The organism is Chitinophaga sp. G7 BAM 1005 (genome assembly GCF_057126945.1).
The window spans coordinates 2,652,886-2,710,556 of sequence record NZ_CP181478.1; the positions used below are offsets into that span (position 1 = coordinate 2,652,886).

Genomic DNA, 57,671 nt, shown 5'->3' on the forward strand with positions numbered 1-57,671 from the left:
GTAAAGCCATTTTGGTGAAGGCCACGCAACAGGATAAGGATAGCTATCTCCAGCACCGGATCAACCGCGCTATCGACAGTATCAGCGCTATACTTACCTATTTTCATAAGTTAACGATAGGTACCGGCCGCTATGATGTCAGCATTAATCCATATCTGCACCGGGTTGCGTTTACCTGGATCTCAAATGGCGAAGTACAACAGGCATCTACCGGTTATGTATATACGCCAGGTGGGATCTCCCTGATGCCGGCGTTTACAGACAGCACTATCACTATCAGTAGCTTCGACCAGGTGAAGTGGGAAAACGGCGCTATTACTTTTACCGTCAATGGTAAATCCGCCGCCATCAGTGAAACGGTAACGCCGTTGGCGATTGATGCAGCAGCACCCAGGAGATGGTACCAGCGCGCGTTACAGAATGAAAGCTACTGGGCTACCTACTACGGATTTCATGTAAATGGTAAGGATGATGCCTACGGTATCACCGGCCTGCCATCTTATGCCTTCCTTACTTACTATCCCCAGATAGATGGTCCCGGTACTTCGCTGGACTTACTTGGCTTTGTTATAGCGCAGGAAACCGGCGGGAATGTGATCTCTTATGGCCCGGGCTACAACGCGCCCACCTTTACCCAGGATGGGAGGATCATTTTTAATGATAAGGACTTGTATGGCAATTTGCCCGCCGACAGAACCCCTATCAATAAAACAAGAGCGCTGATGGCCGATCCAATGGGATTTTTCCTGGTACAAACCAGCGCTCTTACCTACGACATGGTAAATGCCCGCGATGGTAAATCATGGATCAACTGGCAGGGATTCTAAATGCATTCAACCAAAATTCAAATAACCTCATATGAGAAATTGTACTGTTCATTATCTATATAAAACAACATTACTTGTAGGAGTATTGCTGATGCTGGCATGCCGGCTATCGGCACAAACAGATATCAGCATTGGTCAGAGTACTTCCGGTAACACCAACACGGGATATCCGTGCCCGTTACAGGATTACTATGAAGGCACCAGGACGCAATACCTGTACCGCGCTTCAGAGCTGCATGCAGCAGGTATGAATGCCGGCGTTATCAGCGCGCTGAAATACAAGGTACTCAATCTCAATGGCACAGATACTATTGAGCAGTATACCATAAAAATTGGTACTACCCCCGATACTTCGCTCACCAACAGCGATTGGGTGCCCATCACCAACCAGGTGTTTGGTCCCGTTAGCTACCTCCCGCAAACAGGTACCAATGTTTTTCCCTTCGTCTCCGGCTTTTTCTGGAATGGAACAGATAACATTGTAGTGGAAATATGTAACGGCGCACCTGATTCAGATACGCGCCTTACCTATACAAACAACCCGGAAGTACCTTATACAACCGGGCTTCCGTTTAACGCTTCACATACCTATCGCTCCGACGGACTGAATTACTTATGTGGTACCACCAGTACCACTAATACCGGTTCCATGACCACCCGCCCGGATGTGATCTTTGCCTGGACGCCGGCCGTAGCCTGCACCGGTACACCCACCGCAGGAACAGCTACCGCCAGTTCATCAACCGTTTGTATGAACGGGCAGGTGACCATAACATTAGCCGGCACCACCATCGCTTCAGGTATTAAGTATCAATGGCAGAAGTCCGCTGATAATACTACCTGGGCCAACATGCCCAACGATACCACCAACCGGCTTGTAACCACACAACCGGTTACCAGCTACTACCGCTGTAACGTAACCTGTGTCACCTCTAATACTACTGTTACCTCCAATGCAGTAACAGTCACTTCCCCGCTGCCGGTGTCAGGCGTCTTTAATATTAATAAGGCTCTGCCCACCGGTGGTAATAACTTTGCCTCCTTTAATGATGCATACAACTTTATTAAGTGTGGTATCAATAACGCGGTAGTATTTAACGTAGCTCCAGGCAGCGGTCCGTATACCGAACAGCTGCTGATCACACCTGTGCCGGGCGCTTCTGCTACCAATACCATTACCTTTAACGGTAACGGCAATACGCTTACATTTGCAGGCACCTCGTCAGCACCGGCAGTGATCCGGTTGTCGGATGCCGACTATTTTACCTTTAACAACCTGGTAATTAAAACCGGCGGTACCAGCAACGGATGGGGCGTACACCTCACCAACGACGCGGATTATAACGCCATCAAAAACTGTACGTTCCTGTTGGATTCTACCGCCAGTAGTACCAGTAACGCAGGTATCGTCATCAGCAGCTCACTTACTTCGGCTACTACCACAGGAGAGGCTAAATGCGATTTTAATACCTTCTCTGATAATATTATCAACGGCGGGTACTATGGAATTGCATTAACGGGCAGCAATACCTTTGCAAATGGTAATAATAAAGTTACCGGTAATAAGATCAGTAATTTCTACAGCTATGGTATTTATGTAACCGGTTCCTTTAATACGCTGATAGAAAATAATACGATCAGCCGGCCGGCGCGTACCGGCGTAGGTACGTTTTACGGTATCTATTTTACAAATCTGAGTACAAAGGCAAACGTTACCCGTAATATCATCAGCAACCCCTTTGGTGGCGCACCCAACAGCACCAGTGCAGCTTATGGTATTTACTTCAGCAGTACCGATGCGCTCGCACAGCTGGAAAACGTGGTAAGCAATAATCTCATGTATAATTATACCGGTAAGGGAGATGCTTATGGTATTTATAATTCAGGGTCCGACAACGTTTGGTATTACCACAATACGGTCGCGCTGGATGGAACTTCTACTACGGGAACTACCTATACCGCCCGCGGCTTTTATCAAACATCCAAAGCCGATGGTATCGAGTTTTTAAATAATCTCATTGCTGTAACGCGCGGTGGTGGAGGCAGTAAGTATTGTATTTACTTTAACGCTACCAACGGTACTATTCATGCCAACAGGAATGATTACTACCTGGCGGCCAGCGGCGGTACCAGCAATGTAGGCTACTTTGGCGCCAATAACGCGGCACTCCTCGACTGGCAAACTGCTTCTACACAGGATAGCAACTCGGTAAGTTCCAATCCGCTGTTTGTATCTGTCAGCACCGGTAACTATCAGCCGGCGAATGCTTCTATCGATAATAAAGGTCTGCCGGTGAATATTACGGTAGATATTAATAATGCTGTAAGAAGCGCCTCCACACCTGATATTGGTGCATATGAGTTTACACCCGGCCCATGTATTAACCCGCCGCTGGCAGGTAATGCGCAGGTAAGCCCATCGGTGATTTGCGTAAACAGGAAAGTGGCTTTATCACTCGCCGATAATTCTATTGGCCTCGGGCAAACCTATCAATGGCAAAGGTCAGCCACCGCCACAGGCACGTATACCAACATCGGTAATGTGCTCACCAATCCTGATACAGTTATCACCGCGGTTACAACATCCTATTACCGTGTAGCCGTTACGTGTAGTGGTAATACCGCTTACTCACAGCCAATACTGCTTACCGTAAACCAGGCATTCCCCGGCGGAGGCTATACCATCAATAAAAACGCACCGGCCAGCGCCACTAACTTTATTAGCTTCAACGCTGCCAAAGCGGCTATGGAATGCGGTATACAAGGCCCCGTGGTGATGAATGTGGTAGCCGGCTCTGGTCCCTACCTGGAACAGCTGATCCTGGATTCTATCGCAGGCACGTCTGCTATTAATACCATCACTTTTAACGGTAACGGTAATACGATAAAATTTGCACCTGCTGATAATAATGAAAGAGCGGTGATAAAACTGCGTGGCGCAGATCACATCACATTCGACAGCCTCACCATAGATGCTACCAGCGACGACTATGGCTACGGTGTGCAAATGCTGAATAACGCAGATAGCAACACCATCCGCCGCTGTAACATCATCATCGATCAAACCGGTACCTATAACGAGTACGCAGGTATTGTGATCAACGGCAGCGAATCCAGTCCCACCACCGGTACCGGTAACGATTGTGATGGTAACATCATCACAAAAAATACCATTACCGGCGGATACAATGGTGTGCTTATCTATGGTGCTACTGCTTCTATTGCTACCCGCAATACCATTAGCTACAACATCATAAAAGAGTTTTATGAAACAGGTATTACGGTAAGCTATACCACCAACACCCTGATAGATCATAATGATATCTCCAGACCGGGCCGTGCCAATAACAGTTACTCCGTGTATGGTATCAGCGTTGATAATAAAGGTGCAGATGTGGTGGTGAGCAACAACCGTATCCACAATCTGCTGGGTGGCGCACCAAACAGTACCTCTACTGTTTACGGTATGGAGTTCTCCTATGCAGATGCAACTGCCAGCAACCCGGCCAAAGTTTTCAATAACGTGATCTATGATTTCCGTGGTCAGGGTACGCAGTATGGCTTCTCCAGCTACAGCGCCGACTATGTGTACTACTATCACAATACTGTTGCGCTGAACGATCTTAAGAATACATCTTCCAACGGAACTACCGGCTTCTATCAGTCAGGTACTGCTACCGGCATCCAGTTCTTTGATAATATTCTTGATGTCAGCAGATCCGGTAAAGGAAACAGAACCGGTTTAACCATTGGTACCAGCACCACAATCACCTCCAATTACAATGATATTTATGTAAAAAGCAATTTTAATACTGCTTATATAGGTGGCAATTATCCTACGCTGGCAGCGTGGACAGCGGCCACCAAACTGGATAGCAATTCCTTATCCATCCAGCCTGTGTTTGCAGATCCTGTTGCAGGGAACTACGCCACCGTTATTTCTCCGCTGGATAATACCGGTAAACCGGTAGGCATTACCACGGATATCCTCGGTGTAACGAGGAGCTCCACCAAACCGGATATGGGCGCTTACGAAGTGAGTGTTCCAAATTGCAGTAAACCAGTAGTGCCGGGTACTTCAACCGTATTCCCGCTTACACCGGTGTGTATGGGCACCGATATCAAACTGGACCTCACCGGCAATAGTACAGGAGGCACGCAAACCTACCAGTGGCAACGTTCTGCTACTGCTGCAGGCCCGTGGGTAATTGCCAGCGATTCACAATATGTGAGCGTATTTAATACTACCATCGGGGTAGAAAACTACTACCGCTGCTTAATTATATGCGGAGGTACGGACAGTGCTTATTCTACCGTAGTAAAGGCTAACCTGAATCCGCCACTGCTGGCAGGTACTTATACCATCAATCCTGCGGCGCCTACCAGTCTTACTAACTTCCAGTCGTTCAGCAGCGCTGTATCCAAACTCGAATGCGGTATAGCCGGTCCCGTTACTTTCCTCGCAAAGGCTGGCGCCTATACAGAGCAGATCACCATGCATCACATCCCCGGTGCTTCTGCAGTAAACAGGGTAACCTTCCGGAGTGAAACAAACAGCGCCGCCGCCGTAACGCTTACCTACACCGGCACATCTGCCTTGAATTATGTGTTGCAGCTGGACAGTGTGGATTACGTTACCTGGAGAGCTATCACCATTAAACCGGCAGGTACCACCAACGCAAGAGCAGTGGTATATGCGAAAGCATCTTCGTATGATAGCATCGTAAACTGTGCCATTCCTTTGCCGGTTAGCACCAGCACCGGTACTGCCGTAAGTGGTGTGTACGCGGATGAATGCATCGGTACTGGTAACGTGATCACAGGTAATACCATCACCAATGGCTCGAACGGTGTTTACTGGGAAGGCGGTTACAGCGCTATCGCACGTGGACTGGTACTGGATAGCAATATTATAGAGAAACCGTATTCAAATGGTTTGTATGTGGAGTATGCCGACAGTCTCATGATCCGGCGCAACCAGGTGAACCTCGGCGGCAATATGGCTGCTGATGCTTATGGTATCCACACAGATAACACTAACGGATACACGATTTCAGGGAATAAAGTTAAGGTGACTAATACCACCGATGATGTTCACGGAATATACCTCTACTATGCTACTTCCGATGCCGGTGTGAAAGGCATTGTATCCGGAAACCGTATTACAGCAAGAGGAAACATTACCGGGGAAGTCCGTGCACTGGAACTTTACCAGGCAGACGGAGCCACCGTTACCAATAACGTGATCAGCGTGAAAGCGAATGGAGTAAACGCCTACGGTATTTACAGCGAAAGCAGCTCCAACCTGAATTACTATAATAACTCGGTACTGAACAGTTCCACTACCACCGGCGATAACTACGCTGCGTACTTCAGGCATACTGCGTCTTACTATGGTAATGTTAAAGTGAAGAATAACATTTTTGCTTCAGATACCAGTGGTGTCGCCATGTATATCGCCAACCCGTTGTACATGAAGAGCGATTATAACACCTTGTATACAAAAGGCACTGTGCTGGTGAAACAGCTTACGCCTGCGGGTAGCTATGCTACATTGCATGACTACATCACCGCAGATACCCTGGACATAAATTCTATTGTATACAAACCAGCATTTACAGATGATACCACCCTGCAACCTGCCATTGCTATCCCGGATGTATGGGCAATTCACGGTCGTGGTGTGCAGATAGAAGGCAACGATAAGGACATCAACGGCGTTGCCAGGGCGGTTAAGCTTACAGATGGCGTGCCGGACATGGGCGCTTACGAATTCCTGCCTGCGTCGGTCCCCCCGGTACTCCCGGCATTCCCGGCTGCACCAGCTCCGGGCGTTACCCAAACATTTATGTTTGGTACAGATACAGTAACAAAAATTACCTGGAACCCGGGTACGGCTATACCCAATAACATAGCGGTAAGACGCTATTCGGGCATTAAGCCGCCAAACCTGGCTACCGGCAGGGACTTTATGTATTTCTATACCGATGTGGATGTAACGCCGGCTAATGGTCAGTATAACTTCAACATCGATCAGTTCTATATCGATCCGTGGCAGGGCTATATCAGGCGCCAGAAGGATATCCGGATGGGCCGCACCGATAGCGCCAACACATGGATAGTAGATTCGCTGAGCCATGTATATGATATCCCGAATGTGATCAGGGATAGCTCGGTACACTTCCTGGATAAATTTACCGGTCTTAATGGCGGTACGGCTACTTCACAATTGTTGCAGCCGGCCGACAGCTCCAACCGTGGTACCCGCTTCTGGGTAGGTTATGGTCATCACCAGTTCTTCTCCGGGGATAACTCGCAGAACATGGTGCTGTACCTCAATGCACAGGATTCCTCTAACGTAACAGTACGTATTAATGGTACCAGTTGGGAAAGGGTGTATCACATTCCTGCCAACAAAACCATCACTACTGAAATAATACCAAAGACCGGCCTGAGCGATGCCCGCCTGATAGAGGAAGGATTATCTGATAAAGGCATCAGCATTGAAAGCGATGTGCCCATTGTTGCCTACGCACATATTTATGGCAGTGCCTCTTCCGGCGCCACCATGCTGCTGCCGGTAGGTACCTATGGCTATGAATATGCGACCCTGTCGTCCAGGCAGAATTACAGCACAGACACCTATTCCTGGTTCTATGTAATAGCAGACTATGATAATACAAAAGTGGAAATCACGCCTTCAGTGCCTACGCTTGCAGGTAAGCCTGCCAATACAACGTTTACGGTTACACTGAATAAAGGAGAAGTGTACCAGGTATTGGGCGCTATGATGCCTGGCGGTGGCAGCGAAGGCTACGACTTGTCCGGCAGTCATGTGAGATCAGTGATTAATGAAGATGGAAAATGCTACCCGATGGCGGTGTTCTCCGGCAGCAGCCGTACCGGCATTGGCTGCGGCATCGAAACCGGCGGTTCAGGCGATAACCTGATCCAGCAGAACTTCCCGTCGCAGGCATGGGGCAGAAAGTATCTCACAGCGCCTACTTCCACCAGCGGATCGGCCAGCTCGTTCATGACCAACATCTACCGTGTGCTGGTGAAAGACCCTGCCACTGTAGTGAAAATAAACGGCGCCACTTTAACGGGCCTGATCAACAACCGGTTCTACCAGTTTGAAAGCGGCACGGCTGATAATATTGAAGCCAACCAGCCCATCATGGTAGCACAGTATATGTCCTCCAGCGGAAGCTGCCCCAACACCAGCGGCAACGGGGATCCGGAAATGATTTACCTGAGCCCGGTAGAACAGGGTATTAAAAAGGTAGGACTGTACCGCAATACACAGGAGGCGATCACTGTCAACTATCTTACCCTCATCATACCTACGGGAGGTGTGTCTTCCCTGCAGATTGACGGCAGTGCTACTTTTGACCACACTTATCCGCATCCTAACGCTGCCGGATATACGGTAGTGGTGAAACGCTGGCCGGCTGCTCCCGCGCAGTGTGTTGTAACCAGCGACTCTGCCTTTACTGCAGTCACCTACGGCCTTGGCAGCGTGGAAAGCTATGGTTATAACGCTGGTACGCTGGTGAAAAATCTGAACATACTGCCTTCATTTAATAACGTAATGAATAACAGTGGTCAGAATAACACCTACACCTGCGCCAAAACACCATTCCGTTTCTCTATGCTCATACCGGTGAAACCAACGGCGATTACCTGGAAATTCAGCCAGGTAGCCAGCCTCGCGCCTAAAACCGATATCGTGCAAAACAACCCGGTACCAGTGGATTCTGTGATCAGCAACGACCGCAAATACTATCGCTTTACCGTACCGGCTGATTATATCTTCAGCAAACCAGGTTTGTATGAAGTACCTATCCTGATTTCACATCCGGATATAGAAAGCTGCAGTAACAGTTTTGAAAGTATTCTGCAGATAAAAGTAATCCCTGCGCCGGTGGTTGATTTCAGTATTGACTATACCGGATGCCTGAACGACGGCGCCCTGTTCAAAGGCACCGCCACTACCAGCAACGGTGTTGGTATCAGCACCTGGAAATGGAGCTTTGCCGACTCAACAGTGTCGTCTGCAAAAGATACCCTGAAGTACTTCAGATACCCAGGTGTGAAAGAAGTGAAACTGAGCATTGTGGCAGCAGAAGGTTGTGTGGGCGATACTACCAAAGAAGTAGAAGTGTATGCGCCCGCTGTGGCACAACTCGTGAAAGACGCTATGACTGTATGTAACGGCACTGATGTTACCCTGTCTGCAAAGAACCCTGAACCCGGCGTGTTGTACAACTGGTACGATGCCCCAACAGGCGGTAACCTGCTGCATACCGGCAACGACTACACGATTAACAACATTGCCGCCGACGGCAACTACTACCTGGAAACGCTCACACACGGATGCCCCGGACTGGCACGCGCCAAAGCCATTGTGCATGTATTGCCGGTTCTGGAAACACCGGTGGTAACGGTCGACAGCGTAGGCGTAAACATGATCCGCTTTAAATGGAAGGCAGTTGCCAATGCCACCGGCTACGAGGTATCCCTGGATGGCGGTACCAGCTGGACATTGCCAACTTCCGGCAGGGAAGGACTGGTGCATATCGTCAACGGATTACAACCGGTGCAGACAGTGAAACTGATTGTGCGTGCAAAAGGTTGCGAAGACAAAGCATCACTGCCTGCAGAAGGTAAAACCTTACCTGATGGCATCTATATCCCGAATACGTTCACACCTAACAACGATGGCAGGAACGATGTATTGCTGGTGTATGGTTATATCATCAAACAGCTGCACATCACCATTTTTGACCAGTGGGGTGAAAAAGTATTCGAATCCAATAACCAGTCTGTAGGCTGGGATGGCAACTACAAAGGAAAGGCATTGTCTTCCGGCGTATACATCTATGTATGTCATCTTACCCTTACAGATGGAAGTAAAACAGAGAAGAAAGGAGTTATTAACCTGATCCGCTAAAAACAGTTATATGAAAAAAGTAAGCATAGCGAAGTTGTTACTGTTAGTCATTGGGTGTTGGATGTTGCATTGGCCTTGCGCCAATGCAACTATCCGGCCCATGCGCCAGGATATCGACAGCCTTTTAATGTTACAGCGATCCGTGAAGGTGTATCCCAACCCGGTTGTTTCTTCCCTCACCATACAATCACGTAAATCCATTCAACAACTGGTACTCTACGCGATGGATGGCAAAACCATCAAGCGTGTAGCCGTTACCGGTAAAAACAACCAGCTGGATGTACAGGATATCCAGAGAGGAGCTTATATGCTGAATACCATTTTTGCAGATGGTACAACGACGTCGAAGATGATCATCAAACAATAATCATTTCAATATGAAAAATTGAAAAAGATGTCAACCAAACTAATATATATAAAGCGACTTTGCCTTGCCATATCCCTGATCCTGTTTCAGTTCGTAGCCGATGTTGCATACGCCCAGAATCTTTCCAATAAAGGGAAAGATTTCTGGGTGGGCTACGGACACCACCAGTTCATGGAAATGGGACAGAGCAATAGCCAGGAAATGATCCTGTACCTGAGTGCAGAGCAACCTGCCACGGTTACGGTGAGCATTACCGGCACCACCTGGACGCGCACTTATAACATCCCGGCCAATACTGTTATTGCTTCTGACCTGATCCCCAAATCGGGCGCTATAGATGCACGACTCTATTCCCTGCCGCCATCTTTCGGCGGTACCGGCGGTGAAGGCGTTTTCACGGGTAAGTCTATTCACATACAAAGTACCGTGCCCATTGTTGCCTATGCGCATATTTATGGCAGCGCCTCTTCCGGTGCTACCATGCTGATGCCGGAGGAAACATGGGGCTATTCCTACATTTCTGTAAACAGTATGCAGAACTATGCAAACGACTGTTTCTCCTGGATGTTTGTTATTGCGAACCAGAATAATACCGTAGTGGAAATTACGCCTTCGGTATTAACCCGTAACGGGCGTCCTCCCGGCGTACCTTTCACTGTTACGCTGAACCGCGGCGACATTTACCAGCTGGTAGGCGCCTCGCTGGGTGGTGGCGCAGGCCGGGAACTGACTGGAACTACCATTAAATCGATCGGTAACCCAATGGGACAGTGTTATCCCGTGGCGGTATATTCCGGCAGCAGCCGTACGGCCATCACCTGCAATAACTCCAGCAGCAGCGGGGATAATAATATCCAGCAGATCTTCCCGTTCCAGGCATGGGGGAAACGTTATCTCACCGCACCAACGTCAGAAGATGATATGCCGTCTACCCTCCAGTATAATATTTATAAAGTAGTGGTGAAAGATCCTGCTACTGTTGTAAAAAGAAATGGCGTTACCCTTACCGGTCTGATCGCGAATTCCTACTATGAGTTTGTTAGCAATACCGCCGATTATATAGAATCCGATAAACCGGTACTGGTGGCGCAGTTCATGTCATCCTCCGGCGCCTGCGGCAATACCGGCGGATTAGGTGATCCGGAAATGGTGTACCTGAGTCCTATTGAACAAGCCATCAAACGGATTGGTTTTTACCGGAACGACCGGGAGTTTATACAAACCAACTATCTTACCATGATCATTCCCACGGCAGGCGTTACCTCGCTCAGGATTGACGGCAGCCCGTTGTTCGACTTCTCTTATCCGCATCCTAACCTCAACGGTTATACGGTGGTCATTAAAAGATGGCCGGCCACACCAGCACAATGTATTGTGAGCAGCGACTCTGCCTTCACCGCGGTGACCTATGGCCTTGGCAGCGTGGAAAGCTATGGTTATAACGCCGGTACGCTGATCAATAACCTCAACGCCGTAGGCTCTATTCACAACAGTTATGATACCTCTAAAACGTCGAATGATTTTACCTGTACCAATACGCCCGTGCAATTATCCATTTTAATGGCGTACAAGCCTACAAAAATGGTATGGCGGCTCAGCACACTCGGCACAGCCATTACGCCAAATGCAGATGTAACAGACAATGCACCGGTAAGTACCGGCACGGTACTGATCAACGGGATCACTTATTATAAATACTCTTTACCGGGTACTTACCAGTTCAGCGCCATAGGAGAGTACGATGTCCCGGTGATGTCCACACATCCGAGTATTGAAAACTGTAACAACACGGAGAAGGTGGGATTCACGGTATTGGTGAAAGGAAAGCCGCGTGCGGTAATGACCTACGCCTATACCGGGTGTACACTGGATACTGTTTATTTTAAGGGAGATACAAGCCTGAAGGACCCGCTGATCGACCGCTGGCAGTGGGAGTTCCCGGGAGCGGTGAAAGACAGTGGCATACAGGTGGGAAAAGTATTTCCTGTTGGCAATGCTGCCGTAAAGCTAACGGTAATTTCAAGGGATGGTTGCGTGGGAGATACTTCTTTCCAGGTGGCTGCAGTGGCTAAACCGGTAGCGTCATTTACTACTGATGCCGCCGCGTTATGCGAAGGTGGGGCGTTGAAGATCACCGATAACGCTACCTACGGGGGTACGGCGCCCTTAAAATCGTGGTACTGGAGCTTTGGTAATGATTCTGTATTGAATGCCACTACCGGCGCCGTACAAATCATTACTTACAAAGATCATAACACTTACACCATAAAACACGTAGTGAAAGTAAGCAACCTTTGTGTGAGCGACACCGTTTCAAAAACGGTTACGGTATACGCCAAACCCAATCCGCTCTTCGCTTATCCCGGCGATTGCCTGCCGGTAGGCGGCCTGGTACAGTTTACCAGCGGCGCAGTAGTACCTGATGCACAAACTATCAGTACACACGCCTGGAACTTCGGGGATGCCTATGCAACAACTGCGAACCCGAATACCTCGGTGGCAAAAGATCCTACGCATGCCTATACGAAGTTTGGCACTTACTCCATTAAGTATAGTGTAACTACCGATAAAGGCTGTACGAAAGATACTACGGTAACGGCTACTTTTAAACTGAAACCTCAACTGGCTTATGCTGCGCTGACCGGTGTTTGCGTAAACGCGCCCGGTACCATAGCAGTAGGCAAAGCCACTATACAAAATGGCGTGGCCGGTAAAGGTTATTACCGTGGCCCGGCTACGGATTCAACAGGTAACTTTACACCTGCCACGGCAGGCGCCGGCACGCATACCATCTGGTATGTGTTTACCACCGACAGCGGCTGCACCGATTCTATTTCCACTACGCTGGTGGTGTATCCTAAACCTGTAGCTGCGTTCACCGCGACAGCAGGTTTGTGCCTGGGGCAGAGCGCCGTTTTTACTGACCAGTCTGCCATCTCCGCCGGAAACATCACCAACTGGAAATGGGACCTGGACAATGGCACATTGAGAAATAACACCAATAACAATCCGTTTACCATCACTTATCTGAAAGACAGCAACTACCTCGTGAAACTGGTGGCGGTGAGTGATCATAATTGCATCAGCGATACCGCCAAAGCCATAGTGGCCGTGCATGAGCTGCCGGTAACAGACTTCACCTTGCCTGCTAAAGTATGTATGCCGGATGGAACCGCTGCGTTTACCAATCTAACTACGGCGAGGGATAAGTCGACCCTTTCTTATCAGTGGAGTTTCGGCGACGGTGGCACAGGCTCAACAGCAAAAGATCCTACCTGGCAGTATAAAGCCTTTGGGCCGTTTAATGTGAAACTGGTGGCCACTACCGCCTATGGTTGTAAAGATTCGGCCACTAAAACATTAAGCGCCTTCTTTGGTCAGCCGGTGGCCTCCTTTAAAGTAACGCCGGATACCCTTTGCCAGGGCGCCGATAATGTGTTTACCGATCAGAGTACAGATCCTACCGGAACCATTAATAAATGGGAGTGGAGCTTTGGTGATGGCTCTACTTCTACTGAACAACACCCGGTAAAAAAATATACCGCACCTGGTGAATACAGTGTGCAGTTGCAGGTAGCAAATCAGTCGGGTTGCGGATCCTCTGCCTATAGCAGTAAGGTGATCGTATACCTCCAGCCGGTGATAGATGCCGGACCATCCTTTGTTGTGCCACAGGGTACTATTGTGAGCTTCAAGCCTGTGGCCAACGATTCGGTGAACCTCACTTTCGCCTGGGACCCTGCTGCCGACTTCCCTGATCCTACGGTGTTGTCGCCGGTAATTCCCGCCATGCACGATGCCACTTACACGCTTACTGCCATCGGCAAACACAGTTGTATGGCACGTGACGCCATGACGGTGAAAGTACTGAAACCCGTTGCGCCGCCAAATGCTTTCTCTCCAAACGGAGATGGTGTGAACGATACCTGGATCATCAGCAACCTGTCTGATTATGCGGAAAGCACCGTGGAAGTATTTAACCGCTATGGACAAAGGATATATCGCTCCACCGGTTATAGTGTACCGTGGGACGGCCGGTTCAAAGGCAACCAGCTGCCACTGGCTACTTACTATTATGTAATTAAGCTCAGGGCAGGTATGGCGCCTATCACGGGCTACGTAACTATTATCAGGTAAAGTAAATCATTCACATAAAATTGTATTGTAAATGAGAACGATCATTGCAACCTTATTCATCTTTGCTGCCACTGTATGCTCCGCTACCCGGTTAATGGCGCAAACCGATCCCCATTTTTCCCAGTACTACGTATATCCGTCGTGGTTAAACCCTGCGCTTACCGGTGTATTTGATGGCGACTACCGCGTGGCGGCAATTTACCGTACCCAGTGGGGAAATATCAGTCCGTTTAAAACATATGGCATAAGCGGGGAGATACCCACTGCAAAGAATATTAATATAGGCGCCAGCGTATTAAATCAAACTGCCGGCGATGGCGGCTACAATTATACCACCGCTTATGTAAGCGCTGCCTATACCGGTGTGAAGCTGGACGCTTCCCATTACCACCAGTTAAACTTTGGCTTGCAGCTGGGCTTTATCCAGCGCCGCTTCGATCCTTCCAAGCTCACCTATGGCGAGCAGTGGAATCCTGTTACCGGGTACAACCCCGGCAACCCGGTATCGGATGTGCTTACCCGTAACTCGGCTGCCTCCTTTGATGCGGGCGCAGGAGCTTTGTATTATGATGCTACCCCCGGGAAGAACTTTAATATCTATGGTGGCGTATCCGTTATGCATCTCACAAAACCACAAGACCAGTTCAGCGCCAAAGGAGATGCCCGCTTCCCCATGCGCTTTAATGTACACGGCGGTGTGAAATTAACATTGTCTGAAATACTCAGCATTACGCCCAACTTCCTGTTCATGCAACAGGGCCCTGCACAGGAAAAAATGATTGGCGCCTATGGGCAGTTGAACGCCGCTGCGGGAACGGATTTCCTGCTGGGAGTAAACTACCGGTATAAAGATGCAGTGACTACACACGCGGGATTCATCTATAAGAACATGATGCTCGGCGCCAGCTATGATATCAATACATCTGATCTCAGCAAAATGGCGCATGGCTCCAACAGCTTTGAAATATCCCTTACGTTCATTGGTCGCAGATCGGTAAGAACACCGGATGTAGAATTTGTTTGTCCACGATTGTAATCAACTTTTAAAAGCAACAGGATCTCATGAAAAAAATATTATTTACTTCCGCATTGCTGCTATCGGGTATGATGTCGTTTGCGCAATTTACCTATAACTACCTCAAAGCGGCGGATCAGTACTACAGTAAAGAAGACTACAATTCAGCGGCTACCTATTATGAAAAGTACCTGGGCTCCCGCACCAAAACGGTGAAGCCCGATACCTACAAACCGTATGCGGCCGTGTCTGTGGTAAAGAATAAAACAGTAAAAGTGAGCAGTGAACAACAGGCAGTGTATAAGCTGGCAGAAAGTTACCGCAATCTTCATAACTATGGTAAGGCAGCGCCTTATTATGAATCCGTGATGGAGCTGGATAAAACCAGTTTTCCGCTGGCATCTTATTACTATGCGGTTTCCCTGCGCGCGCTGGCTAAATATGAAGAGGCCACACAGGCGTTTAAAAATTTCCTGGACGGCTATACCGCTAATGATAAATTCACGGAAGCGGCTAAACGCGAATTACAGAACCTGGAATTTATTACGGGGCAGCTAAATAAAAAAGATCTGTCGGAGTACAGCGTAAAGAAGGCGCCTCCTGCGTTAAATACCACCGGCGCCAGTTATGCGCCTTTGTGGAGTAACGGTAGTACCCTCATCTTTACCTCTACCAGGCCGGATAGTTCTTTTCAAAAAAATCATACCTATATCAACCGCTTATATACTGCCGGCTATGAAGCCGGGCAGGTATCCGGTATTCGCCTGTTAAAGCTGGATCAGCCGGAAGGACTACACCAGGGCGCTGCGTGTTTATCGCCCAACGGGGAGCTGTTATTCCTTACCCGCTGGCACATTGATCATGGCAAAAAGGTATCGGCTATTTATGTGTCGCGTAAAAACGGCGATAACTGGAGCGACCCGGTAGTGATGGATGCGCTGGTGAATTCAGCAGGTAATAATACCCAGCAGCCGTATTTACTGGAAGATGGTAAAACATTGTTATACGCCAGCGACAGGGCCGATGGTTACGGTGGTTTCGACTTATGGTATGCCACCATTGATGAATCGGGCAAACCCTTGCAGACAGCTAACCTGGGAGAAGTGATCAACACCGCCGGCAATGAACAGGCGCCATTCTATCATGCTGCTACCAAAACGCTGATCTTCTCTGCGGATAACCGCGTAGGCATGGGAGGGTACGACTTCTTCTCCAGCAAAGGAAATGTAGGTGCGTGGAAAGCGCCGGTGAACATGGGGTACCCGGTGAACTCTGTGAAAGATGATATTTATTTTACCAGCAGAAGTAATAATAAAAACCTGTTGGATGAAGTGCTGCTGGGTACCGACCGCGCCGCAGAATGTTGCCTGGAGCTGTTTTTTGTACATAAAAACCGTCCGCCAAAACAATTAAGCGGTATTGTGGTATCCTGCGATAACAATACGCCGCTGGCAGGGGCCGCCATCAACGTAATAGATACCATCAGTAATAAAGTGGTATACACGCATACCACCGCCGCCGACGGCAGTTATGCTTTTACCGTGGAAGATTTTTTACCGTTAAAAGCAGTAGCTAACGCAGATGGTTATACGACAAATGCCCAACAGATAACCGTTCCGCTGAACGAAGACACCGCCGCCATGACAGTGCCGGTATTGTGCCTGACGAAGCTGGTTACACCGGAAGCGCCGGTAGTACTGGAAAACGTGTATTACGATTTCAACAAGGCTACGTTACAGGATGGTTCATTCCCTTCATTGGATAAACTCGCGGAACTGCTGGCCGCCAAGCCGGATATGCACATAGAGCTGAGTGCGCACACGGATAGCAAAGGTAAGCCCGCCTTTAACCAGCGCCTGTCCGAAGCACGTGCGAAAACCTGCGTGGAATATCTCGTAAGCAAAGGTATTGACCGCTCCAGGCTTACTTATATAGGCTATGGCGATACGCGGCCGGTAGCGCCCAATACCCTGGAAGATGGTAGTGATAATCCGGAAGGACGGCAGAAGAACAGGAGAACGGCATTTACCATCATTAAAAAGTAACAGCCCGGCTGTTTAACCCAAAATCACTGATCCATGAAAAACATTGTGCTCACAGGTTTGCTTGTTTTGCTCGTGCATGTTACCCATGCACAGCAACAGCCGCATTACACGCAGTATATCATGAATCCTTTCATCATCAACCCGGCATTGGCGGGTATTGAAAACTACTGGGACCTGCGCTTCAGTCACCGGCATCAGTGGGTAGGTTTGAAAGGTGCACCGGTAACCACGTATATGACCCTGCAGGGGCCTTTGCGTAAATCGGATTACAGTACCGCATCGCCCACCGGCTTTGACCCGGAAGGGAGCAATCCCCGCGGAAAAGCCTACTGGCAGGACTACACCACACCGCCTCCGCATCCGGGCGTGGGCCTCACCGTGCTGAACGACAAAACCGGTCCGCTTAACCGCTTTTCCGTTACCGGCGCCTATGCGCATCACATTAATCTTTCTCCCAGAACCAGCGTCAGCGCGGGTATTGGTATCGGCATGCAACAGGTAAGTCTCGATGCCAGCAGGGTCGAATTCTTTGATCCTTCCGATCCTGTATTAGGCACCAGCACTGGTGTGCTGAATAAATGGAAGCCGGAGGTAAACGCAGGACTGTGGCTGTATTCAGCAGATTATTTTGCCGGCTTATCTGTCCAGAATATTATCCCGCAACAAATCGGGTTTGATAATGGCAAAGTAGTAGGCGACTCTGTTTACAGCGGCAAACTGGTACCGCATTTATTCTTTACTACCGGCTACCGGTTATGGATAAACGACGATCTGAATGTGATGCCATCGGTAATGCTGAAAATGATTACCGCCATGCCGTTCAGTGTGGATGTCAACGCCAGGTTCATGTACCGCGACCGCCTCTGGCTGGGCGCTTCTTACCGGATAAACGACGGGGTGGCTGCTATGTTTGGGGTAAACATCAGCTCGCAGTTTAACATCGGTTACTCCTACGACTATACGGCGTCTTCTCTGAATACGGTGAGCAGGGGCACTCATGAAATCATGATCGGTTTCCTGCTGGGTAACAAATATGGAGATACCTGTCCCCGTAACGTATGGTAACGGCTATCAATTTTTTCATCTTTTCATTTAATAAATAAAAAACAAACAAACAATTGTCATTATGAAACAGGTTACACGCTTTATGCCCTATGCATTGATCACTGCGGTTGTATTATTTTTTGCTGCCTGCTCCAAAGATGGAGACCAGGGGCCTGCCGGGCCCGCCGGCCCTGCTGGTCCCGGTGGTATACCAGGAGCTACCGGTCCTAAAGGCGATTCAGGAGCGCCCGGTAGTGCGAATGTTATTTATTCCACCTGGAAGGATGTAGCGTTTGCGCCCGCAGATACCATCTTTAATCAGAATGGTACTATTAACACCATCATATATGGCGCCAGCCTGGATGCTCCGAAGTTAACAGCTCCCTTACTGGCCAATGCGTCTATCAACGTATATATCAATCTCGGTACGGCCGCCAACTCTTTCGTACAAGCGTTACCGTATGTAGATGAATATGGCTACCTGGTGAGGTTTGTAGCTTCTGTCGGCGCAATCGACCTGCTTGCGAATGCACCCATCAGTACCACTACTACGGATAAACGTTATCAATACAGGTATGTAATTGTTCCCGGTGGGGTAGCTGCAAGATCTGCGGCAGGCATCGACTGGAACGACTACAGCCAGGTAAAAAAATATTTAAATCTCAAGGACTAGGTTGGCTAATACAACCACCAGTATATAAAAGGGCTGCCCTGTTCAGGGTGGCCCCCATTTGAAAACATTCATTGACCAAAATTTACGAAACCGTGTATGAACCCATATAGTGACCTTACGGATCAGGAGTTGATCCGCCTGTATATTGCAGGAAATAACCCGGCCTTTACTGCGCTGGTATACCGCCATAAGAACAGGATCTTTACTACTATTGTTTTACTTGTGAGAGACAGAAGCCTGGCGGAAGATATCTTCCAGGAAGTATTTATAAAGATAGTGAACGCATTGCAATCGGGCCACTATGTTGATAACAGCCGGTTCCTGGCGTGGGCGGTAAGGATTGCCCATAACGCATGTATCAGTCATTTCAGGAAAATCAATCAACGGCAAAGTACCATAGTCACCTACAACGATGATCTGGGCGACTATATGGAGGTTACGGAACACAGCCAGGAGTACTGCATGATCCGGGCGGAGGTGACCGAAGAAATAAACAGGATGCTCGACCGCCTGCCTGGATTGCAACGCGAAGCCCTGATACTGCGGTATTATGCCGACCTGAGTTATAAGGAAATGGCACAAACCATCGGCATCAGCATTAATACGGCACTGGGAAGGGTACGGTATGCATTGATGAATTTAAGGAAACAGGCTGGTGTTGAAAACCTCGTATCTGCATAATCCTGCGGGTTAAACTAATTCTCTTACAATGTTGAAAGCCGGCGCATTTTCGTTAATTTCATTATACGGATTAACGAAAACAGTACCCCCATGTATACCCGAAATAGCCCCCAGGAACGTAGTTTTCGCAGCAATGCTGATCACATAGCAGGCAGGAATGGTATCTCTCAAAATGCGCCAGTCCAGAGAAAGTTTATCTATGAAGATACTGAGGAGGAACCCACTGTCAGTGACATTATTGCATTGAATCCTGCGCTGTTTGAACCAAACTATGGTTTAATACAGGTACTGATGCGGGACCCCGGCATATATCGGTTGGAGAAAGGTAAAGAGGCAGCGGCTGTTGAACATTGTATCAGTGAATTTAAAGGTAAGGAAGATGGAGGATTGCCAAAGATCATCCATTTCATCTGGATAGGAGGTTCCATGCCGGGAAGCGGGAAGTCGAATGTACTTGCGTGGAAGGAAAGAAACCCCACTGCACAGATATGGCTATGGTCTGATAGCCGCTGGCACGACCGGACTAACCGCATAGAGAATGGTTTTGCAGGTATGGTGGGCTGGGCGAAAGAGAATGAAATAACTATAAAGGATATCTCTGCCGATAGCAGCATTTTTACAGAACATTATCAGAAGGAGGCAGGCTATATTAAAAGGGCGCCCACTGATCCAAATGATACATGGACTAATTTCGGCACTGCATCCGACCTGGCACGTTACAGTATCCTCAGCAAGTATGGCGGCATTTATTCAGACAGCGATCTCGGTTTCAGAAACAATACAGAGGAGGGTGGTGCATCCGGAGGTTCGGCTGAAGTAGAACACCCCGATATTTTTGAAGAGGCAAAAAAGAAGATTTATAAAACCGGCATGCTCACCCATAACAGATCGGAGCCCAAAAAAGCTACCAACGACCTGATCGCGTCATTACCCGGTGCGGAGAATATAAGTCTTATCAGCGCTAACGCAGAGAAGAAATTGAATGCGCTATATGCAGATGGCGAAAGGCTCGCAGAGTATCCTGATGCTTCAGGCGATAATCCATTGTATAGCCCCCGGGGATTAGAAACAATGGGCTCTACAGGCCCGGAGGGAATGAGAGAAACTTTGAGAACCAACAGCAGGATAAGAGGTATCCCCCGCAATATTCCTGTGGGAAATGAAAAGTACTTTAGCGAAGTAATGGAAAATAAAATATCAGCAGACGACCTGTCTATTAAAGTTCCTTCGCTGGCAGTCAGCGACTTTGAAGGAAGCGATATGTCCTGGCTGAAGTAAACGTAAAGCCTATACGATTTTCCCATCTTTTCCAAACTCTTTGCGGATGCCCGTCAGCACATCTTTTTGCCGGATGGTTTTATCTCCCCGTTTCAGCGCCATCAGGCAGCTGTAACGCACTACGTTGATAATGGTACCGCCGGTCATTTCATATTTACGCGCAGTGTCCTCCAGGTTCACCTTATCTTCCAGCGCTATATGCGCGGGAAACGACTGCTCCCATATACGCAACCGTTGCTCCGGTCCTGGCATAGAGAAATAGATCATCGATTGAAAACGACGGGCGAAAGCTTCATCAATATTGGCTTTCAGGTTAGTGGCGAGTATCACTACGCCGGGAAAATCTTCTACGCGCTGTAGCAGGTACGCTACTTCCTGGTTGGCATACCGGTCGTTGGAAGAAGACGTTTGCGTGCGCTTTCCAAACAACGCATCTGCTTCATCAAAGAAGAGGATCCATTGCTGGTTGATAGCCCTGTCAAATACCTGTGCGAGATTCTTTTCTGTTTCGCCAATAAATTTTGATACCACCATAGATAAGTCGATCCGGTACACATCCATTTTGAATGTTTTGCCCAGGAGGCAGGCGGTGAGCGACTTTCCCGTTCCCGGCGGACCGTAAAAAAGACTGCGGAAGCCGGGTTTTATTTTGTTGTGCATGCCCCAGTCGTGCAATAGGGTAGTACCATGCTCTATCCATGTACGGATATCTTCCACTTCTTCCATTGCATGTGGCTCCAGTACCAGGTCGCGCCACTCCATACCCGTTTCAATGCGTTTGGCAGGAAACTGAGTATTGTAATCGGGGCGGTGCGAAAGTCCTTGTGTAAACAGGCTGAGATATTCGGCCGAAAGGCTCAGAGTGCCGCTTAGCAGCGGCTCTTCGCCGGCAGGAGTGAGTTTGAGGATCTGGTGTTTGGCAAAGAAATGATCAGGGCTGAAATAGCGGATCAGGTTAAACCGTTGTTGCAGGTTGCCGGTAGCCAGCAGAAAGGCGGCTGTTTCCCCGGTTGGTAAAAAGCCGCCATGCATCAGTCCTTTAATACCGCCAAATTCTGTAAAGCCCCTGTCGTACGTAGCGTTCTTTACAAAAAAAATATCCAGCAGCTGTGGTTGTATATGTGGGATGAGTGCGAGCAGCAATATGGTTCGTTCGGCATGCGACATGCCATAGTGTTTTATGATCTGTGCGTACACAGATGGATCGTCTGAGAGATCCGGCATAGGCGGGTATTCCACCACTGATTGCTGGAAGTATTGCTGCATCCGCGCTTCGGCCAGTAACCGGAACCACTCCAGTTCTTTTTCCAATGCAGCCGCATTGGCTGCTATTAACTGTATGCCCATTCTGTATATATTGTTTTTTCCATCCACGGGGTTTTGATCATGCCAATGCCCCACGGTAAGGTTTGAAGTATCATGTCATAGCCCCGTTCTTCTACCCGTAACCACCAGTCATCATCTTTTTCCCAGAGCGCGCCGTCGCGCTGCAGGAAGGCTGCCTGGAAACCTTCCACAGAAGAGTTGTTCATTTTCTCCCAGCGCTGGATCACTACTTTCAGCAGTTCTTCGCAGAGTTGTTTTTCTTCCCCGGTTAGTAGTATCTCTGCCGGCACCGGTTCTTCCAGCGGGAGGGCGCACATTATTTTATTGAGTGCCAGTTCATGCTCTGCGTGTATTTCCTTTCCGTTTATCATATACTGAAGCAGGTGTACAGCACGATGTTGTGCTTCCCTGTTTACAAATCCTTCGTCGTTCACGAGGCCAATCCGTTTAAAGCCATAAGGAATAAAAGGATGGAGTATAATCAGGCCGGCGTTGCCGGTGTAAATGGTATCGAGTGGTGGTTTCTTTACTTTAGCCCAGCTCTCCGGCTCCCGTGGCAGCTTTTCCAGGGGATCGGCAGCTACAGTGGTTACGGGCCTTCTTGTTTGCAGCTGGTCTTTTTCGTAGAGGCTTTCCCGTAGCAACGCCCGGTGACGGCTGGCAGTAATACTTACCTGCGCTTCCTGCTGCAATATCGGTACTACATGCCGTATATGCGTATACGATAGTACCGCCGGCTGTTGCGCAGTTTTTACCAGCTGGCTGATTAATACCTCCGCAATGCCGGGCGCCGCCACGTTTACAAAATCAAGGAAACGGGTAGCATAGCTGCGCGCGTCGTATACATGTATGTGCGCCCCCAGCAATAGCAGGTGAAACCGCCGGAATACCTGTTGCAGCTGCATTTTTTCCTGGCTGCCGGGAAGCAGTGTTTCCAGCAGCTGTTGCAACTCATGCAGCGCGTCGGTGGCATTGGCGCTCCAGCCGAGCGGAACATCCTGCATGATATCGAGAAATACCGCCTCATCGAGATGCTGCGCCATTTGTTCTATCAATGCAGGATGCTGTAGTATTTTACTATAGAATAATTTCCGCTCCTGCCGGCTGCGCTGTTTATAAAAAAGGACGGCCTTCCGCAGGTCGGTGATGCTGCCCTGGTGACTATTACCGGCTGTTTCCTGCAGCAGGAGCAAACTATCCTGTACGGCGTATACATCCAGGCTTTGCCGGATATGACTGTCAGGCGCCCCGGCATAGAAGGAGAATAGCCCATATATCTGAAGCCTGGCTGCCAGCTGCTGCCGGTAGCTGGTAAAGAGTTGCTGGAGGATAAGAGGCGCGGCGTTAAATAACAGGATGACCGTTGCTTTGATGATTTCATTGGTAGCCGATAATGACAAGGAACCCAGTTTGTCAGGCAACCGGTGGCGTGTAAGGTATACCGTTAGTAACTGACGCGCTTCGTCCAGTACTTCCTGTTGCTGATGCTCCGTGGTAATGGAAGTATAACGCTGCATACGCTGCAGCAACAACCGGAATGCTACTGTGGGCTGGTAGATCCTGCTGTTGCGGTCTGTGGTAAAGGAGGCGCTGCCTGCCGCAATGGTTTTCTCCAGCCAGGGTTGCAGCAATGCCTGTACCGGTTCGATATGTGGCTCCAGTTGAAGGAAGAGTTCTTCCAGTTGCCGGAACAGGGATGGTGATAAGATAATGTTGTCCTGCAACATTTTCATGTGCTCCTCATGATATTCGTATAGCCATTGCAGTAATCTTGCCGCGTAGGCCACCGAGGGGTTGCCTGCTGCGGGAGGCAACAGTCCTGTGGTCAGGAATTGTTGCAGCCAGCTGGTTACCACGTCCGGGGAGGCCGTTATCTGCGGCGGCAACCGTTCTGTATTCTGCAGGGGAAGGGAAGATGCGGGAATGGTCCATGCCTGCAAATCATTGGCCAGCACGGTATTGCCGGAAAGATGATTAATAACAGGCAGGAGCTGTTGCAGCAGAAAACGGATCATATGCGGCGCCGGAACAGGAGCCTCTGACCAGGCGGGAAGAAGCAGGTGTTGCAACAATACCTCTTTGCTGATCCGCCGGTAGCGTGTTGCCGCGAGCGACTGCCAGATAGCTTGCAGGATAAACTGCTCCGGCGGCAGGGTGCTCACGGTAACAAATTGTTGCACGGCCATTAACAGTGTATATACATTGTCGTATACTTCTTCTGCAGCACTACTCATCCCGCTGCTTTTCAGCAGCCGGAAAAATACCGTGGGCTTTACGCCGGTAACCAGCCGGTACATGGCGGCGGGTAAGGTGGCGGCGTATTCAAGTATGGTCAACGTTTGGTCCGGATGCTGATCGGCCAGTTGCTCCAGTAGGCTGTTAAGAGAGTAGTGCGCATACGTTTTTCCCCACCACGAAATGCTGCCATAGGTAAGCAGGTGCAGGATCACGTCGCGGAGCAACAGCCGTTTCATGCCCGTGTCTCCGGCAAAGGGCGCCGTTGCAATGGTGTTGTCTGCCCAGTTTTTTATCTCCCTTAAATACCCTGTTTGCTCAACTGCCACTGCATTGACTTGCATAAGCTCATTCCATCTGTGGGTCGCCGTTTGGTGTTGCAATACCAGCTGCAACATCTGCTTCAGCGAGGTGGCTGCACGGTAACCGGTATTGTTAAACATCAGTTGGAGAGCCGCTGGGGTAACCCCCGGCGCCCACCACGGAATAGCGCCATACAGCAGGTAGTAGCGGAGTACATTGATTTGTTCCCCGGTATCTGCCATTATTTTTTTGTAAGAAGGATCGCTGCCGGAAACCAGTTTTCGTTGAGGGGTAATCGTTAGTTCGTTATAAAGATCCCTGATATGGCTGCCCAGCCCCGTTTCGGGAATGGAAGATTTGTACCGCCACAATGCCTCGTAAAACAGTTCCAGGATGGTTTCATAAGAAAGATTGAAATGCACGGCCAGCTTCAGCAGGTTGCTGCGTACAAACTCTTTGCGGTTAAAGTTGCTGCCCCGCTCCATAATGAGATAGGTGAGCATAAACAACCACACGGCTTTTTCCAGTTCACTGGCTTCTGTATGCAGTAGTTGCTGCTGTTGTTGCAGCAACACTATTTCCCGGCTGCCGGCGATAATAAACAACGCTTCTGCAGGCTCCAGTACTTCTACAATAGCCTGTAATACGGCAATGGAAAATTGCCACACGATCCGCTCCCGTACACTTTGACTCCGGCCAATGCTGCGGATAAAATCAGCCAGTTTACCAGGAGATGTTTTTGATAACTGCAAAACGATATCTCCGGGTTGCGCGCGTTCAGCAGCAGTAGCCCACCAGGGCATAATACCCTGCAACAGGAAAAAGGTCATCAGTTCCAGTTGCCGGTCTTCACCTTTCCGGATGATAATATCCCCGGTAACGCTATGCCGCGTGCCTGCCTGTTGATGATATAGCAGGTCGGTAAGCGCCTGTTGTAAAGCCGCCAGTATCTTCGCCGGCAGTTCGGTCTCCAGGTCTTTGAAAGGAATGGCGCCAATGTCCAGCACCAATCCATCAACAGAGGCCATCATATCAGCAGGGATCAGTTGTTGCAGCAGTTCATCCGTGCGGTTGCTGATGCTTTGCCGGAAAAGCATACTTACTTTGTCCTGCAAGGCAAAGGCCCTGGGTCTCGAATCGTAGGTGATGTCAAAGCTGTATCGACGGATGATGTGCGCTTCCATTATACGGTAACTACATGTTGAGAAAATGCCGGGTCCTTTATCATAAGCTCCAGTAATGCAGCAGCGGCAGAGGGCCGGTCGCCCTCTCCACGCATTGCTTTGAGCCAGCCGAAATAATGTGATTCAAAATCCTGCATGGCGGTGATCCCCAGCCAGCTAAAGTTCATGCGGAACTGCACAGGGGTATGTTCCCGGAAAAGCCCTTCTGCGAAATTCCTGAACTCTTTATACTGGAAGCGTGCCGGCCATGAAGGAAAAATAATGCTCATACCGAATTTGAAAAAGTCTTCCTGCAGCATTTGCGATGCACCCTGTTTTATATAGGGCGCCACACGTACCTGCCGGTGCTGCCCGGTTTTCATCTGCCTGATGAGCAACAGCAGATCCAGCATTGTTTTCTCAACGGCTGTTTTATATTCAGGTGACGTGAAATGTGCTGCTGTCAACAGTTCCGGCGTATCTGCCGGATAGAAGTAGATTTTGTAATACTGCTGCAGCTGTTGCCAGCTGCCATAGGCATCCTTTTCATTAAGGGCTGCTGCCAGCGGCGCCATGTTTTCCAGCTGTGCTTCCCGTTCATCAAGGGTGAGCCATTGCGCATGTTGCAGCAACAGTTTATTGGCCCTGCTGTAGATACGGAATCCAAAGCTACGGTCTGTATACGCAGGCTTCAGCAACAGGTGTTCCAGTAGGTAACATCCTTCAGACGCTGTACTGATCTGCTTCAGGTGCCGGATCATTTCTTTTTGCGCCTGTGCAGCTTCTTCATGCGTGTGTTCCCGGATCACTACCTGCCATAATGCGTGCGCAGCATGACGGTATACCACCAGGTAAACATCTTCTTCCTCATCATATACAATGCGGTAATTGCCGGGGTCGAGCCCGTAGCGCAGCAGGGATACGGATTGCCGGCCATAGTCGTATTTCTTACCGGTAATGATTTCACCGGCGGTGCTCTCGGCAATATTCACTTTCAGCAGTTCATCTTTTACTTTATATTCCTTTACCAGGTGAACATGGAGGTGTGGTTCGGAAGGGTGACTCACTGCTACTTTCCAGCTGCCGGTATCAAATACGGCGGTAAGCCGTTTTCTTTTTTCCGCGCGTACATGCAGCAGTTTATGCAAAATGGTTTCATAACCGGATAAGGCGCCTTCGTTAAAAATATCTTCCCGGTAGTTGAACGACCGGTTACGGTTAGCGCTGAGTGCCGGGAGGTCGCGCAGGATCTCCGCTTTCCACTCCAGCTCCGCACTGATCCGGGTAGGAGGAGCGTCACGCGCATAAGTTTGTTCATAGAAAGAAACCGGGTACTTTAGTAACACCAGGTTGAAACGAGCGAGCAAATGATCCAGGATCGTGTTCTTTCGCTGCTGGTATACTTTGTCCGGTTCTGCAGCTTCCTGCATATTTTTAATATAGGGGTTCCCGTTATCCTTCCTGAAATCTTCCCAGGAGGCTGGTATAGCCTGATCGGTAAACGCTTTCAATAAGGTAGCGGCGTGTGGTACGTTGTACAATGGCTGTGTGGCATACGTAGTCGCAGGTATCTGCTGGAGGAAGGGCGAAAACAAATTACCCATGTTACTCAGCTGCGCGAGATAGTTGGCCAACAGTTGTTCAAAGAAAAGCAGGTAAGCTTTCAGTTGTTTCGCCTGCGCCTGGCGGAGGGCAGGCGAATCTTTTTCCAGCCCTTCATGCCCGATGCCATAAATAGCCGGGAAATAATGTTGCAGCGAATAGTACTGGCCCAAGTTACGGTAGGTTCCTTTCAGCGGTTTGGAAGCCTCGGAATTTTGATGACCTGCAAACTTCCTGCGGGTCACTGTTTTCACCTGTTCATACATATTGAGAAAGCCCGCATCGCGGAGACTGTATTCAAATTTGTCGCTCGATATTTTTATTTCGTGTTTTTCACTCACCATTTCCAGGTAAGGGTAGTGGCCTTCTTTGATCTGTACCGGTTTCGCCTGGAAGTTACCATTTTCGTCTGCGAGGTAAATGGCTTTCACTTTCATTACGCCGGGTACTTCTGATACGCTTTTCATCAGGTCTGCGGGATCGGCAGTTTGTTTGCGGGGATGCAGATCGCTGTTTGCCACAAAGCCTTTTTTCAGTAAGGGACCTGCATACATTTCTTCCGCGGTATGGCCATTGATATACATTTCGGCGGCCGACACAAATCTTACCGGCGGATGGATGGTCATTTCAAAAGCATTGCACATCAGGGCGAGGATCTGCCGGGGTTCATGCCTGCTGTCTACAAAAATTTCCGCCTTGATGAAAATCTCCTGTGGTTGCAGTACTACTGCGGGTTCAAAATCCTCCCCGATATTCCGGTATGATTGCAGGAGATGATCGGTTTGTGCTGCGAGTTGTTGCACCTGGTCTGCATTGGCTTTCATGTTCCGGGCAATCGCATCTTCCACCTGTATAAATACACGGTATACGCCCTTTGTACAACCGGATGGGTGGGCGGTTTGCACAGGTTCAATCCATATGTTTTCTATATCGTCCATTTCATCCAGCACCACTTTACGGTAATCGTTCACCGTTACCGGCGCAGAAGTCAGCATCTCTGCCCGCCGGAAAAAGGAGTGCGGCAAAGGGTCAATATCACCTTTTTTATCTGCCAGTATTTCTTCTATCGGGAAAGCAGTACGGTAGGCGGGATCGGTGATCGCATAACACAGCTGTTGCAGGATGGTTACACCGGGATCATGCAGGTTGTAATCGGTCCATTCGGTACCGGACAGCTCCTGCACGCGGGCAATCGCTTCCTTCATTAAAAGATCGTAATCCATTGCGGGCGCAATGGCTTTGTCTCTGTTGATCAGAACGGGACTATCGGGCATATGACAACATTAATAGTAATATTCATCCGGCATAATCAGCTCATCGCTCCATAGCCGCGTGATGTTATAAAAAATTTCCACGCCATCTCCATAGTTGCTGTTGGAGCGTAATTGCAGTGCATAGTTATGCGTGGCGCCTTTCCAGCGCAATTTGATCTTATTCCAGAAGAAGCCGTAGTGGGCGCATCGCTGGCTGATCCGGTTATGTGATCCGCCATATGCGGCCAGCGCGGTGGCATGAAGCAATGCTACCCTGCCTGCGCCTTTCCTGCCGGTTCTGGCCATCACTTCAAATGCCTGGCAGTTATCCAATGATTCAAGGATGGGATGCCATTTGCCATTGGCAGGAACGGCGCCTGTTTTGAAGGTACCCATGCGTCCCTGCATGCCGGCAAAGCCGTTGACTTCTATTTTAAAACGGGGATCACTTTTTTTTCCGATGCCCAGGTTGCCGTTCATATGGAAAAAGAAACTCTTTCCGGGACCTGCCTGATCGTCTTCACCGGTGCCGGGTTTCAGACGCAGGGCGGGGTAGTCCTGTTCATCTTTTTCCATACAGAAGAAAGGCTCCAGGTCGTCGGTGGCGCGGTAAAAGGATACAAGCCGCTTTGAATCACCGAGCGTAGATACCAGCAAACCATTGTCTTCATCTTTTGAAAAACCGTCTTCCTGTTTATTGATGGTAGAATCTATCAGGTAGCCGAAATGATTTTCCGTTGGCATCACGCCATTTCTGAAATATTGTTTCAGCTCATCCCGCCCGTATACTTTTTTATTTTGCATGTCCATATGTCAGGAGTTTATATAAAGAGATGAATAGTTGACAGACGTTGATCAGGGAGGCAGTATGGAGATGGTCAGCATCTCTTCATCGGTAGCATGATCCGGTCGTTGGTCCGTTGGCGTTATAACGGGATGATCATTGCCGATAATGAGTTCGCTGCTGATCTTCAGCGCATCAATGCCCAATGGCTCCGGCTCTTTGTATTCCGGCGACCGTAATACAGTGATGAGGTGTTCCTTCGACGGGATCAGCACGGCCTGCGGCAAAGAGGGCGTAACCTGCTGAAGATCCCCTATGGCAGTATCTGTGCTGTAGGCGGTTACCATACCGGTATCTTCATCTTTTGTATAATAAAAATGCACCAGGGAAAAACCGGTGATGTATTCTACATAAGGCTGCCGGTTGATATAATTCAATAGTTCAGATTTATACAAGGTGCTGCCTATCTTCAAATGCGAAGAAGGATCAAACAACCACGGGCAAAGATATTTCTGAATATCCAGGTGTAACTGTTGCAGGTGGCTGTTCTGGTTGTTTTCAGACGGATCCCTGAACACGATGCTGCACACTACTTTCACGCTTTCATACACCGGGTTGCGGATCGATAAAGCAACAAAAGGAGAGATATGCTGCTGCATAAAATGCTGGATGCGGCACAGCGTATCGAGGTCTACTTTAGGCTCCGCACTGATAAACATGCCGCTGTCCGATTGCCGCGGAACCACCACCATGCTTACATCTTCGTCCCTGGCGCCGGGTGGTGCGGTGATGCATTTTACAATCAGTATCTCCGGAAATGCTTCCAGTAATACCTGTGCAATATCCAGTGCTGTAACAGGTCGTTGCTTGTGCCGCAGCCTTTCGCTCACCCGTGTATAGAACTTGCTTTCCGGTTCTGTTTTACGGCCTCCGAAAGATGGGAACAGTTGCCAGATGGCCTGGATTGTGCGGATATCTCTCTTTGTATTTTTTATCGTCAGCGGCGGGAGCGACAATACCTTTTCAAGTGAGCCGCCCGCGCCTTCAAACACCCGCTCTACGGTTACTGCATTGGGGAAAATACCAATAACCCTCGGTGTGATACATTCATGCGAAGGCGTTGAAATCCTGATCCACCAGGCGCCTGGCGACATGATACTGTTATTGGGATTGATACCCGAAGGCACCCTGATCTTTACAATGCCACTCCGCGAAAGATTATTGGTATTGTCTGATAAAAGGCAGAAGCCTTCAAAAGGATACCATTTGTTATCTGCCAGGTAACTCCAGTTCAGCGGGGTAAGACGGGTAGTGGTGTCGGTGAAATATTTATCTTCCAGCTGGAACAGCAGCGATAATTCTTCTCCCGGTTTCAGCTGGTTAAAACCGATATACAAATGACCGGCTTCATTGAACACGGGAAGCAGCGAGAAATCATTGGCGCCGTTGCCGGGATAAATTTCTTCGTTCCCGAATACCCCCACATGATGTACTTCCATTGTTTCTCCCGGTATGGATGTTTTTCCGGGCTTCAATGATTCGGAATGCTCCAGCGTATAGTTGATGGTAATGGATTTTACCACCGGCACATAGGGCAAGCCCGGCATTGGCTTTTTCCGCGAGGGGTGCCTGGCATTGTATAAAATTATTTCAGGAAAGATGAGTGTATACAGCTGGTATCCGAATGCTTCGGAAGGAGCCGACAGCTCCAGCCTGACGGCGCCCTGCCTGTAAGCCGTGCCGCTGCGCTTTGTTTCTTTATCCAGTTTCATTCCATTGGTGAAACTGATCTTATTAAAGTCGGGATCTTTGATCAATGTGGTATCTGCCAGGTACACGTCGCCTTCTTTATCACGATAGGTATCGAAAAGCCGGAACTGTTCCTGGTTGCCGCGTTCGGGCAAAAATACGCCGTTGTTAATGCTGCTGAGTCCTACCTTGTAAGCATTGTTGGTCATATTGCCCGGGTAAGCGGCGAAGTAATGATCGAACCCGTTTATATTTTTAGGCAGCTCCAGCCATTCCAGTTTTATGCTGAAGTCTTTTGTATACCTGTTAAAAACATTGGTGTTACAGATATCCAGAAATGAACCTACCGCCGGCATGGGACCAAAGATCCTGAAGGAACTGTACGCATTCACTTCCCCGATATTGTTATCCAGCTTTACTGCCCGGAAGCCGGTTACCTTAGCCGTTACCGTTACCCGCTCCAGTACGAGATGACGGAGAAAGGAGTAGGGGTGATGGAAGCTGTTATTGTTCAGCAATACTTTCACCATTGGCAACGCCGATGAAATATTGGCGCCATGCACTTCCGGGTTATATACACTGAAAGAGGCTTCGCTGCCGCGTAGCAGGAAGTTGATCAGGATGGCGTTGTCTGCCTGTTCCACGGCGCTGCAACGCACGTTGTAATGTTTAATAGGCGCCCATCCGGTGGGAGTAGTATAGTATAAAAGAAATGCGCCTGACATCAGTTCACTGGTAACAACAGCCGGGCTTCTGCCGGTAACGGCAGAAAAATTCTGGAGGTATGTTATCAGCGCGGCATAGCTGGCGGCGTTGAAATGCACCCGCACCTGCACGGACCGGCTTCCTTCTGTAAGGTATAAAGCGGGTGATCCGATCATAAAACCAACCGACGTATTTTCCATTGTGCGTACGGATTGCGGAAGGTCGTGCTGATCTTCACCCAGCAAGGGCCAGGTAACAGGCGGGATGGTGAGCTTCGCAAATGCCGGCGTAGGTATCACGGTGTGAATAGCGTGATAGATAGCTGCTTCGCAGATATTATTGGTTTGCAGCGACCGGGCGGCGATCTGCAGATAATTACTTACATACAGGGTATGTACAGCGGTGATAGTGGTAGCATGTACTTTGAGCGTATCGCGCAGCTGGTATTTCAGCGGTTCCTTCCTGGCGATGGTGGGGGCGAGCACTATTTCTCCCTTATCGATGGTAAGATTATCTACCTGCGGCGCCGGCATGATCAGGATATGTACTTTGTCCGGCACGGCATGCAGCGGCTCCATACCCAGTATGGTGCGGTAGTAATAATCGAGATGCCTTTTGGGTATTTCGTTGATCTGATCCTGCAGGTGTTTATATAGCTCCGTAAAGGTCATTAACAGCCCCATATGCGGCGTATGTTTCCGTTCACGGAGCTGATTCTTCAGATAGTAGGAGGAGGCGCTGGAAGTCTGGTAAAATTTAGTACGCAGGGTATCATAAATTTCATTCAATGAAAAAAATCCGCCGAAGGTATCTTCGCCTTCGGCGGTATTATTTGAAATACCCGGGAACAGCGCCTGCAACCTGGCCGTGGTAGCGGCGCCGCGGAGGGTGTGATGCCTGGTCGTTTCATATGGAAACAATTGTTTTACCTGTAATTCGTACCGGTATAATTTAGTGGTTTCTTCTTCCACGGACTGGATTACCTGGTTTACATAATGCCGGATCACCTGTTGTTTATCCGACAGGGATAGCTTCTGCAGTACATCCATCAGCTCAATGGCAATGTCATAGAGCAGGGCGAAGAATCCGGCGGTATGTTTGAAAAGACTGGCTTCATTTCCTGCTTTGCCCATTGCTTCCCGCAGGAAGAGATATTTTTCTTCGTAAGCCGTGAACTGGAGGTTGGAGCAAACGATGAGCATGATCACCAGGTCCGCATGAAAGAACTCCTGCCAGTCGCCATCCGGCTGATGATTGAAGTTATAATAGTTAAACTGGCTGGAGAGCGCCGTCAGCTGCGCCAGCAGGTCAAAGGTACTTCTGTTGTCTACTTTTACATAGGCAGGTTGCAATGCATCCAGTTGCCGTTCCAACTGGCTGACGCCATCCTGTATATTTTCAAAGTAGTTACTCATCGCGTACTGATATTGGTACCTTCAAGGAAGTAGAACGGATACACCAGGTTGTGCCGCGTATTGGTAGAAATTACGGTGTAGTTGATCTGCACATACACGGCGCCGCTTTCCATTGTTTGGTCAACAACCTGCGAGTCCACCAGTTTGATCCGTGGTTCGTATTCCAGCAGAGCGTGATAAATAAGGTGATTCAGTTCTCCCGAAAAACGGGAGTCTGCCACTTCAAATACCAGCTTGCGGATGTTGCAGCCGAAATCCGGCAGCATAGTGCGTTCGCCGGGAATGGTGCTGAGAATGATGCGGATACTTTCTTCAATATCTGCCACATCAGATACCATCAGCACGGAGGCGTTGGGTTTGTCGAAGGAAGGAGGGAAGCTCCAGCCTGTCCCTAAAAATGATTTGATATCTTTTGCCATTGTTAACCTCCTATTAATACCGTTGGACATCCTAATGCTATTACGCCGCCGTGGGCGGTGCTGTCGCCCATGCGTACCGCGGGCCGTCCGCCTATCAGCACTGTGAACGATCCCATGATAGCTGCATCCGGTGGTCCTACACAGGTACACAGATCGCCTGCTACGGAAGCGGGCAGTCCGCCTATTAATACGGTGGGCATACCGGGGCCCACTATCGGGCCGCCTACATGCGGAACCGGTGGCAGGGCCGGTGTGATGAGCGGGCATACATGCATATCTGTAATCCTTGCGGCGGGTTGTCCCATGAGTTGTTTTTTAGGTTTTAATTAATCATTACTACGCCTCCCTGTATGATAGTGGCGGCAGAAGAAGAGAGGGTGGCAGACGCATTCCCAGTAGCGCTGAGCGTAGTGTCTGCCGACATGGAAAGCGTGGCGCCGCTCATTTCCAGCGCTGTGGTGGCGGCAACATTCACGGCTAATCCATTCAGTTTGAGCTGCCCTGTGGCTTGCAGCGTAAGGTCGCTGGCGCTGTTAATGGTAACGCCGGTGGGCGCCATCGTGATGCTGTTGCTGCTCTGGTCCTGGATCACTATTTCCTGCGCCATGTCGTTCAGTGCAATGCTGTTGCCTCCCGGCGTAATCACAGTGATGATCTTGTTCTCATCATCAAACGTAATTTTCAGCTGGCTTTTGGTATACAGCGCCTTGATGTAATTATTATTATCTGCGGGTATCACCGGCGGTGTTTTCATTTTACCGTACAACGAGCCGATGATTACCGGGTACCGCGGGTCATTCTCTATAAAAGCCACTACTACTTCATCGCCCACTTCCGGGAAAAAAATAGCGCCTGCACTTTCTGTGGCGTAGAAGGTAGACAGTCTTGCCCAGGTGCCTTGCTGCCCGGTAGCCGTGGTAGCCAGCATCACCTGCACACGATACTCGGCGGCAGGGTCCTGTGAAATGGCTACTACAGTGCCCAGCTGAAGCCCTTGTATCGCTGGCAGCTGGCCGTTTGCAGGGGAGTAGGTGAAATTTTCCCTTTCATAAATAGGCTTGCTGTTCAATCCGAATTTCGCGTTGGTATTCCACACGCCTTCTTTGAGCGTATGCGTTACTGCCCACACATAGGCGTTACCGTTAAAGCGTGAACCTACGCCGGCTAAGGTGATCAACGTATTAGGCCATACGGTGGCATTGCCCATAAAGGATACCTGTCCGCTGATAGATTCCAGGCGCATACGCAACAGGGTGCTGTTGGCCCACGACTGTAAACTTTCCTGCGCCAGCGGCGAATTGGATACCAGTTGCAGCGGTGTTTGATGTAGTGCAGCCGCCAGTGTGGTGGCTTCCAGGTTGCCCTGCGCATTCAGGCTGGGTTCTTCGGCATTAGCGGTGATCATGGCCAGCGTTTGCGGATCCCACGCAGCAGCGGTGAGAGAAGGTACCTGTTTCTCCGCGCTCACGGAGGCATTGAAGCTGATCAGTGATTCGCCGAAGGCCACCGATACTACCGGCTCTCCGCTTACCACCGGCGGGGCCGCTACTATTTGTGCGCCTACCAGTGATACCACGAAGCCGTTAAACTCCGCGCGTGATAAGAGAAAATCCCAGTCGGTGCAAAATTTCTGAAATACCAGTTCATTAATAGCGCTGGTACTTTGTATATCTCCGCTCAAACCATTATTACTAACGGTGGTAGACATGATGGCGCTGTCGGTCTGGTTTATAAACACGGCGTCTTTTTTGGTGATGGTCATCTGCACAGCGCTGTGCTTGCAGGTAACGATCAGGTGGAAACCCTCTTCGGTGGCCTGTATCGACTGCTTCACCACTACGCCGGTGAAAATAAGTTCTTCGCCGGTAGTGCCGTATCCGGCAGTAATGGTAACCGTGTTGCCGGGTAAAAAGCTGTCGCTGTCGCTGGCAGGAAAATCACCGATCACACCGGTAGACGCTTTCGCCGTGGTGCCATCAGACAACATGATTTCTGCATAGGAGATCCGGTTCAGTTCATGGTGTATCGTTACAGATATAACAGGGTACGTGTATTGCACGGCGGTACCGTTTGCAGTGACGGTATACTGCAGGGTAGGATCTGCTATATTGATAGGTACAACTGCTGCCATAAGTATTTATTTCTTTAGCGGGGGGAAATAAAGTCCGTCGCCGGGTTTAATATCATGGATGCTGTTCAAACCATTTACCCTGGCTACTTCCATGTAATACCCCGGTTCGCCGTAAATGCGATAGGTCATTAAGGGCAGGGTATCGCCTGCCAGTACGGTCCGCATATGTGTAAGGTCCGGTGATGACACGCCGGATTCTTTTATTTTCGTTGCAAAGGCTACCGACTCAATCACGGTGAGTTTGATCACTGCACGCAATGCCACGCCGGTAGTACTGAACAGGCTGTACTTGATGTTGATGTTTTTACATACGCCTGTAAAGTTGGTATTTCCCCAGGTGATGCGCAGGTAGTTGGGGCGGTGATCTGTTCCCTGGTAGTTATACGCGATGTTCATCACTTTTTCGATATACGCGTCTACCGTCAATCCGCCGGGAATAGGGATGACGCCGGTTCCATCTACGAGTAGTTCCAGGTCGAAGTTGCCTGACTCCATGCTGCTGAAGATCTGGGTAGGCGCTACTGCGCCCTGCTCATCCGTGTTTTTATAATTGATGGTATAGTTGAGCGTATAGTTATCCGGGTTGATCACGGCAGATACACTGTCGATCAGCTCAGTGGCTTCCGCATCTGCGTAGCCGGCCAGTAATAATTTGGTGGGTCCTCCTGTTGGGTTCATCTTGCGGGTAAGTTCTCTATACTGGTAATTAATTTATCCATGCATTCCCTCACTATCTTATCTTTCAGAGCTTGCAGGTCTTTAACGCCGGTATGGCGGGTTGCCTGCGGGGGATGTTCTTCTATGGTGACTTTAATCACCAGTTCTCTTATTTCTAAAGGCATAACTAACTGATTTGTTGAAAATAATCATAGCATAGTTCCAGTGTTTCCAGGGCAATAACGTTTTCCTGTGCCTTGAATTCTGATATTTTCAATGCTACCGGATAAGCATTTACAAATTGCCAGGAGGCCACCGATCCACGGTTTGCATTCATCAGGGTTACTACCACCGCTACGGGCGAAAAGGTAAAAAGATTAATACTGTTCTGCGCCCAGCGTATCAGCGGAGAGCCGGTGAGCATGCCTCTTTTAAGCACCAGGTTACCATATTTTGGCGCCTGTGGAAGGCGGTGGGTAAACCTGTTTTCACCTCCTTCCTTCACTTCCAGCGGCGTAATGGTAGCGGTTAGTCCGCTTACTTCCTGGAAGTTACCTTCATTGCCACCGGTGATCCCCGGCACCATCACCCTGAAGTAAAATCCTACGGGTGGGTAAAAGGGCGTTTGTGCGGACGAGGGCGGTGGTGGTGGAATAGGCATGACAATTTATTTGAAGCCGTGAATAAGCGGAGTAACGGATAACGAAGTCATTCCTGCGGCTTCGCTACCCGTGGTCCGTTCTTTTTATTTGGTTAAATGCAGTCCTTCATGCGCTACTTCCATTGTTTCCACCGCCACTTCATTGGCGTCGGATTTCATATCGGTAACGGTCATTTTGCAGGGAAACGCATTAGTAAGTGTCCAGTTCATAGCCGTTTGCCCGGTTTCATCCAGCAAACTGATCACAATGGTGGAACGCTTGATGGTATTCATTTTGATGAGATCATAATTATCCCACAGGGTAGTATCTCCTTTGAAGATGCCTTTCTTCAGGGTGATATTATTGAACTTGGCGATCCCCGGCATTTTTACTACCGAGTATACAGGATTACTGCCGCCACGGTATTCTATTACCTGTGTTTCAGAAGTAAGCCCGGTTACTTCCTGGAATATGATTTCTTTGCCATCCCACATGACTTTGAAAGAAAACTTTACCATAGGCCAGGTGGCCTGTGATTGGGTGGAGCCGTCATCTGCCATAATTGCAAATTTTAAAAGTTATTAAATAAATTTTAGTTGCGGGTTAAGATTCCTGCATCTGTTGCTGGAAAGTGATGATGATAAATTCAGCAGGGCGTGTAAGCGCAACCTTCACCGTGATCAGCATTCTGCCCTCCAGGATATCCTGTGGAGTCATAGTGGCGCCAAGCCCCACCTGTACATCGAAAGCCTGCTCCGGTGCTGCGCCCGCCAGCGCGCCTTGTTTCCAGAGGTTTTGCAGGAAGTTGTTGATCATGCTTTTTACAGTGATCCACGTAGTGGCATCATTGGCTTCAAATACATAAGCACGGGTAGCCAGTTTTACAGACTGCTCAATCATGATGAGCGTGCGTCTTACGTTGATATAACGCCAGTCGAGACTATTACCATCCAGTGTTCTCGCGCCCCATACCAGCGTGCCTACGCCTGTAAATGGCCGGATCACGTTGATAGACTTTCCCGCCATAATATCCACGTTGAGGTTTTTTTGTTCTTCACCGGAGATGTTAACCGTAGGAGCAGTTACCATGCTCACCGATACATTGGCAGGAGCTTTCCATACGCCGCGTGAGTTATCAATCAACGTGTATATGCCTGCCAGGGCGCCGCTTGGCGGCAGCTCATTCATCTGCGAACGTACTTCCTCCAGGATATGCACGTACGTAGGACTGGCAGCCTTCAGCGACTGATGGAAATTCTTTTTGGTATTCTTATCTGGTGTAGCATTGGTTTTGTATTTGGTGATGATCTGTGCAGCGGCAGGTTCAGGTAATAATTTCTCCAGGTCAACAGTAGCGTCCAGGTTTTCAAAATCCACTTCATCCGGTTGTACGATCGTGGTTTTCAGCCAGGGGTGATAAGCCGCGCCGTAGTTGAGCGAGTTCACGCCAATCTGGTCACGGAAGGCGCCAACCACTTCTTCCAGCACATCTGACGGCTTTTGTTTTACCAGGTCGAAGATGCCGAAGCGGCTTTGCATGTCTGCACAATGCTGCAATACCTGTGAGTACACCGTAGTATAGGCATCTGCTCCGAGCGCAATGATGTCGGGCATTACAATCAGCGTAGGCTCCGCTTCTTTTTCCAGCAGGGTAAATACATTAGGCTTGGTGTCTGAACCGATGAAATCATCTGCCGCAATGGTAATGCCATCCGCCGAATGGCCGTAGGTACCCACCGACAGGATGTAGCAGAGGCTACCGCTGTTCCCGAAAAACAACCGGATGCTGTTGTAGAAGTAAGCCGTGTTGTTATCCTTAATCTGCACCACGGTGGGTTTTCCGTTGATGTTAAAGGTTTCCTGCTTCACTTTGGGATCAGCATCCGCCAGCGTGAATTTAGGTTTGAACTCGCTGCCAAAGTATTCCAGGTACTCCGCAAAGGACGTGATCCTGGTAGGCTTGTGGATAAGGGATTTACCATTCCTTTCTGCTTTCTGCGTATAGCCTATGAACACAGGCACTGCAGTTTCCACAGCGGTAATGGAACTGGGGAATGCATTTTTCTCCTCAATATAAACCCCGGGGGTCATGAAGGTTGATGCCATATTAGGTGTTTTTTTGTTTAGTATAAAAATATTTCCGAGTACGTTTTTCCGTTGGTATGCCATGATCTTCCTGCAGCAGAGATCCTGTTGATTTCTGGTGACGGGAGCGGTGAGATGATGATCTTGTGTTTGTTACTTTCACCTGGAGGCCGGTCAGCCAGTTTTAATACGTAAGGATTCCTATCTGAAAGTGCAATAGGGTCATTAGAGATCAGTACAGGTACTTTGTTTCTCTCCGGGAGCGCTGCCAGCATCGGTTCACTGAAACAGGAGGCCCCGTTGTTGTTCAGGATCACCGGATGTGGCAGCGCTGCCAGCTGCTCGCTCATCAGGTAATAGCACCAGTAGGTGCTCCTGGCCCGGAACCGGATGTCGTAGTTATCCTGTAAAGATTCATTCAGCACCAGCGTGAGTAATCCGAACGGTTTGGTGAAAAACGTTTCCGGCAAAGTAGCTGTTCCGCGCAGGTCTGCTGCATCAGCATAAGGATACCGGTGTAAAACGCCCGGCGCATTGGCGGCATCATTACCAAACACAAAACACTGCGTGGTAATGTCGGCGGCATCAATGGCAGTATAGTTATAAAACAAGGGATCTTTCAGTATTACCTCAAAAGTAAGCGTGGTATTATCCCGCAGTAAGTCGCTCCTGGTGCGCTTTCCGGCCCCCAGGGTATTGTATAGTAATAAACAGCCGGATGCCTGTTGTTTAAGCATCAGATCTGCATTCAGTAACTGTTTTCCGGTAGCGGCAGACATGCGGATGCCAATGCCTTCGTAGGATAGCGCCTGGAAAAAATCATGACGATAACGGATAGTAGTCAGTATTTCATATTGCTGTTTCATTCCTTTTTTTCAACTAGCTAAGGATAACATTTATCTCGCCGGTAACATTTCTCCGGCAGTGCCCGCAACAGCCGGCCTGTATTCTTTGATGATTGAATCGTCGAACGTAAGCATGCGCACTTTATACAATACGGATGGCATGTACTTGGCGCCCAGCGTGGCCCACATGTTGTTTAGCCTGTCGGCGCCAGGGCTTTCCAGTTCAAAGGCAAGCTTGCTGATACCAGCATCTAACGCAGGTGTATTCTGTGCGGTAAAGGTATTTTTCGATTGAAAAAATGCAACGGTGTAGGAAAGAAATCTTAAAGCCTGCGCATAGTTATTGCTGCTGAAGTAAGCAGAAAATAATACATAGAGATTCACGGATACCGCCGCAGCTGAAGTATTATACATACCAGCGCCGGTATTTGAAACGGATGTTCTTGCTGTCTCTTTTTCAACATTGACAAGCGTTACAAGCATTTTGTTTTCACCTTGTATCGCTACGGATCCATCCTGGTTTACAATACCGGAAAGTATCACTTTATCTTCGTTGATCTGTAATTTTCGCTTCAGGTTATTGTTAATATCTTCTGTAACACAGCTAAGGGCCTCATAGATCATTGGATTAGTATTTAATGCTTACCGTGTGATGTGTACTGTCCTGTAAATTTCCGGGCTGAAAGATGTTCGTTATTTTGAGAATGAAATTGAGTTTTCAAGTTGATGTCACAATATAAATTCAAAAAAGCGATTTAAATATTTTTATTTGAAAAAATATTTTTCTATCTTTTATTATCTAAATATCCTGATGACTCCCGCTCAAAAAATAACCGCCCTAATAATTGCATACCTCGTTTTTTTTCATTGCAACAGCACCGTATACGGCAACAACAGTAGTGTGCGCCACTATTTCCAGGAATCTCCTGTTAAATTACCAAAGCCGCCACCAGCACCGAAATTGCCAAATACTCCGAAGTTGCCACCGGATACTGCGGTGAATGCTAAACTCATACAACGCATTTTAAAAGTCTTTCGTTTCCGACATAATGCTCACGCGCGCGAGCGCGCCCGCGTTTTATATATCATCAACCAAACGTTAACGGATTCACTGGTGGTTAGTAAGGATGACATACGAAAATTAAATGAAGCATTAACCAAAAGAGAAAACCAACAGTTCGATTCACTGATGGCATTGCTTAATACCATCGCATCAAGTCATGCTTCGCAGCCTGCAAATCCCGGAGCAGATACCAGCAGTAAAAATCCGGTGCAGGAACCGGATAGTCCTGTGCCCGGAACCGACCTCGATGCGTTGGTGGATAAAATGATGCCTATCCTGCAAAAGAAAAGTGAAGAGCAGGAAGCGGAAAATACCAAAGCCGCGCATCTCACCGCCATCCGGTCATTGTACGGACGACCACCCGATCAGGTGGATACATTACGATTGAGCGATAGCCTCGGCGCGCGTTACCTGGTCCGGCTCTCACAAAAAATAAACGTAATGGGCATCCAGCCTTACTGGATGGAGCAGGGATATACCACGTATAATTTTAACGCGCTGAGTACTTACAGCTTCCTGGGATACCTGTTAGATGGTCAAACGGGCCGTATCCAGCCTGCGTTCCAGCAGGATGAAGTGAAATCTGTTCCTGATGCCCTGTCAGCAGGATGCAATCTGCAGTTTCTTTTTCTTGATAAGAAAAGCAGCAACATACTTGCCCTCCTCAAAAATAAAAATGCACAAGCATTATTTTCGGATAGCCTTGCCCGTTTGTTAGTAGAACAAAAAGCCGATGGCGTTACCATTTATTTTCAGGCGTTGCCGGATCATCAGCGCGATGCTTTCAGCAGCTTCATCACTACGCTTTCCGGCGCGCTGAAAAGTGCAAATAGAAATTTTAAGATTAACGTAGTTATACCACCGTACGATCCTTCTTATAACTATGATCTGCGCGCCTTGCACAGCTACGTAGATTACTTTATCATTGATTTTACGCAAGCCGGCGGAGAAACAGCCGGGCCGCTGGCGCCGCTGGAGGGCAATGCATCAAAGTCTCTGACAGGCGCAGTGTCGCGTTACCTGCAGGGAGATATTCCACCCGCGCAGCTTTCCCTGTTATTGCCTTACTACGGCGCAGTGTGGAAGAAAGGAAGAGATGGCAACCCGGATGTGTTCAGTCGCTATGTAAGCTACAGCGACATCCGTAAACAATACCCTTCTGATACCGTTGCCATCTTCGATGAAACAACCAGTACTTTTTTTATAGAAGTAAGAGATCAGTATGGCGTAGTAAAAGAGGAGATCTGGTTTGATGATGGCATCAGTATGTCGATGAAGTATGATTTTGCGATGAAGAATGAACTGGGTGGTATTGCCCTCTGGACATTGGGAGCGGATAAAGGCGCCACGGATCTCTGGGATGCCTTAGTGGATAAATTTGTAGTTACAGACACGCTTGTTCTTGATACCGTTTCCCTGTATCCCCCGGTCCCGCAGCATCTCACGTTCTGGCAGCGTGTTAAAAGGGAACTGCGCATCTATGCTATTTTATTCAAAGATCCGTGCAGCGTTGATGCATCACAGTATGAAGGAGATGTTTACTTCGTGTATTTCACTATAGGATTTTTTATTTTAGTATTAATTGCAGGAGCAGTTTATTTTTATTTTGTAAAAACACAGGGCGACGACTGGAAGTGGCGGAAGAAATTATTGATACTATTAATCGTACTAATCCTGCTCACAGTGGTCAGTGGCTTTATGGCGCTTTTCCTGAATAAGGAGATGCCGTTTGTGGGCATTAGCAGCATACCCAGTCAGTGTCACAGCGTGCCGTTAACAAGTGTGCTGGCTATACTGGGTGTTGGTTTTGTACTGGGATTATTGATCATGCACTTTTTTCTGCAACCATTTTTTAAAGATGATGATGTACCTTAACGGGAAACATTTTCCAGGCTGAATCAGCCATGCCGGTTTGTAATTGCTGTTTTAAAGACACCGCTCATCAAAAAAGCATTACCCGGTAAAAAAAATTATTTTGTATCTTCGGCTTATCTATAGCAGATGATTATCTCTCAAAATAAAACAGAAGAAAACCGGGGCTTATAACCCTCCCTTTTTGAAAACCCTCAAAGTAAACAGATGTCAGTTACTACCATTCCCACTGTTGTATTTTTATCATATGCTGTTTCCGGCGCCAGCCCGCCTGGAATAATTACCGTACCGCATAAGTAACCATTATCCTATTCTAAAACCCTTTTAATCTTTTCAGAAATGAATACTGAGAATGTATTGTCTGCTGTAAAACAAACAGTGATCAACACCTTTGAGCAAACAGCTGCCCGGCAGCATTTTAGAGACGCCATCGTATTTGGTGATGAATCTATCAGCTACTATGAGCTAAACCGGCAGGCAAATAAGCTCGCCCGTTTCCTGCGTTTACAGGGCGTGAGCAGCAGTACGCCGGTAGGTATATTGATGGACCAGTCCATCAATAAAATGGTGGCCTTACTGGCAATATTTAAAGCGGGCGCCCCTTATGTACCACTTGAACCAACTTACCCGGTTAATCGCATTGCGTTCGTCCTGAATGACACAGGTGCTCCCTTTTTGATTACCAACAGCCATTACCTTGCCTTATATGATGAGTCGATACAAAAAATATCGATGGACGAAAAACTACAGGAAGAACTGGAATCCTTCCAGGGAACAAATCTGGATGCAGAAATACTTCCTTCCCACCTGGCTTATATTATATATACTTCAGGTAGTACGGGCGCTCCCAAAGGCGTATTGACCACACACCGGAACTTATGGAATTTTGTATCCTGGTTCGGAAAGGAATCCGGCATCGGCCCGGAAGACGTTACGCTGCAATTTGCGTCTGCAAGCTTTGATGCCAGCGTGATGGACCTGTGGATTCCGCTCATATATGGCGCTACATTACATCTTTATCCCAACAACAAAGTACTCGGAAGCTACCTGGAAGATTTTATTAATGATTGCCAGATCACGATGCTTCCGTTTATTTCAGGTTTAGCATTGGCATCCCTGTCTCCTGCTAAAATTTCAATGCAGTTGAAAAAGATCTGTTTTGGAGGAGAAACATTGCCTGATGAACTAATCAACGCATGGACCGATAAAGTAACACTGATACAGGCATATGGCCCAACAGAAGCTACTGTAGCAGTTTGTAGCTATACCTGTGTAAAAAATGTAAGCGCCCGGGTAATCGGAAAAGCAGGCGCCAACAATATGCTGTATGTGCTGGACGAAGCGCGGAAACCTGTTAAACCTGGTATCACAGGAGAATTGTATATCGGAGGAGAGCAGGTAGCGGCAGGGTATCTTCATAACGAAGCGGCTACAAATATAAACTTCATTGATGATCCGTTTTTAACGGAAACACACCGGGCACGCGGCTGGACAAAACTATATAAAACCGGAGACCTGGTGACGGTTTCAACGGATGGCAACCTGGTGTTTGCAGGTAGAAAAGATGAGCAGGTAAAGATCCGGGGACATCGGATAGAACCCGGCGAAATAGAAGCGGTGATAAATAATATACCTGGTGTAAAGCAAGGTATTGTGAAGGCGCATGAAGATAAGTCAGGTAATAAATACCTGGGAGCATATATTTTTTTCAGCGATCCTGTTACACCGGCAGACGCTGCAGGCCGGCTGCAATCCGTCCGGAACCTGGTTAGCAGACAGCTCCCGGCCTATATGGTACCACTGAAATGGAAATGGTTGCCGGCCATACCCGTGAATGCCAGTGGCAAAATAGATAAGAAAATGCTTGCGCCCGATGAAGATCCGGTTAGCCGGATCTCTTTCGATGATCTCGCCGCCGACGATTATACCACGATCCTCACCAGGATATGGTCGTCTTTTTTGCAACAACCGGATTTTGAATCCGGGGATAACTTTTTTGAAGCAGGCGCGCACTCCCTGATGCTGGCGGAGGTTTACGCCGGCCTCCCTGAAAACATCCGGCAGTGGATCAAACTTCCCGACTTCTTTATCTACCAGACACCTGAAAAAATAGCCGCCGCCATACATCAGCATGCGGCAGGAGGGCAGCTGACGGAAAAAGACAAAGAGCAGGCAATCATAGCTGAATTGATACAGGACGCCGCATTGGATAGTACCTTCGCCTTCAACGGTCCCGTTGACCTTTCCATACTTGCTTCACCAGCCGCTATATTCCTGACCGGCGCCACGGGCTTTGTAGGGTCCCAATTGCTCTCGGATCTGCTGCAATCAACGCATGCGGATATCTATTGCCTTGTGCGTGCAAAAGACGCCGGCAAGGGTTTATCCAGGCTTCAACAAACCTTCTCTAAGTTTTTGCTTCCCTGGCCCGCTGCCGAAGCGCACAGGATTAAAGTGGTGCCCGGTGATCTTTCAGAAAACCGTTTTAACATGGCTGATGCCAACTACATGCACCTGGCAGAAAGGATAGATATTATTTATCATTCCGGCAGTTCAGTGAGCTATATTGAACCTTATCCTGTTATCAAAAAAGCAAATATTGATGGACTAAGGGGGATATTAGCTTTTGCAGCTGTGGGAAAACCCAAACCGCTGGTGCTGCTTTCATCTATGGGGGTATTCAGCTGGGGAAGACCATTTACCCATAAAACATGGATGTGTGAAACAGATGATATTAATGAAAACATCAGGGCCGTAAGTAAGGATCTGGGTTATATACGAAGTAAATGGGTGATGGAAAAGATGACGCAGCAGGCTATGGAGTGCGGGCTGCCGGTTATTAATTTTCGTTTAGGCTTTGCCGTATGTAACCATAAAACGGGCGCCACTGCTTTGTCCCAATGGTGGGGTTCCCTGGTTCGTGCCTGTGTGGAAATGGGCAGCTTCCCGCTGGTGATGGGTTTAAAAGATGAACTGACCAGTGTGAATTATATCAGCGAGGCGGTGATACATATAGCCCGAAACCCGGAAGCGGTAGGGAAAAATTTCCACCTGTCTCCCAAGCCGGAAAACAATGTTTCCCTTACAGATTTTTTTGCACGCATGAATGAGTATTATAACCTGGATCTGCAGGGACTACCTTATAAGCAATGGCTGGATCTGTGGAAAAATAACAGCAGCAATCCTTTATATCCCTTGCTGAGTTTATTCACAGATGAAGTGCATAACGGGCGCTCGCTGGTAGAAAGTTATGAGCATACTTACTATTATACCAGGAACAATACTGCGGCCTTCCTGGAAGGAACAGACATTCAGCCACCGGTATTCGACCAATCGGTGATGACGCCATACCTGCGGTATATGGGAGTATTATAGTGCGGATTTTGTCTTTCCCACTGATTACGCTGATTATACTGATTTTTTTGATTTGACTTTTTGGATTTTATAAGGATTTTAAAGGATTCGGGGAGACACAAGCGGATATCTTCGCTTATATCTCCCCAAATCATTTTTAAAATCCAAAAAGTCAAATCAAAAAAATCAGTATAATCAGCGTAATCAGTGGGAAAGACAAAATCCGCGACAAAATCCGCTTACTTCTTATTCCACCATACCGGCTGGCTGATATACGTCGGGCTACCCGCTGTAGGATCCGCATTCAGCACCTGTGTACTGTTGTAATTGATTTCGTAACTGGGTACGGCAAAGCGGCGCGGCCAGTCGGTTTGACTTGGATAATACAGCGTGTTTACATGTGCCGGACGCTTAAATCCTTTATAAACACCGGTGGCCTCGTTATAATTCCCGGCGGCATCGGTGCAGTAATTTAACCGGCGCAGGTCTGCCCAGTTTTCCGGAGAATAAGACAGCGCAATGTATTTCTGGATCATGATATTGCTAAGCGTAAGTAATGCCGGCAGCTGCACAACGGAGCTGCTGTTCAGGAAAGCGTCGATGGCGCCTGCGGGGATATCCATAAGTTCCATATGCGCACGGATACCTGCCTTGTAGGCTGTTAACGCCTCGTTGTTTTTGGCCTGTTTAATAAGGATCTCCGCTTCAATAAAACGCAGTTCTGCATTGGTAAACAGTAAACCTTTGGCGCCCCTGCGGGTGTACCAGGTGCCGGTGGATTGTATCCGGTCGGTAGCCGTTGGTGCATATGGTGTTTTACGCATGATCACATAAACAGAATCCTTGTTGGAAAAAGTATTGTTAGCCGTGCTGTAGGTATATGACAACGGACCTGTATTGGTAATACCGGAGGTCATATCCACGCCCTGTGTACGATGCAGTATGCCGTTCCGGTCGGCCATGCTGGGAATGAGCAGGTCTACTCTCGGATCTTCCATATCATTGATGCCTTTTGGAGCGCCTGTATAGTTATTGGTGAGGTAGTCCATGTACAGTTTGGTGATCCTGGCGGTAGTAGCTGTGTTTGTGTATTGCAACGCTTCTTTGGCGGAAGAGGTAACCGTTGGTCCTTCATCTACATATTGCATCACAGCGCTTTGGTCTTTCGATTGTGCGCCTTTTGATGCGGCGTCCAGTACGGCCTGTGCGTTGAAACCGGGCAATGCAGAAGTGTGGTTTAGCCAGCGGGCTTTTAATCCATAGGCCAGGCGAATCCATTTGTCGGTGCTGCCATTGTTGAGGATGTCTCCTTTGGCCAGTGCCGGTGCAGTGGGGCCCTGGGTTTTCTGCAGGTCTGCAATGGCTTCATCCAGCAGTGCCAGTACTTTTTCCTGGATATAGGATGCCTGGTCAAATTTAGGTGTGATGGTGGCGGGATCATCAAACTGATCATAGGGCATCATGCCGTATACATCTGCGAGGGTACCAAAGCCCCATGCCTTAATGATTTTGGCGGCGCCGATATAATGATACGCCTGTACTTTTTCTGCTGCGGTGATCAGCGGCGTCACATTCACGGCAGTATTTACATACCAGCATTGCCACGGCCATTGTATGTTGGTACTGTTGGATACCCAGGCTGTAAGATTGTAGTTGCTGCCGCCGCTTGCATATACAGACGCCAGTTGTTGTGAAAGATAGGCTGCACGGGTTCCGGTGCTTTCATATGCGTCGCAGAACTGGGCGATGAGTGGTGGCAGCCGTTGTTCAGCGGTTGGTACAGATGAATTGGCGCTATTGGGATTGTCGTTGATGTCCACCCATTTTTTACAGGAGGTAAATGCAAACGACAGGCTGATGATAAAGATTATTTTTTTCATGTTCTGCACGTTTAGAATTTAAGATTTAAACCAATGACAAATCCTGCTGTGGCAGGCACGCCACAATAGTCGATACCGGAAGAGCCTGAACCTATTACGCCTGCGCCGGCAGTACTGGTTTCAGGGTCCATGCCGGAGTAGTTGGTGAGCAGTAACAGGTTGGTGCCGGTAGCAGTCACCGTGGCGTCTCTCAGCCAGCGCGCGCCGGTGAGCCATGTTCTGGGAAGCGAGTAGGAGAGGGAAACAGAACGGAGCCTCATCCAGTTTACTTTTTCCAGGAAAAACGGTGCGTTCTTTACATATACATCGCGGTAGTATTTTTCTGAAGCCACCACAGTTTTGGTTACTGGTTCAAATTTTCCGCTGGTTGGATTTTTTGCCACACCAGTAAAGGTGATTTCGCTGTTCCTGTTTTCGGTGCGTTCGCTCAGGCCATAAGCCGTAAGGAGGTAGTCGGTGCCATTAAACACATCTCCGCCAACCCGGAAATCCCAGAGGAAGGAGAAGTTAAATTGCTTATAGGTAAAACTGTTATTCAAACCGCCGAGAAAGTCGGGCTCACGGTTACCTATATACGTAGTAAGGGAAGTGGTGGGAATGGGGTAGCCGGTATTCCAGTCGAGCAGCAGGTTACCATTTTCATCTTTCTGCCATACAGAACCGCTCACCCCCATAAACACGCCGCCATCAAAGGATGCAGCCTGACCTACCGCGAGATGTACATCTGTTACATACAGGATAGGGAGGGAACCCGGCAGAGATTTTACCACGCCGTTGTTGTGCGAAGCATTGAGCATTACGTCCCAGCTGAAATCTTTCTTTTTAACCGGAGTAGCGGTAATAGATATTTCAATACCCTTGTTTTCAATGGTACCGGTGTTTACGGAGCTGAGGATATAGCCGGTGGCATTGCTCACACGGGGCGTCAGGATCTGGTCGCGGCTGGTGGTAACATACCAGGTAAAATCAAATCCCAGCCGGCCGTTGAGGAAGCGCATTTCGGTACCAAGCTCTGTGGAGGTAGTTGTTTCCGGTTTCAGGTTATCGTTTCCTCTCGACCAGTAGTTGCGGAATCCGCCGCCAATAGTGAGTTCAGGACCAAACAGGTAGGTGTTGGTCTGGTAGGTTGGAGCGTCTTTACCCACCTGTGCCCAGGAAGCGCGCAGCTTACCAAAGCTCAGGATATTGTTTTTGGGGATCAGCTCTGTAAATACCAGGCTTCCGCTTAAAGAAGGGTAGAAGAATGATTGGTTCTGAGGCGGCAGGGTAGAGGCAATGTCGTTACGCCCGGTAGCACTTACGAATACAATGTTCTTATACGATAGCCGTAAGTCGCCATAGAAACCGGCCAGCCGTCTGCGGCTTATTCCCTGGCTGATGTACTGGTTTTCTTTGGCAGCGTTGTTAATACTGATAAACGAGGGTATCTGGAAACTTTCTGCACGGGCAGAATTGGATTTTGTGTAGCTGTCTTCTGTAGTAGTACCCAGCAGCAGGCTGGCATCCCAGTCTTTATGAAAGGTTTTATGGAAGTTCAGCATCAGGTTGGAGTTTACATAATTGTAGTTCCTGTCTGTTTCGGACAGCATCCCTTTTTGCCAGCCTTCTTTAACGCTGGAACCCGGGGAAATTAAGTTCCGCAGTTGCGTATAGTAGTTGTCTACGCCCAGGCGGTAGGTAGCGTCAAACCAGCTGGTTACTTTTACATTTACATACGCCGAACCAATAAAGCGGTTGGTTTTATCCGACTGTGGGTTGCGGTTAATGATCCAGTAGGGGTTGTCGATGTCTGTATCCAGCGGGATATCAGGCAGCAGCCGGTGTTTGGAACCATCTGCATTCAGCCATACTTTCATATCATCATTTCGTGGCCAGGCTACAATGCTTTCCATATAGCCGGAACCACCGGAGGCCCATAGCCCGCTTCCGGTAAGTGTTTTCTGCGTTTCACTCCGGGCATAGGTAGCGTTTACGCCGAAGGTAAAAATGCCAATTTTCTGTTCGCCATTAAACCGCACTGTAGAACGGTTGAAGTCTGTGGAAGGCACCACACCCGACTGGTTCAGGTTAGAGCCGGAAAGGTAGAAGTTGCCGGTAGCAGTACCTCCTGAAATGGTGAAGCTGTTATCAAAGGCATTGGCTGTCTGGAAGAAGTCTTTCATATTATCATAGATCTTCTCTCCCGGTTCAAATTTATTTCCCCACGACATCGCCGTTTGATCGGTAAAGGCGCCGCTGTAGTTGGATCCTTGTTTATAGATGCTTTGCTGTTTGGGCAGCCGGTTTACCCAGTTGGTAATATAGCGGCTGGTAACGGAGCCGGCTATATTACCGGTGGTACCTTTTTTGGTAGTGATCACAATAGCGCCGGCAGCAGCACGAAGGCCGTAAAGCGCGGCAGCGGCCGGGCCTTTCAATACGGAAATAGACTCAATGTCTTCCGGGTTGATGTCCATCGCGCGGTTGCTATAGGTGGTGCTTTGGTTAATAGAACCGTCGAAAGCGCTGTTATCGCCCTGTCCGGTGGAGTTATCCATTGGCATACCATCGATGATAAACAACGGTTGGTTGTTTCCTTCCAGCGAGGTACCGCCGCGGATGATAATGGATGCGGAAGCGCCGGGTGCGCCGCCGGAGTTGGTGATATTCAGGCCGGCAATTTTACCGTTGAGGGAATTTACCAGGTTAGGATCTTTGTTTTTCAGCAGTTCGGCCGATTTGATATCCTGTACGGCATAACCCAATGCTTTTTTCTCTTTTTTAATACCCATACCCGTTACAATCACCTGTTCAAGGGAGCTGGAACTCGTCAGCATTTTAACGTTGATCGTCTGGTCTTTCCCGGTGGGGATACTTTGCGTTTCGTAGCCGATAAAAGAAAATTCCAGGACTTCTCCCGGACTTACCGCAATGCGGTATTGCCCGGTAACATTTGTTTGTGTGTTACGGTTGCTGCCTTTGATTCTGACGGTAACGCCAGGCAGGGGATTACCGTCATCGGCTAACACAATGCCGGTAATAAGTTTTTGTTCCTGCGCATAAGCAGTGTTGGGCAACATCAGGAGTATCAGCGATAGTATCGCCAATAGCCGGAGAGGATTTCTCATGTTCTGTTGTTTTAAATGAAACTTGATATTTGGTTGAAATAATACGCGCGTTTAGATTTACAGGTTGTTACAGGATCTTGTTTACAAACAGGTACGAACTACGATTTTGGTTGCACTACATGATACGGGTAATTAAAATGACGATTCTCAATAAGCATAAACTTTCACTAAGGTAAGGGCAAAAAGTATCTGGAGTTAATAGTAAATTCTCCTTTTTTTATTTTGCTTTTTAAGATGAAGGTTAAATAAAAATCCTTACCGGGGGCAGGCGGGTGGCAAGACAAATTTAAGGAATAATTGTACGGCTACTGCCATCCCGGTATCATATATGGATGTTATAATATATATCCATAGCAAAAACAAGGATAAGCCATAGATAACCCGTATCTCTATAGGTATGGCTTATATATGGCTTATCTATGGGTTATCTATGAGTTATCTATGGGTTATCCTAAAATGACGAATGCCTGAGCCTGGTGTTTTCGTCCTCACATTGATACTGCCATCGGGGTGCTGATCAAAAAAAGATACTATTCCGCCTGTCAGCTATTCAAAATGTATATCAGGAAAACTGCTTCTTCAGCTTTGCAAGATACTCTTTGATAGCCCCGGCTTTATCCTTTTTGATCTTCTTTCCAAGTTCCTTTCGGGGGCAGTTTACATGGTACTTTGCTCCCCAATCCATTATTTCAATGATGATGGGCAAGAGGTCTATTCCTTTTGGCGTAAGACTGTAAATGAACTTCGACTTATTCGCCGGCGATACCCGTTTTGAAAGGATCTTCTCTGCTTCCAGCACATTCAGCCTGTTGGCAAGGATATTGGTGGCAATCTTTTCCTCCGACTCCAGGAACTCGCTGTAAGACAATTTCCCCCTGAGCATAATGTCCCTGATGATAAGCAGCGACCACCTGTCTCCAAAAACATCCAGGGAACAACTAATAGGACAATCCGATCTGACTTTTTCCATACCGCCTGATTTTAAAAGTACTTGCAAATTACAATAACTTTCTTATTTTTACTTGCAAAATGCAATAACTAAAATTGCGATTCCTGGTTCTTAAAAATAGAAAACATGGAAAACTCCACTTCAACAAAACAACTACTCGAAATTTATTACGATGGGTTTGCTAAGAAAGAAGGCTGGGAGCCGGTTATCTCTGACGACTTCAAATTTATTGGCGGCGATATGACAAAATCAGCGCCTGCCGTTGGAAAAGCGGCGTACATAGAAGTTATTAAAAGGTTTTCACGGGCGTTCAAAACGATGCGTGTAAAAAAAATGATCGTAGACGGTGAAAATGCCTGTGTTATTGGAAACTACGACTTTATATTTCCCAACGGAGCGAGTATCAATGGCGATGTAGCGGAGATCTGGACAGCAAAAAACGGGAAGCTCGACTCACTGACCATATTTTTTGATACGCTTACTTTTGACAGGAACATTCCAAAATAATTTTCATGGCCTACAGTGAAAAGCTGGCAGACAGAATCCGGCAGGCACTCGCAAAGATACCCAATGTTGAAGAGAAGAAGATGTTTGGCAGGATTGCGTTTATGGTAAATAATAAAATGTGCCTGACAGCAGGCCCGGGCCAGATGATGTGCCGCATTGATCCCGGTATTCATGCCGAAGCCGTTAAAAAAGATGGTTGCCGTACCGTGATCATGAAAGGACGGGAATACAAGGGATTTGTTTATGTAAATGAGGATAATCTTAACGCAAAGAAGGATTTTAATTACTGGATAACCCTTGCCCTGGAATTTAATAAGAAAGGGAAACATCTTTAAGCAAAGAGGCTTGCGATAAGATCGCTTCTTACCAGCATATTAAAATTCCTGACTCGTACGGTTCAGGAATTTATCCGATGCACTATTTGCTACTACAATTGCTGCAAAGGGACAGTGTTAAAAACAGTTTAACTAAACCTCGCCCGAAACTCTAAGGGACTTTCCTTAACCTTGCTTTTAAATAGCTTATTGAAACTTTGCGAATGCTCAAACCCTAGTTCGTAGGCTATTTCGCTGACTGACAATTCCGTTGTTGATAATTTTTCCTTCGCTTTCTGAATTAGTTTTTCGTGTATATGCTGTTGTGTATTTAGTCCTGTAAGTGTTTTCAACAAACTTCGCAAGTAGGTCGGCGAAATATTTAAGTTGTCTGAAATATATTGAACAGTTGGTAGTCCTTTGTTTACCAAATCATTGTTGTTAAAATAGTCTGTCAGCAGGCTTTCTAAGCGTTCCAATATTCGATGATTGGTAATTTTCCTTGTAATGAACTGTCGCTGGTAAAACCGCTCTGCATAATTCAGCAATGTTTCTACATGTGAAAGGATAATATCCTGACTGAATTTATCTATATTGGAATTATATTCATGCCGAATATTCTTTACGATATCATTAATGATTACCTCTTCTTTGTCTGAAAGAAAGAGCGCCTCGCTGACGGAATAATCAAAAAATTCGTATTTTTTAATTTTGTTGGCCAGGGATGTTCCCCAAAAAAAGTCGGGATGTATAAACAGCATCCAGCCTTCAAGATTAACAGGAACTCCGTTGTCTTCACCCCGCAAAATTTGCCCGGGCGACAGAAATGCCATCAGACCTTCATCAAAGTCATATTTTTGTTGTCCGTAATACAGTTTATCGCAGCCTCTTTTCAGCGAAATCACATATAATTCAAATATCACAGAATCGATACCTGAATTATTTGGCAGTTGGCTTAGATCCACCCAGCCAATGAGCGGATGAAGAGGTTTGGGCAACCCCATCAGGCGGTGTATTTCAGTAATACTTTTTATCCTATACGGTTGTAAACTTGCCATGGTTTAAAATTTATCTTTAAACGGATATTTCAGCCATATCATCACTAAAGGCATCAGCAAAAACGGAATTTCAATCATCGCCATCCTAAAATTGCCTGCACGAGTGGCCAACGCCATAATTACCACAATCGCAATGGCATTCAGTACATTTCCAATGAAAAACGTCTTTGGAAAGAGTAGCAATACACCTGCCAAAATCGTTACCGCTCCGAAAAAAGGAACCGCCGCTTCGCTGATGCCCAGTTCGTTCATCATCTTCAGGGATCCGGGATTATTTTTATAATTAAATGTGTCCCATCCGTGTTTGAATGCCAGAAAAACCGATACCAGCAGCAAAATCAGGGATATAATACTCTTTACCATCTCAATTAAAAATAAAATTGTTGAAAATATAGCCCGCAACTAATGCAATCGGAACACCAATCGCCGCACTTTTCAAAGCTTTTCTGGCCTTGATGGGGTATTGATTTCGATGTTTAAAGTACAAAAAAAATCCTATTGGCGGAACAGCGTTGGACACTATGAACCAGAACCTTGACAAATCGTCGTTATTTATATTTTTCATATTCATTACTTTATTTAATTCTTTTAAATTTCATTGTCTTTCCCAACAGCGAGATTCCCAGATATCCTCGAAAGTGTAGTTCATCCGCATTTTTTAATTTTGCTTTCAAGCTGTAAGTGTCACCTTCGCTCGGATTGTAGAGTTTCCCGCCGGTGTATTCGCCATCTTCGTATTCAAGGTTGGTAATGTTCACGATATTCTGTCTTGATCGGCTTTGCAATTTTTTATCGGGATTTTTGAAGTCCTTCTTTGGCGTTTTCCCATCCGATTCATACATATTTGATGCCCACAGGAGTTTTCCGAAATATTTGCCATCCTGTTTAAAAATATCAAAATGCAATTGGACATCGCTGTCTACACTTTCCCATTTTCCAATAATTTTATCGGCAGGCTGCTGTGTAAAACCTGTTATGGACATTAATAATATACCTGCAATAAATAGTAACTGTTTCATTGTTCTTTTTTTTTGATAGTTTATAATTATTAGAGTTCTGCCCTTATACCAAATGTTGGAAATACACCCAGGCCTACGTTCGAAATATTACCTGTATTTGGGATAAATAACTCTGAGAGCGAAAGAAGCATGGACAATGAAAGTGCAAAGATTGTAAGAATATATTTTTCCATCTTGTTATGCTGTTTTTGATTGTGCTTTGAAATTTTTAAACTCCTTATGGCCAAATTTCATCAGCATACCGGGGGCAATACGGCTCATTGCCTTAAGGATATTTATCATGAACGGCTTCATTTCCAATGTGTCGTTTTTAAGGGATTTCACTACAATATTTACCATCTTATCCGCATCCATCATCTGGCTGGGCTTGGGTTGTATTATCCATTCGTTTTGCAGGTTAGTGTTCACGCCTGGCGGGATCATTTCGAACACCTTTACAGTAGTGTCCTGTAACTGCAAACGTAAAGCTTGTGTATAGGCCCGCACACCCGCTTTGGTAGCACTGTAAACAGGTGCAACCGAATAGGGCATAAATGCAATTCCTGACGATACATTCACTATTGCTGAAGTAGTTTGCTGCAAAAGATGCGGTAAGAACTGATGCACCATTTGTACAGTCCCTGTGAGATTGATATTGATTTCCCTGGTAACGTTTTCCAAATCAATCGAACTGTCCTGTAAATCAAGCAACCGCATTGCGCCAGCATTGTTGACGATGATGTTTAGTTTAGGAAATTGTTCCCTAACATCTTTGTACAGCTGCTCAATATCGCCCGGCTTGCTCACATCGCTTTGGAAGATATGTACTTTCGGATATTGTGCCCTGGTTTTATTGAGAGCATCCAGGTTTCGACCGGTGATAATAATTGTAGCCCCTTCTTCAGTAAGTTGCTTTACCATTTCCAGCCCGATCCCGCTGGAACCGCCTGTAATAAGTATTGTACTGTTTTTTAAGTCCATTTTTTTTCTGTTTTAATCTGATGATACAAAGGTCTGTACACATCAAAAAACAGAAGTATCCAAAACGACTTTTGATGTAGCCGAAATGAAAAAGTAGCGTTTCGATTGGTATATAACAAAATGATGGAAGCAAATGGCGGTGTACTAAAATGAATTACTAGTCCAGGAACTTATTAAATCTGTGTATGGATATGGTAGAAATCTCAAACATATCATTTCTAATTGCCATTTTTATAACTGCTTTGAGCTTCTGAACAACCAAAGATTGGACTTTTTAACAAGCTATGCTGAGGATTTTATGTGGAACTTTGCAGTATGAAATTTAAAATTAATGGAAAATAGAGAAATAGTTTTGGTAACAGGTGGAACCGGATTTGTAGGAATGCAAATCATCTTACAACTTTTACAAAAAGGACACCAGGTTCGAACAACAGTTCGTAACATTAAAAGCAAAGACAGACTTATTGAAATACTGAAATCCAATGGCGTTACGCAATTTGACAGTCTTTCATTTGTGGAAACGGAATTGACCAAAGATGATAATTGGGATGAAGCGATGAGAGGCTGTAAATATGTATTAAGTGTGGCATCTCCCGTGTTTTTTGACGCTCCAAAAGATGAAGAAGTAGCTATCCGTCCTGCTGTTGAAGGCATACTGCGCATTCTGAAATTCGCAAAAAAGTCAGGTGTAAAACGAGTAGTAATGACTTCCAATTTTGGTGCAGTCGGTTTCAGTCAAACAGACAAGACACGAATGACTACGGAATCCGACTGGACGGACATCAACTTAAAAGGATTATCGGTTTATGAAAAATCAAAAACACTGGCTGAAAAAGCTGCCTGGGATTTTATCGAGACTATGGGGGAGGGTTTAGAATTTGTTACCATAAACCCTGTGGCTATTTATGGGCCTTCTTTAGATGAACATATCTCGGGGAGTTTTCATTTGCTTGAAAATTTATTGAGCGGCTCAATGAAAGCTGTTCCAAATATTCCGTTGAATGTTGTTGATGTCAGAGATGTAGCCGATATACATATTCTCGCCATGACAAATCCTGAAGCCAGGGGACAACGTTTTATCGCCTCGGCAGACGGGCAGATTACTCTGCCAGAAATTGCCAAACTCTTAAAAAGCAAGTTGCCAGAAGTTGCCAAAAAGGTGACGACAAAAAAACTTCCCGATTTTTTTATTAATATAGCTTCATTATTCAATTCCCAGGCAAAAGAAGGAGCGATGCTTTTAAAGATAAACCGT

37 protein-coding genes (2 of these 37 only partly in view) are annotated in these 57,671 nt (G+C 47.7%); 15 read left to right on the forward strand and 22 right to left on the reverse strand.

What is annotated here, in order from left to right; translation table 11 throughout:
- The 10 genes from ACMXI2_RS10540 to ACMXI2_RS10585 form a co-directional block, all read left to right on the forward strand.
- A protein-coding gene (locus ACMXI2_RS10540) for a DUF4302 domain-containing protein (protein ID WP_483781554.1) crosses the window boundary here: on the forward strand, positions 1–827 show its 3' portion. It extends 475 nt beyond the left edge of the window; 827 of the gene's 1,302 nt are visible here — the last part of the coding sequence; its start codon lies beyond the left edge, outside the window; its stop codon occupies positions 825–827.
- A gap of 31 nt (positions 828–858) precedes the next feature.
- Positions 859–9,780: an Ig-like domain-containing protein gene (locus tag ACMXI2_RS10545; RefSeq protein WP_483781555.1), complete on the forward strand. Its 8,922-nt coding sequence runs from the start codon at positions 859–861 to the stop codon at positions 9,778–9,780.
- Between the two features lie 10 nt (positions 9,781–9,790).
- Entirely contained in the window at positions 9,791–10,147 is a 357-nt protein-coding gene (locus ACMXI2_RS10550) for a T9SS type A sorting domain-containing protein (protein ID WP_483781556.1), read from the forward strand.
- A gap of 27 nt (positions 10,148–10,174) precedes the next feature.
- The gene (locus ACMXI2_RS10555) at positions 10,175–14,284 is read left to right on the forward strand and encodes a PKD domain-containing protein (RefSeq protein WP_483781557.1); all 4,110 of its coding nucleotides are present in this window, start codon (positions 10,175–10,177) and stop codon (positions 14,282–14,284) included.
- Between the two features lie 31 nt (positions 14,285–14,315).
- On the forward strand, positions 14,316–15,320 hold the full coding sequence (locus ACMXI2_RS10560) for a PorP/SprF family type IX secretion system membrane protein (protein ID WP_483781558.1): 1,005 nt from the start codon (positions 14,316–14,318) through the stop codon (positions 15,318–15,320).
- A gap of 26 nt (positions 15,321–15,346) precedes the next feature.
- On the forward strand, positions 15,347–17,344 hold the full coding sequence (locus ACMXI2_RS10565) for an OmpA family protein (RefSeq protein WP_483781559.1): 1,998 nt from the start codon (positions 15,347–15,349) through the stop codon (positions 17,342–17,344).
- Between the two features lie 33 nt (positions 17,345–17,377).
- Positions 17,378–18,409 carry a PorP/SprF family type IX secretion system membrane protein gene (locus ACMXI2_RS10570; protein WP_483781560.1) on the forward strand — a complete coding sequence of 344 codons (1,032 nt, stop codon included), beginning with the start codon at positions 17,378–17,380 and terminating at the stop codon, positions 18,407–18,409.
- Positions 18,410–18,470: 61 nt separating this feature from the next.
- Positions 18,471–19,061, forward strand: coding sequence for a hypothetical protein (locus ACMXI2_RS10575; protein ID WP_483781561.1), 591 nt, complete (start codon positions 18,471–18,473; stop codon positions 19,059–19,061).
- Positions 19,062–19,157: 96 nt separating this feature from the next.
- Entirely contained in the window at positions 19,158–19,742 is a 585-nt protein-coding gene (locus tag ACMXI2_RS10580; RefSeq protein ID WP_483781562.1) for an RNA polymerase sigma factor, read from the forward strand.
- Positions 19,743–19,832: 90 nt separating this feature from the next.
- Positions 19,833–21,020: a glycosyltransferase gene (locus ACMXI2_RS10585; RefSeq protein WP_483781563.1), complete on the forward strand. Its 1,188-nt coding sequence runs from the start codon at positions 19,833–19,835 to the stop codon at positions 21,018–21,020.
- Between the two features lie 9 nt (positions 21,021–21,029).
- Here ACMXI2_RS10585 and ACMXI2_RS10590 read toward each other — a convergent pair whose 3' ends face one another.
- From ACMXI2_RS10590 to ACMXI2_RS10660, 15 genes are all read right to left on the reverse strand, one after another.
- Positions 21,030–22,367, reverse strand: a complete 1,338-nt coding sequence (locus tag ACMXI2_RS10590; protein WP_483781564.1) for an ATP-binding protein — start codon at positions 22,365–22,367, stop codon at positions 21,030–21,032.
- Entirely contained in the window at positions 22,352–26,068 is a 3,717-nt protein-coding gene (locus ACMXI2_RS10595; protein ID WP_483781565.1) for a contractile injection system tape measure protein, read from the reverse strand. Before ACMXI2_RS10595 ends, ACMXI2_RS10590 begins: the two co-directional genes overlap by 16 nt.
- Positions 26,068–28,923 carry a hypothetical protein gene (locus tag ACMXI2_RS10600; protein WP_483781566.1) on the reverse strand — a complete coding sequence of 952 codons (2,856 nt, stop codon included), beginning with the start codon at positions 28,921–28,923 and terminating at the stop codon, positions 26,068–26,070. Before ACMXI2_RS10600 ends, ACMXI2_RS10595 begins: the two co-directional genes overlap by 1 nt.
- A gap of 9 nt (positions 28,924–28,932) precedes the next feature.
- Entirely contained in the window at positions 28,933–29,712 is a 780-nt protein-coding gene (locus ACMXI2_RS10605) for a hypothetical protein (protein ID WP_483781567.1), read from the reverse strand.
- Positions 29,713–29,757: 45 nt separating this feature from the next.
- Complete coding sequence (locus ACMXI2_RS10610) at positions 29,758–33,555, reverse strand: hypothetical protein (protein WP_483781568.1); 3,798 nt, start codon at positions 33,553–33,555, stop codon at positions 29,758–29,760.
- Positions 33,552–33,974, reverse strand: a complete 423-nt coding sequence (locus ACMXI2_RS10615; protein ID WP_483781569.1) for a GPW/gp25 family protein — start codon at positions 33,972–33,974, stop codon at positions 33,552–33,554. Before ACMXI2_RS10615 ends, ACMXI2_RS10610 begins: the two co-directional genes overlap by 4 nt.
- 2 nt (positions 33,975–33,976) lie before the next feature.
- Positions 33,977–34,279, reverse strand: a complete 303-nt coding sequence (locus ACMXI2_RS10620) for a PAAR domain-containing protein (protein WP_483781570.1) — start codon at positions 34,277–34,279, stop codon at positions 33,977–33,979.
- A 17-nt stretch (positions 34,280–34,296) separates the two neighbouring features.
- Positions 34,297–36,105, reverse strand: coding sequence for a type VI secretion system tip protein VgrG (gene vgrG / locus ACMXI2_RS10625; RefSeq protein ID WP_483781571.1), 1,809 nt, complete (start codon positions 36,103–36,105; stop codon positions 34,297–34,299).
- 6 nt (positions 36,106–36,111) lie between these two features.
- On the reverse strand, positions 36,112–36,783 hold the full coding sequence (locus ACMXI2_RS10630; protein ID WP_483781572.1) for a CIS tube protein: 672 nt from the start codon (positions 36,781–36,783) through the stop codon (positions 36,112–36,114).
- Complete coding sequence (locus ACMXI2_RS10635; protein ID WP_483781573.1) at positions 36,780–36,947, reverse strand: DUF5908 family protein; 168 nt, start codon at positions 36,945–36,947, stop codon at positions 36,780–36,782. Before ACMXI2_RS10635 ends, ACMXI2_RS10630 begins: the two co-directional genes overlap by 4 nt.
- 2 nt (positions 36,948–36,949) lie before the next feature.
- Entirely contained in the window at positions 36,950–37,423 is a 474-nt protein-coding gene (locus tag ACMXI2_RS10640; RefSeq protein ID WP_483781574.1) for a phage tail protein, read from the reverse strand.
- 84 nt (positions 37,424–37,507) lie between these two features.
- Positions 37,508–37,963 (reverse strand): phage tail protein, encoded by a 456-nt coding sequence (locus ACMXI2_RS10645; protein WP_079467630.1) that lies wholly within the window; start codon positions 37,961–37,963, stop codon positions 37,508–37,510.
- A 43-nt stretch (positions 37,964–38,006) separates the two neighbouring features.
- Positions 38,007–39,509 carry a phage tail sheath family protein gene (locus tag ACMXI2_RS10650; RefSeq protein ID WP_483781575.1) on the reverse strand — a complete coding sequence of 501 codons (1,503 nt, stop codon included), beginning with the start codon at positions 39,507–39,509 and terminating at the stop codon, positions 38,007–38,009.
- A gap of 17 nt (positions 39,510–39,526) precedes the next feature.
- Positions 39,527–40,354 (reverse strand): hypothetical protein, encoded by an 828-nt coding sequence (locus tag ACMXI2_RS10655; protein WP_483781576.1) that lies wholly within the window; start codon positions 40,352–40,354, stop codon positions 39,527–39,529.
- A gap of 30 nt (positions 40,355–40,384) precedes the next feature.
- Positions 40,385–40,957 (reverse strand): Pvc16 family protein, encoded by a 573-nt coding sequence (locus ACMXI2_RS10660; RefSeq protein WP_079467627.1) that lies wholly within the window; start codon positions 40,955–40,957, stop codon positions 40,385–40,387.
- Between the two features lie 490 nt (positions 40,958–41,447).
- On the opposite strand from ACMXI2_RS10660, the gene ACMXI2_RS10665 reads away from it, so the two are divergent.
- Positions 41,448–43,271 (forward strand): glycosyl hydrolase family 18 protein, encoded by a 1,824-nt coding sequence (locus ACMXI2_RS10665; protein ID WP_483781577.1) that lies wholly within the window; start codon positions 41,448–41,450, stop codon positions 43,269–43,271.
- 336 nt (positions 43,272–43,607) lie between these two features.
- Positions 43,608–46,643 carry a non-ribosomal peptide synthetase family protein gene (locus ACMXI2_RS10670; RefSeq protein ID WP_483781578.1) on the forward strand — a complete coding sequence of 1,012 codons (3,036 nt, stop codon included), beginning with the start codon at positions 43,608–43,610 and terminating at the stop codon, positions 46,641–46,643.
- Between the two features lie 218 nt (positions 46,644–46,861).
- Here the strand turns inward: ACMXI2_RS10670 and ACMXI2_RS10675 are convergent, their stop codons facing one another.
- The 3 genes from ACMXI2_RS10675 to ACMXI2_RS10685 form a co-directional block, all read right to left on the reverse strand.
- The gene (locus ACMXI2_RS10675; RefSeq protein ID WP_483781579.1) at positions 46,862–48,502 is read right to left on the reverse strand and encodes a SusD/RagB family nutrient-binding outer membrane lipoprotein; all 1,641 of its coding nucleotides are present in this window, start codon (positions 48,500–48,502) and stop codon (positions 46,862–46,864) included.
- A gap of 11 nt (positions 48,503–48,513) precedes the next feature.
- Complete coding sequence (locus tag ACMXI2_RS10680; protein WP_483781580.1) at positions 48,514–51,609, reverse strand: SusC/RagA family TonB-linked outer membrane protein; 3,096 nt, start codon at positions 51,607–51,609, stop codon at positions 48,514–48,516.
- A gap of 562 nt (positions 51,610–52,171) precedes the next feature.
- Positions 52,172–52,579 carry a winged helix-turn-helix transcriptional regulator gene (locus ACMXI2_RS10685; RefSeq protein ID WP_483781581.1) on the reverse strand — a complete coding sequence of 136 codons (408 nt, stop codon included), beginning with the start codon at positions 52,577–52,579 and terminating at the stop codon, positions 52,172–52,174.
- A 105-nt stretch (positions 52,580–52,684) separates the two neighbouring features.
- Here ACMXI2_RS10685 and ACMXI2_RS10690 point away from each other — a divergent pair, with 105 nt between their 5' ends.
- Together ACMXI2_RS10690 and ACMXI2_RS10695 are read left to right on the forward strand one after the other, a co-directional pair.
- The gene (locus tag ACMXI2_RS10690) at positions 52,685–53,065 is read left to right on the forward strand and encodes a nuclear transport factor 2 family protein (protein ID WP_483781582.1); all 381 of its coding nucleotides are present in this window, start codon (positions 52,685–52,687) and stop codon (positions 53,063–53,065) included.
- 5 nt (positions 53,066–53,070) lie between these two features.
- Positions 53,071–53,400 carry a TfoX/Sxy family protein gene (locus ACMXI2_RS10695; protein ID WP_483781583.1) on the forward strand — a complete coding sequence of 110 codons (330 nt, stop codon included), beginning with the start codon at positions 53,071–53,073 and terminating at the stop codon, positions 53,398–53,400.
- A gap of 128 nt (positions 53,401–53,528) precedes the next feature.
- Here ACMXI2_RS10695 and ACMXI2_RS10700 read toward each other — a convergent pair whose 3' ends face one another.
- From ACMXI2_RS10700 to ACMXI2_RS10715, 4 genes are all read right to left on the reverse strand, one after another.
- Entirely contained in the window at positions 53,529–54,437 is a 909-nt protein-coding gene (locus tag ACMXI2_RS10700; RefSeq protein WP_483781584.1) for a helix-turn-helix domain-containing protein, read from the reverse strand.
- Positions 54,438–54,440: 3 nt separating this feature from the next.
- A complete protein-coding gene (locus ACMXI2_RS10705) occupies positions 54,441–54,800 on the reverse strand; it encodes a DoxX family protein (protein WP_483781585.1) in 360 nt (119 codons plus the stop codon).
- A gap of 212 nt (positions 54,801–55,012) precedes the next feature.
- Positions 55,013–55,456, reverse strand: a complete 444-nt coding sequence (locus ACMXI2_RS10710; protein ID WP_483781586.1) for a DUF2147 domain-containing protein — start codon at positions 55,454–55,456, stop codon at positions 55,013–55,015.
- A 177-nt stretch (positions 55,457–55,633) separates the two neighbouring features.
- On the reverse strand, positions 55,634–56,416 hold the full coding sequence (locus ACMXI2_RS10715; RefSeq protein WP_483781587.1) for an SDR family oxidoreductase: 783 nt from the start codon (positions 56,414–56,416) through the stop codon (positions 55,634–55,636).
- Positions 56,417–56,747: 331 nt separating this feature from the next.
- Here ACMXI2_RS10715 and ACMXI2_RS10720 point away from each other — a divergent pair, with 331 nt between their 5' ends.
- Positions 56,748–57,671: the 5' portion of an SDR family oxidoreductase gene (locus ACMXI2_RS10720; protein WP_483781588.1), read on the forward strand. Its footprint extends 114 nt past the window's final position; 924 of the gene's 1,038 nt are visible here — the first part of the coding sequence; it begins with the start codon at positions 56,748–56,750; its stop codon lies off the right edge, out of view.

What these genes read in the sequence shown, in the direction of transcription:
- ACMXI2_RS10545 (WP_483781555.1), top strand. Translation starts at nt 859, where the DNA reads ATGAGAAATTGTACTGTTCATTATCTATATAAAACAACATTACTTGTA.
- ACMXI2_RS10550 (WP_483781556.1), top strand. Translation starts at nt 9,791, where the DNA reads ATGAAAAAAGTAAGCATAGCGAAGTTGTTACTGTTAGTCATTGGGTGT.
- ACMXI2_RS10555 (WP_483781557.1), top strand. Translation starts at nt 10,175, where the DNA reads ATGTCAACCAAACTAATATATATAAAGCGACTTTGCCTTGCCATATCC.
- ACMXI2_RS10560 (WP_483781558.1), top strand. Translation starts at nt 14,316, where the DNA reads ATGAGAACGATCATTGCAACCTTATTCATCTTTGCTGCCACTGTATGC.
- ACMXI2_RS10565 (WP_483781559.1), top strand. Translation starts at nt 15,347, where the DNA reads ATGAAAAAAATATTATTTACTTCCGCATTGCTGCTATCGGGTATGATG.
- ACMXI2_RS10570 (WP_483781560.1), top strand. Translation starts at nt 17,378, where the DNA reads ATGAAAAACATTGTGCTCACAGGTTTGCTTGTTTTGCTCGTGCATGTT.
- ACMXI2_RS10575 (WP_483781561.1), top strand. Translation starts at nt 18,471, where the DNA reads ATGAAACAGGTTACACGCTTTATGCCCTATGCATTGATCACTGCGGTT.
- ACMXI2_RS10580 (WP_483781562.1), top strand. Translation starts at nt 19,158, where the DNA reads ATGAACCCATATAGTGACCTTACGGATCAGGAGTTGATCCGCCTGTAT.
- ACMXI2_RS10585 (WP_483781563.1), top strand. Translation starts at nt 19,833, where the DNA reads ATGTATACCCGAAATAGCCCCCAGGAACGTAGTTTTCGCAGCAATGCT.
- ACMXI2_RS10590 (WP_483781564.1), bottom strand. Translation starts at nt 22,367, where the DNA reads ATGGGCATACAGTTAATAGCAGCCAATGCGGCTGCATTGGAAAAAGAA.
- ACMXI2_RS10595 (WP_483781565.1), bottom strand. Translation starts at nt 26,068, where the DNA reads ATGGAAGCGCACATCATCCGTCGATACAGCTTTGACATCACCTACGAT.
- ACMXI2_RS10600 (WP_483781566.1), bottom strand. Translation starts at nt 28,923, where the DNA reads ATGCCCGATAGTCCCGTTCTGATCAACAGAGACAAAGCCATTGCGCCC.
- ACMXI2_RS10605 (WP_483781567.1), bottom strand. Translation starts at nt 29,712, where the DNA reads ATGGACATGCAAAATAAAAAAGTATACGGGCGGGATGAGCTGAAACAA.
- ACMXI2_RS10610 (WP_483781568.1), bottom strand. Translation starts at nt 33,555, where the DNA reads ATGAGTAACTACTTTGAAAATATACAGGATGGCGTCAGCCAGTTGGAA.
- ACMXI2_RS10615 (WP_483781569.1), bottom strand. Translation starts at nt 33,974, where the DNA reads ATGGCAAAAGATATCAAATCATTTTTAGGGACAGGCTGGAGCTTCCCT.
- ACMXI2_RS10620 (WP_483781570.1), bottom strand. Translation starts at nt 34,279, where the DNA reads ATGGGACAACCCGCCGCAAGGATTACAGATATGCATGTATGCCCGCTC.
- vgrG (WP_483781571.1), bottom strand. Translation starts at nt 36,105, where the DNA reads ATGGCAGCAGTTGTACCTATCAATATAGCAGATCCTACCCTGCAGTAT.
- ACMXI2_RS10630 (WP_483781572.1), bottom strand. Translation starts at nt 36,783, where the DNA reads ATGAACCCAACAGGAGGACCCACCAAATTATTACTGGCCGGCTACGCA.
- ACMXI2_RS10635 (WP_483781573.1), bottom strand. Translation starts at nt 36,947, where the DNA reads ATGCCTTTAGAAATAAGAGAACTGGTGATTAAAGTCACCATAGAAGAA.
- ACMXI2_RS10640 (WP_483781574.1), bottom strand. Translation starts at nt 37,423, where the DNA reads ATGCCTATTCCACCACCACCGCCCTCGTCCGCACAAACGCCCTTTTAC.
- ACMXI2_RS10645 (WP_079467630.1), bottom strand. Translation starts at nt 37,963, where the DNA reads ATGGCAGATGACGGCTCCACCCAATCACAGGCCACCTGGCCTATGGTA.
- ACMXI2_RS10650 (WP_483781575.1), bottom strand. Translation starts at nt 39,509, where the DNA reads ATGGCATCAACCTTCATGACCCCCGGGGTTTATATTGAGGAGAAAAAT.
- ACMXI2_RS10655 (WP_483781576.1), bottom strand. Translation starts at nt 40,354, where the DNA reads ATGAAACAGCAATATGAAATACTGACTACTATCCGTTATCGTCATGAT.
- ACMXI2_RS10660 (WP_079467627.1), bottom strand. Translation starts at nt 40,957, where the DNA reads ATGATCTATGAGGCCCTTAGCTGTGTTACAGAAGATATTAACAATAAC.
- ACMXI2_RS10670 (WP_483781578.1), top strand. Translation starts at nt 43,608, where the DNA reads ATGAATACTGAGAATGTATTGTCTGCTGTAAAACAAACAGTGATCAAC.
- ACMXI2_RS10675 (WP_483781579.1), bottom strand. Translation starts at nt 48,502, where the DNA reads ATGAAAAAAATAATCTTTATCATCAGCCTGTCGTTTGCATTTACCTCC.
- ACMXI2_RS10680 (WP_483781580.1), bottom strand. Translation starts at nt 51,609, where the DNA reads ATGAGAAATCCTCTCCGGCTATTGGCGATACTATCGCTGATACTCCTG.
- ACMXI2_RS10685 (WP_483781581.1), bottom strand. Translation starts at nt 52,579, where the DNA reads ATGGAAAAAGTCAGATCGGATTGTCCTATTAGTTGTTCCCTGGATGTT.
- ACMXI2_RS10690 (WP_483781582.1), top strand. Translation starts at nt 52,685, where the DNA reads ATGGAAAACTCCACTTCAACAAAACAACTACTCGAAATTTATTACGAT.
- ACMXI2_RS10695 (WP_483781583.1), top strand. Translation starts at nt 53,071, where the DNA reads ATGGCCTACAGTGAAAAGCTGGCAGACAGAATCCGGCAGGCACTCGCA.
- ACMXI2_RS10700 (WP_483781584.1), bottom strand. Translation starts at nt 54,437, where the DNA reads ATGGCAAGTTTACAACCGTATAGGATAAAAAGTATTACTGAAATACAC.
- ACMXI2_RS10705 (WP_483781585.1), bottom strand. Translation starts at nt 54,800, where the DNA reads ATGGTAAAGAGTATTATATCCCTGATTTTGCTGCTGGTATCGGTTTTT.
- ACMXI2_RS10710 (WP_483781586.1), bottom strand. Translation starts at nt 55,456, where the DNA reads ATGAAACAGTTACTATTTATTGCAGGTATATTATTAATGTCCATAACA.
- ACMXI2_RS10715 (WP_483781587.1), bottom strand. Translation starts at nt 56,416, where the DNA reads ATGGACTTAAAAAACAGTACAATACTTATTACAGGCGGTTCCAGCGGG.